Origin of the sequence: Cocleimonas flava, from assembly GCF_004339015.1 — a bacterium.
GTDB classification, from domain to species: Bacteria; Pseudomonadota; Gammaproteobacteria; order Thiotrichales; family Thiotrichaceae; genus Cocleimonas; species Cocleimonas flava.
Window position 1 is genome coordinate 288,358 of record NZ_SMFQ01000003.1, and the last position, 57,671, is coordinate 346,028.

Below are 57,671 nucleotides of genomic sequence, written 5' to 3' on the forward strand. Positions count from 1 at the left end.
GCAGATTGCCAATGCGATTATTACCGAAGCCAGCCTTTCATTCCTTGGGTTAGGAATGCCGGTAACCGAACCCAGCCTTGGATCGTTGATCAGTATTGGGAAGCAATATTTGTTTTCAGGATCATGGTGGATCACCTTGATACCTGGCGCCTTTTTAATCCTACTGGTAATCGTAATTAATCTGCTAGGTGACTTCTTACGAGATACCTTTAACCCAAAGCTTTATAAAGATTAAACGTTAGATTCTATAAGTCTCTATAGAGACTTATAGAAAGTGATTAATAGCAGAAAATAGATAAAGTCAATGTCAAAACCAAAGACTTAAACTCTATTTTCCACCCCCCCGGTTATGGGCGGTTTTTTTAAAGAAGTTCGATGGTCTTCTATCACCAGAAGAACTGGCTCTGTTTCGATTAGAATTTGACGCACGGTTACGATGGCTGTGATTGCGCTTTACACCACCAGTTCTCATCTTATGAGGCTGTCCACCTTTGACTCTATTTGGATGCCCGTTACGTACACGGTTCGGGTTGCCACCTCGCACTCGATTTGGCTGTCCATTTTTCACACGATTATGATTACGCTTAACCTGGTTACGATTGCGGTGTTTATTGTAGTTCTTATTTTTGTGTCCGTGATAACGAGTCGTGTAAGAACGCGTATAACGATTCGGGTATCGGTTAAAGTAATATGGATCGTAACCGATATAATCGTAATCAGAATAATACGTATCGTAATACGGACGATAATAAGTAGACGAACCAGAGGTAACATATCCAGCTTCTGAATACGGGGGTGCAGAGGTACAACCATTAACGAGAAATGCAAAAATAACTACTATGCCGAGCTTATACATTTTATCCATCCTTGGGGGCTTCATGGAATTTTATAACTTGAATATTGATTTAAGTATCTAAAATTAAACAATATTTACCTTAGTATAGTTAAATATACGCGCGGAATACGGTTTTGGATTGTAATTTTATGTAAAGTCACTCATCTGTTTACTAGCATCCTCTGTTTACTAGCATCCTCTGTTTATTAGCACCCTCTGTTTATTAGCACCCTCGATTTATATCACCCCCCTACTTACAGGCATTTTTTTCTTTTTGCCATTCACTAAGCACGTCATATATGGCAGAAGTCAAAACTCTAAGCTCAGCCGATTCCATAATGTAAGCTGGCATCAAATACACCAATTTACCAAATGGTCTTAACCAAACGCCTTTTTCTGTAAAGCGTGGTTGTGACCATGTTGTATCTAACGGATCATGCAATTCAACGACACCAATCGCCCCTTTAACCCGGACTTCTTTTACACAGTCTAATTGAATACAAAGCGATAGTTCGGCTTTAAGTTGTGCTGATATCGCTTTAACTCTATCTTGCCATGGTGAGCTTAATAACAGCTCAATACTGGCATTAGCGACGCTACAAGCGAGTGGGTTGCCCATAAAGGTTGGGCCGTGCATTAATAGACCTTTGCCGTCTGCTTCGATGCCATCAACTACTTTACGGGATGTTAGTGTGGCGGCTAATGTCATCGTGCCTCCTGTAAGTGCTTTACCCACGGTTAAAATATCGGGTTGGATATTGGCTTGCTCGTAAGCAAATAGCGTTCCAGTTCGACCGAAGCCCGTAGCAATTTCATCGAGAATTAATAACACGTCGTATTGGTCGCAGAGTTGTCGAACAGCTTGTAAATATTCCACGTGATAGAAACGCATCCCACCCGCGTTTTGTACCATGGGTTCTATGATTACTGCAGCTATCTGTTTATGATTTTGTTCGAGCTTGGTTTTGAAGTCATTGATGAATTCAGGCTTCCAGATAACTTCTTCGCCACTTTCGGTTAAAGTCTGCGGCGCTTCGGCAAAGATGTGTTGAGGTAATACGCCTGTAAACATTTCGTGCATGCCATTAACGGGATCACACACTGCCATGCCACCAAAGGTATCGCCATAGTAACCGTTTCTTGCAGTAAGTAGCTTGGTTTTTTGCGTTTGGCCTTGGGCAAAACAATATTGAAGCGCCATTTTTATAGCGACTTCCACCGCGACTGAGCCAGAATCTGCCAGAAAAACATGTTGTAAATTGGCACAGGTGATATCGACAAGTTTTTTGCCTAATGTCACCGCAGGTTCGTGGGTCAAACCGCCAAACATAACGTGCGACATTTTTTGGCTTTGATCAATGATCGCCTGATTCAAAACAGGATGATTGTAACCATGGATGGTTGACCACCACGACGACATGCCATCGATGAGTTTTCTTCCATCAGTCAATTCAAGGCGAACACCTTGTGCAGAAGCGACCGAAAGTACGGGGGTGGGTTTAGAAAAACTCGAATAAGGATGCCATAGGTGTTTGGCATCGAGTGCTAAAATTTCTTCCTGATTCATGCGTGAAACTCATATCATTTGATAGGAGATTATCTCACAGGGTGTTTCGTTATGTCTCTTATCTAAAGCAATTATCTAGCATCGCTTAGATACACATTAAGATTTTTTCGCTGCATCTTGCATAGCTTCTGAAATAGCATAACCATAGGCACAGTCTACTTCCATACGTACTTTCAGCAATCCATTCGGTGAATCATCCGACATAATAACGGCAAGCGGGGTGTTTTTACGAAAACGTCGGTGTGGTTTGCGTAACCACATTAAACGCATTTTATCGCTAAAGGGAAAAGTGGTGCGAAGCGCATCAGCAATGCCAATAATATGATCAATTCGGATCATCAGTTCACTGCTTTCCGGGAAAACTCTTTCTCCCATACGAAACCCCTGGATATGACGACTTTTGACAAGATCTCCCAAACCAAGAACTGCCAACATCTGCTCAGTTGAAAGCTGCCAACCATCCAGATAACTAATCACACCTTGGGTTAATTGCAACATCTCATCGTTTGAATAATCACTGTAGGTTTTTTGCGCCATTATTCAAAACCTTCTTCACTAGGATCTATTTCATAACGGTTTATTTTTTTTCTGGTTTTTGCTGGCTTTGCTTTTGCTGACTGTTCTTTTGATGGCTGTGCACTAGAAGACTGTACTTTAGTTGTAGTAATCTTTAAAGAATCCAGAGATACAACATTAGATGTCACTGCCTCATCTGTAAAATGTGGTTTTTCATTCAATTCAATACCCGCCTCTTTGGCAATCTCTTGCTCGCGCGCAGCAATCAATCCAAAACACATTTTTATGTCTTCAATAGTAGCTTCGGTGAGTGGCGATTTAATGGCAGAACTGGATGGTGTAACATCTTTGACAATGCTGGATAGCGTTTTACGCATAGCTACCAGTACGCGTTTCTCCTTGGTGAAGTGTTCCACTTCCTCAGACATAATATTTCCAGATTATTCAGTTATCATTATCTTACTTATTTTAAGATTGCCTGCATATATCCCTTAATTTATATCTTTGGTTTTAATGAAGGGCAACCATAAAGCGCAATCTATGTTGCAACATAAAAAGCAACAATAGAATCTATTGCTTAAGAGAAGTGTTCAAGCACTATCTGATTGACTACACTACGATGACTAATTTACTAAAATCGAGTTACTCAAGTTTATGCGCCCTGCTTTGTTAAACACTGTATTAGATAAAGAATTTATAGGAGCACAGGATGGCAGTCATACACCTGTGATGTTATGGGGTCCTCCGGGAGTAGGTAAATCTGATTTGATTGCGCAAATTGGTAAACGCCAAAACGTTTCAGTAATCGATATACGTTTGTCTCAAATGGAACCCAGTGACCTTCGCGGCATACCTTTTCGTGATGATTTAAGTGGTAACGTCGAATGGGCAATTCCTTCGATGTTACCGAGTATAGAGAAACATGGTGAAAAAGGGATTTTGTTTCTGGATGAAATTACTTCTGCCGTACCGAGTGTTTCTGCAGCAGCTTATCAGCTGATTTTGGATAGACGATTAGGTGAATACGAAGTACCCGAAGGCTGGGCTATTTTTGCTGCCGGCAACCGCCAAGGCGATCGCGGTGTGACGTACACCATGCCTTCACCACTAGCGAATCGCTTCTCTCACTATGAAGTGGATGTAAATCTGGATGATTGGGTTGCCTGGGCATACAAAAATGACATCAGTGAAAAAATCATCGCCTTTTTACGCTTTCGCCCAGAGTTATTATTTGATTTTGACCCGGCACATAACCCCGTTGCATTTCCATCACCACGTTCCTGGCAGTTTGCAAATAATGCGTTGATTAAGTTTTCAGACTCACCTCAAGTACTGCTCGGCACCTTACAAGCCTGTGTTGGCCCTGCTGCTGGCATCGAGTTAAAAGCATTTATCGACAGTATGGATCAGATGCCAGACCTTGATGCTATTTTAACGGGAGAAGACGTTAAAGCACCAAAGGAAATCGATCTACAATACGCGGTCGCTAGTGCTTTAGTGGGTCGAGCAATCAAAGCAAAAGAGAGCGGTAATGCCTCTGAAGTCTTTGGCAATATATTAAATTACGCCAAAGCCTTCAGACAAAAAGAAATGGGCGTGATGCTGGTATCCGATATGTTACGCGCAGTCGGCGATGAATTATTTTCAGTTCCTGAATTTAGTCAATGGGCAAGTTCGATTGGCGATATTATGCTGTACGATTAAGCAATTTAAACATGGAAGATCACGACCTACAGTCAATTGTAAACAAACTTAGTGCAGCTCGTACTAAATTAATTCTCGACAAGCCATTTCTTGGCGCTCTGGTGTTGCGCTTACCTCTACAGGCGGCTGATCCTGCATGGTGTGCCACCACAGGAACAGATGCACGCAAGTTCTATTACAACCCTGATTTTATTGATGCTTTAAACCCTGCTGAAACACAATTCATTCTCGCACATGAAGCATTACACTGCGCACTGTCACATTTCGCGCGCCGTGCACATCGTATCAAACATCGCTGGGATCTCGCCTGTGATTATGCGATCAATCCTATTCTATTAGCCGAAGGTCTCATACCTCCACCTGGTATTCTGCATCTTAAAGAATACGAAGGGATGACGGCGGAAGAAATTTATCCTTTGATAGACGATAACGATATGAGCGATACGCTCGATCAACATCTATATGACAAAGAAGATCAGTTTAGTGAAGGTGGTCAAGACAGCAGCGATAACCCACTAGATCACACAGAGGAAGGTACAAAGCCGCCAGAAGAGAAATCGACTCAGGATAAGTCTGGCGGCGGAAGTTCAGGTGATAAAGATAAAGACCCAGAAGGAAGCGGCCAACAGGAATTTGATGAAAATGCAGGAGGTGCTGAAGCGCCACCACCGCCATTAGATCAGCAAGAAGCTGAAGAACTCAGTATTCAATGGCAGCAACGCATGGCAGGTGCTGCGCAACAAGCGCAACAGGCAGGTAAATTAAGTGGGGTGATGAAACGTCTGGTTGAAACATTATTGCAACCAAACTTACCGTGGCGCATGTTACTCGCGAGATACATGACAGCGATGGCGCGTGATGATTATAGCTATACACGACCTTCAACACGTCGTGGTGATCCTGCTATTTTTCCAACCTTGCGCAGTTCAGAGATCAATGTATTAGTTGCACTAGACGTGAGCGGTTCTGTCAGCGATAAAGAACTACTCGAATGCCTCTCTGAAATTAATGCCATTAAAGGTCAAATGCGCGCGAAAATAACACTGATAGCATGTGATTCAGCTATTGCAGATGGCTTTCCAAGAGTCTTTGAACCGTGGGAAGAAGTCACCTTGCCAGACACCATAGCTGGTGGTGGTTCTACAGATTTTAGACCAGTATTTAATTGGGCACATCAGCAAGATAACCAACCGGGTTGCGTGGTTTATTTCACCGATGCACAGGGTAGCTTTCCTACTGAGCCTAATTACCCTGTTGTATGGTTAGTTAAAGGCAAAGGCGAAGTTCCCTGGGGGCAACGCGTTCAATTAAACTAATTAATACACCTACGTCCCTATTAGTCTCTATTAATAGGCGATTTACTTGACTTAAGTTAAATTGAAATAGTGTACTTCTGTTATATTGAATGAATTATTTTAGTGATATTAAAAGATATTAGTTAAAACGTTGATTACAAAAAAATAACACTAATAATTCATCCAAGACCTTTCAAGAAGGAGGAGCGCGTGAGACAAAGCTTAAGTACCAGCGTCATTATTTCGCTTGTCATCTTGTTTTTCTCTATCAGCAACACTTCTTCAGCAAGTGCCGAATCATGTATTTTAAAAGCACGAGTCACTAATATTCCTCCCTTATATTATAAAAACGATTCAGGAGAATGGGCTGGTTTAACAGTAGATTTAGCAAATGTTTTACTCAATGAAGCCGGTTGTAAGGGAGATTTTGAATCGATAAGCTGGGCAAGATCATTAGACCTATTGGAAAATGGTGGCATTGATATGATGATGAATCTATCAAGAACAAATGACAGAGAACAATTCATTCATTTTATCGGCCCACAAAACATCGAAACGGCTCAGCTATTAACGAAAAAGAATATAACCATAGATATTAATTCTTTAGAGGATTTTAAAAAGTTACCCGGAATTGTTGGATATCAGCAAGGCTCTTTTTACGGAAAAGAATTTCATGAAAAACTGAGAGATGATTCTGAATTTAACAGTAAATTTGAAGTGGTCTTCTCACAGGAATTTAATCTGAATAAATTAAAATCTGACAGAATAATAGGAATTTTGGGTCAAAACTATAGCGGTGTATCAGCACAGAAAGATCTACTTAACAGTAATGAATACAAGGTTCACCCGTATATCATTCATCATAATGAAGTCTATTTTGGCTTCTCAAAAAAATCGGTATTGCCTGAAATTCTCAGTAAATTAAACGAAGCCTATGACAGAGCCATAAATAATAAAGAATTTCATAGAGTCATTGAAAGCTACAAATAAATATCTATAACCACCCTGTTTCAGAGTTATCAGTTATATAGTTTTAAAAAAGTGCCTATAAGTAGGGGGGTGTGTTATTAAACCGAGACACCAAATAGCTATAGTTGTGCAGCTATCATTACCAAGCTTAGATCACATACTTATTTCGCTTCCTCACTGATATGGAAACAACAATAAAATAACAGCTATTTTTTTCCAATGCGTTTAAACGAAACCACAATGAAACCACAATAAGGACAGAACAAAAGCTAGAGTTAAACTATTCTGAACTATTTGTCGCCCCTACTCTCCTTAAGACGTTAAAGGGGTTTTATCTTGCCAGTTCTATTTCAAAAACTTATATTGCACATCAACAAATACAAATATGTATCAACGTGTAATGACATACGTAAACTTTTATCTGACTCTTTCATTAAATCAGCGACGAATACAGGGGTAAATAGTATGAAACAGGTTATGAGTATAGTTAATGTACTTATAGTTGTTTTTATATTTTTTAGCAGCACTGCAGTCAAAGCAGAAACATGCAATATCAATGCACGTGTCACGCAAATCCCTCCACTATTTTATCAAGACGAATCTAAACAATGGGTTGGTTTAACCATAGATTTAACCAAAGAATTACTCAAAGAAGCAAATTGCGACGTAAATTTTGAGAATATCAATTGGGCACGGTCACTAGAATTAATGAAATCAGGCCAGGTTGATATGATGATGAATATGTCAATTACGGACGAAAGAAAAGAATACATCCACTTTATTGGTCCTCATAACAATGAAACCATTCAGCTTTTATTAAAAAAGTCAGTCAATACAGAGATTCAATCTCTGGATGACATCAAAAACCTACCCGGTAAAATTGGCATTCAACATGGGGCATATTTTGGCAAAGCCTTTAAAGATAAAATAGAAAATGACCCCGTTTTTGCTGATAAATTTGAGAAAACATACTCTCAGGAAAACAACGTTAAAAAGCTTAAACTAGGTAGAATCATTGGGATATTAAGACAGAACTACAGCGGTGTATCTGCCGAAACCGAATTAATGAAAACCGGAGAATATAAAGTAGACCCATTCGTTATAAACACAAATCAGGTTTATTTTGGTTTTTCTAAAAAGTCTGTCCCCACTACATTGATCAAACGATTAGAACAGGCTTTTGAAAGCGTTTCTCTGAATAAAGGTTTTCAGCGAGTGATTGATAGTTACAAATAAAAAACACCTGTAAAAACCGCCTATAAGTAGGGAGGTGTATAACAATAAATGTATTAATTTCCTAAGACACCTCTTATCTTATAGATTTCATAACACCCTGTTTTTCCTTTATTATTTAAAATACCTCATATACAAAATAATAAAAATCCATGAAAAACACGCCATTGTTTCTAACGATCAGCCTATCTTCTCTATTACTTGCTTTGCCTATTGCTTCTCATGCAGAGAGTAAATCCCGCTCTATTGTTAAAGATTTTCTAACAATGGAATCAGACAAAAGTGAAGAGACTGCACTACTCAATAGATTCAATAAACTTCACCCATCTAATCAAAAAATTATTTTCTTTGCATTAATAAGACTCAAACGCTCTGACTTATTAGATACCATTATTAAATCCGGATTTGATATTAACTATCTTTACACTGGAAAATCACCGCTACATGTTGCGATCGAAGATAAAAATCTGGATGCGGTTAAAGTACTGGTAAAAAACAGCGCAGACCTCGAACTTAAAGATGAAGATCAGGAAAGCGCTTTAAAAAGTGCAGTCAGAACGGATGACATTGAGATGCTCAAATACCTGATAAGTCAGGGAGCAGATGTAAACACCGTTGGTAAAAGTGGCTCTTCACCGCTCACTACAGCTGCGTATAAAGGCAATAAAGAGGCCATAGAATTACTGATTAAACACGACGCTAATCTACATATAAAACAACAGAAGAATGGTTGGACCTTGTTACATTATGCGGCTAATTACAATCATCCCCATCTTGTTGACTATCTGATTGATAATGGCATCGATGTTGATTCGCGTTCCAATAATGGCTGGAGCCCACTTTCGTTAGCCAGCAACAAAGGCAATACTGACGTTGTTTCACAATTATTAAAGCATTCGGCTGATATAGAGCTGCCCACCGAAAAATCAAAAAACACTCCGTTAATGACTGCAGCTGCCAATGGCCACACAGACATTGTAAAGATTCTTTTAGCCTCAGGCGCAAACCTGGAACGTACTAACAAATTCAAACATGATCCACTTTGGCTGGCAGCTCATTATAGTCATAGCAGTACTGTAAAAGAGTTATTGAGCCTTGTTAAAAACCCACAAGATATATTATTAAAAGCCAGTAGCAAAGGTGACTATGAAGTTGTCAGAATGTTGCTTAAGAATGGCGTTGATGTTCATGCGCGTGACAAAAACGGATCAACAGCATTACATTTGGCTGCAAGACATGGTCGTCTAGAGGTTATAAAACACTTACACAAACAAGGCTCAGATATTCATGCGCTTGCCACAGATAAACAAGACACGCCACTGATGAGAGCGGCTGGCTGGGGCCATAAAAACGTCATCAGATATTTTATAGATCAGGGTGCAAACGTTGATATTCAAAATAAAACTGGCTGGACGGCAGCGCTATCAACAGCTCGACACCATTCATTGGATACACTTAAATTGTTAATTTCAAAAGGTGCAGATATCCATAAAACCACAAACAGTGGTTGGACTATGGTGATGATGGCTGTTAAGGGCAAAAAAAGAGATACACTGGAATACCTGCTAAAACAGGATGTAGATCTATCAATCAAAAATAAAAAAGGTCAAACAGCGTTAGATCTTGCGCTTAAGTTTAAGAATAAGGAAATCATCGACATGATTAAAAAGGCGAAAAAAGACAACGTGATTATTTCGAAAACTTAATCGCTTTTCCTTTAAGTCAAAGAATTCACCCTATCTACATATATATCCGCAAAAATAAGCCTATAAGTAGGGGGGTGGCTTATTAGCGAGAATATATAAATATTTACTCACTCATTAACGATCAGTTCAGTAACGGTGTTTTACAATGAATTTCACTCTTTGTATTAACAACACAACCGTTTTAAAAGTAAAAGAAGAACAATAAACCACTGATTATGAAATTCCCATCTTTAGCATCTACGCTTAAATTGCTTAAGCCATTAACTTCTCCGAAAGTACATACAGAGACTGTCGGGCATCATAATGATGATACTGAAATCACCTTGTACGATTATATTGAAGAAATCATTTCAATATACGACACACATAACAATAGAAATGAAATACTCACTAAGTTTTATCAACTCAGTGAAATACACCAGCAAATACTCATCGTCACCTTAATCGAAAATAATATTTTTGATACCTTAAAGGTGATCGTTGAATCTTCTTATGACGTGAATTTTCTTATTAGAGGTCAGTCACCGCTGCACTTTGCCATTATCGTGAACAATATGAATATGGTGAAATTACTGTTGAATCATGACGCCGATATTGAACTTGAGGATCATTTTAAAGAAACCGCATTAAACTGCGCGGTGCGTACGGCAAACAACAATATGATCAAGTATTTATTAGAACAAGGTGCGGATGCTAATACCCATTCTAGTGACAACACGTCGCCGTTAACCTTTGCTATCAACCAAGGTAACAATGAAGCGGTTAATATATTATTAGAATACGGCGCCCTACTCGACCGCACCCATTTAGTACGAACGCTGTAACCCTCAATACTTCAATTGAGTTACTAAGCAAGTCATCCAGCAAGTGAATTAAAACACTTAATCTAAAAACAGATAACAAAAAACTCGCTATAAGTGGGGGGGTGTCTTTACAATACAGCGATGACTACTAAACCCACATCAGTTACAAAATCCGAAGCCATTACACACACCAAAAACTGGCTAAATACGGTTATCATAGAACATTCAATTTGTCCGTTTGCCAAACGCGAATTCGTCAATAATACAATCCATTACGAACTCATCCAGCAAACCGGTGAAGGAAAGCAAACAGAACAACAACTGGAACAACTGATCATCAATTGTGAAAAGCTCGACAATGATGCATCTATCGAAACAGCCCTGTTAATATTTCCTGATTCACTTTCAGACTTTGATGATTACCTCGATTTTGTGGAGATAGCAGATGCCTTAATGCACAAACAAGGTTATGAGGGCATATATCAGTTAGCCAGTTTTCACCCCCAATATCTATTTGCTGATTCTGATGAAAACGACCCAAGTAATTACACCAATCGCTCACCCTACCCGATGCTACATATTCTTCGTGAAGCAAGTTTAGAGAAAGTATTAGAGAGTTACCCTAACCCTGAAAACATCCCTGAACGTAATATCGAATTAACACGAAGTTTAGGCCTAGAGACTATGCAGAAACTATTAGCAGAGTGTATCTAAGCCACAAATAAATTTTCATGATTTATTAATAATTTAACGCTATTCTTAAGTGATAAATTAAAGTTTACCCTTACCCAAACATACAATATAAACGCTAAATAAAGGATTCATAGATGGATGAAAAAATAATTGTAGGAAGTGAAGAATGGCTTGGCTTTCCTAGTTTAGGCATTCCAGCAATTAAAGCACGCGTAGATTCGGGTGCTAAAACATCATCGTTACACGCCGATAACATCAGTACCTTTAAGCGTAATGGTACGCCCTGGGTAACCTTTGAAGTTCATCCACTACAAAACAACAGACGTACCGTTGTGCGTTGTGAAGCCGCTGTCGTCGACAGAAGAAATATCAAAAGCTCCAATGGAACGACTGAAAAACGTTATGTTATCAGCACCCAGTTAAGTGCCGGCGAACATTCCTGGGATGTAGAGTTAACCCTGACCAACCGTGATTCAATGGGTTATCGCATGCTATTGGGACGTGAAGCGATGCGTCACCGTATGCTGGTTGATCCTGCGGAAAGTTGTAATCTGGGTCTTATCAGTAAGGACCAACTAAAAGCACATTATGGCAGCCATGAGCAACCTCAAGACGGTCTTAAAATTGGCATATTGGCAAGCAATCCTAAGTTATACAGTAATCAACGATTGATGGAAGCCGCTGCCGAGCATGGCCATCAAGTGACTTTTTTGAATATGCGTCACTGTTACATGAAAATGGATGCTGAAGAACCAGAAATTCATTATCGTGGTGGACGTTTGCTCAATGATCTGGATGCTGTAATTACCCGTATCCGACCTAGCATGACGTTTTATGGTTGTGCCTTAGCGCGTCAATTTGAAAGTATGGGGATTTACACCACCAATACATCGACCGCGATTACACAATCACGCGACAAATTATTTTCGCTACAGTTGCTGATTAAAAAAGGTTTGAATATACCAACCACAGGCTTTGCAAATTCTCCTATTGATACCAGTGATCTGATTGATATGGTGGGTGGCGCACCGTTAATTGTTAAGTTGCTAGAAGGTACGCAAGGTAGTGGCGTGGTTTTGGCTGAAACTCGCAAAGCGGCAGAAAGTGTTATCAACGCCTTTAAAGCTCTGCATGCCAATTTACTGGTACAAGAGTTTGTTAAAGAGGCCAACGGTAAAGACCTGCGTTGCTTTGTCATCGACAACAAAGTAGTTGCCACCATCCAGCGCGAGGCAGCACCGGGCGAGTTTAGAGCTAATTTGCACCTAGGCGGCACCGCATCGGTTGTTCGCATTAGTCAGGAAGAACGCAAGCTAGCACTTGATGCAGCTAAAACATTGGGTTTGAAAGTAGCGGGTGTTGATATTATCCGTTCCTCGAAAGGACCTTTGCTTTTAGAAGTGAATTCTTCACCGGGTCTGGAAGGTATTGAAACAGCGACTGGCAAAGATATCGCTGGTATGGTGATTACTTCTATCGAAAAGAAATTACGCTGGAAGAAACCTGCATAATTTCTTACTTGAGTCGTAATGCATTTAACACAACCAATAGCGAACTCATAGACATACCAATTGCTGCCATCCAGGGTGTAATAAAACCCATGGCAGCAATGGGTACTGCAATAACATTATAGATAATCGCCCAACTAAAATTCTGATGGATAACGGTTTGCATACGCTTAGACAAGCTTATCGACGCAGGAATCTGATTCAGGTCCTCACTCAATAAAATCATATCTGCACTGGCTTGAGCCAGCTGCGAGCCTTTACCCATAGCAATAGACACATTAGCTGTGGCGAGCACTGGCGCATCATTCACGCCATCACCAACCATCGCTATCACTTCACCTTTTACTTGCAAGGCTTGCACATGATTGAGCTTATCAGCGGGTAGTAATTTCGCCTGATAGTTTTTTATACCGAGTGTTTCTGCCACTGATTTTACCGCGGCTTCATTGTCGCCGCTTATTAGACTCACATCGATGCCAGCTTGTAGTAATGATTGTATCGCAGACTTTGATTCTTCTCGTACCTCATCTTGCAGATGGAAAGCCGCCAACCAATGACCTTGCTTGCCTAAATAGACAGTAGAAATGGGAGTATCGATAACGTGATCTAACTTACTATCTTGCAAATCATGATTAGCTAACTGATTTACATAGTGATAAGACCCTAAGCGATACTCTTCACCTTGATGAAATCCAACCACACCCTTACCCGATACCGCAGACAAGTTTTCGAATACCTGATGGCTACTGCTCGTTTCTGAAAGTGCTTTCGCTAAGGGGTGTTCGGATGCCACTTCGAGTCCTGCCGCTAATTGTTTGCATCGTGTTTCATTACTCTCACCCAGAACATCAATACCAATGAGTTGATGTCTCCCATGTGTCAATGTGCCTGTTTTGTCGAAAATCACGTGTGTGACTTTACTTAGTGTTTCCAGTGCATGGCCGCGGGTGGTGAGCACGCCTTTTTGTGTCAGATTACCCGTTGTTGCCGTTAAAGCGGCTGGAGTCGCCAATGACAGAGCGCAAGGGCAAGTAATCACCAGTACAGATAAAGCTACCCAGAAGGCACGTGATGGATCTATAAACCACCATGCGATAAAAACCACTAAAGCGACAGCGAGTAATGCCAGCACAAACCAGGCGGCACCTTTATCGGCAAACTTTGCCAGATTAGGTTTTTCACTTTGGGCTCTATCCAATAAACGGATGATAGAAGACAGCATAGTGCTATCGCCCAACTTCATGACCTGCATGGTCAATGGGCTTTCTACATTCAGGGTACCACCGATAAGCTCATCACCGATCTGTTTTTGTAGTGGCATATTCTCGCCGGTGAGTAGCGATTCATTGACACTGCTCGACCCTTCGACGACTTTACCATCGGCTGGTATTGTCTCGCCGGGCTTAATAATCACTCTATCATCCAGTGATAATTCATTCGCAGCGATTACATTCTGGATTTCATTACCCTTTTCATCTTTTTCTAAACGGGTGGCTGTTTGTGGCAGCAATCTTACTAAGGCATCAGCCACCTGCCCGGCCTTGTGCCTAACTCCCATCTCAAAGAAGCGTCCCAGCAACAAAAAGAAGGTAAACATCACAACCGAATCAAAATACACTTCACCAGTATTAGTGACCGTAGCCCAGATACTTGCCAGATAGGCACTACCAATGGCAATGGACACAGGTACATCCATACCAAAATGACGTCTCTTTAGATCACGCCAGGCAGAGGTAAAAAACACCCGCGATGAATAAAAAACCACGGGTGTTGTAATGATCAAACTAATCCAGCGCAAGAAATGCAACATGGATTCAGACATGTCCGTGTCTTCACCAATATAAATAGCAATTGCCGGCATCATTACCTGCATCATTCCCATACCAGCAAGCGCAATGCGTCTTAGCGCAATGGATTTTTCTTTCTTCTGCAGAGTTTCCATGCGACCAGGATCAAAAGGATGTGCACTATAGCCAATATCAACAATCGCTTGTAAAACATCGCTGAGTTTAATTTGATCATTATTCCATTTTAGACTAGCCCGACTTGTTGAATAATTTATGCGGAACTCAATAACACCGGGTAACGCTAATACATGCTTTTCGTTTAACCAGACACAGGCGGCACAAACAATGCCTTCCAAAACAAGGGATGCTTCACGAATAGTGCCGTCTTCTGAATGCACAAAACTTTTTTGTAAGGACTCATTGTCGTAAACAACAAGTTCCTCTGGGATTAAATCTTCTGCTTTTTTGGAGTTAGTCGTACGGTGTTTGTAAAAATCTGTAAGACCGTTTTCTACGATGGCTTCAGCAACCGCTTTACAACCCGTGCAACACATTGGCTGTTGCTTATCGTTGATAACAACATAATAGGAAGAGCCATTTGGAACAGGGAGTCCACAGTGAAAACAATCTTGTGACATACGTGAGTGTGCTTATCCGTAATTGAGAGATTGTTGTGAGAATGAATTTAAAAAAGTGGCTATAAGTGGGGGAGTGGCTTTTCTATTTTTTATAAGCGCCACAAAGACCGATCGTAGATTGTTACAGGCTCGTTGATTTGCAATAGTCATGCTGGGCAGTATGTCCATTCCAGAGAATAAACACACCCCCCTACTTTGAAGCATTTTTTTAATAGTCTGCTTTTGTAACAAAGGGATCAAACTATTAACGTAAACGCTTTTGTTCCACATCTGGCTCACCTTCAGCACATTCCGGGGTGACAAGCTTACCATCATTTATATACGACACTTCAGTCTGCCCTTTGATCTCGTGAATGTCTTCCCCTTTAGTAACGAGGATTTTCATTGACCAACACCCTTTTAATGGCAAGGAAACAGGCACAGAGTATTTGCCTGCATTATTATCTTTATCCGTTTCAACTAGCTTAAATAGCTGGTCATAACTCATATCAGATGTGCGCCTAAATTCAGCTGTAACATCTGCATCACTTATTGCATTACCCGAACGGTCTTTAACGATCAAATTAAAATTGGTGCTGGTATTTAACATAGGAGACCTATCCCATCCACCCGATACTCTCCAACCCCTTTCACGCTGCTTTTGTAGTTGCAGCACATAAGTGTCAAAATTCTTTTCTTTGTTTTGTAGATCATTCGATACAGCACCCGTAAATTGAGAGCTGATGTTTGAGCCAATATCATCACTCGCTGCTTTAGGTAATAATATTTTTGCTAAACCGGTATCTAAACCACCTGTAGCTGAAGAGATAATAAAACTATCTACTGTGGCTAATAGAATAAAAAATACAATGATGATTCCTGGCGCCCAATGCATTCCACGTTTAATTTCTTCACCTTCTATCAAACGTCGTTCTTCATGAACTCCAGTAATGATACCGAGTCCATAAGGAATCATCATAAAGAAAGCAAAGTGAATCGCAAACACGTCGATGCCTACCCAATGCGTAACCGATAACGGCACATAGATTAATAGCATTAATGCAGCTGTTGCGAGCGCAGACATTTTTCCACCCCAGCGGATGACTTTGTAAAAAACAAAGAAAAGGAAAAATGCCAGTAGTGAACCAAAACCCAAGGTTACTACGAGATTGTAATTACTCATTAATTAGTACTCTATATTACATGCTTGCTTATTATCTAAATTGCCAGTCGAATAGCTATAAACCATACTATAAGCCGGAGTTACACTAAGGCGTTATAAATTGAGATTCTATATATATCGGTTCTTTAACTTCACCTGATTTAGGCGTAAGAACAAATTTAAATTCAGTATTATTGGTCAATGATTCACCTGGTTTTCTTCTGACCTTAACCATGACTCTTTGCTTTTCATCAGGCTTTAAAAATACTTCTTTAATCTGCCCCATATCTACTTCTGCACCTTCAAGACCTTTTAAACTCAGGCTAAAGCTTGCATCGTACATTGATTTATTATCTACCTTAAGTTCGTATCTATTCATAATACGTCCATCGGATAAAACAACATATAACGGGCTTCTAATTTGTCTTGCTGTACTTTCGACAATCTTTTTACCACTCATGCTCCACATCAAGAATGCTATTGCACCAATCATGGCTAAGCCATAACCGTAGGTTCTCAGCTTGAAGAAGTGTGTTTTACCGTGCTCTAGACCATTTTCAGATTCGTAACGAATCAGACCACGGTTCCAACCACGTGCATCCATTATCGAATCACAGGCATCAACACATAACCCGCATTGAATACAGGCGTATTGCATACCATCTCGGATATCGATACCCACTGGGCAGACCTGAACGCATAGGCCGCAATCTACGCAATCGCCCACACCCGCTTCTTTTCGAGCTTCCTGTGTCTTTAATGCTTTTACGGGTTTTGCTCGTCCGGCTGTGCCTTCGCCTCTTTCAGGATCGTAAGCAGGGACCAAAGTATCTTTGTCGATCATCACACTCTGAAAACGAGAGTATGGGCACACGTGCTGGCATACTTTCTCACGCATCAAACCAGCGGCAATATACGTTGTTGTCATTAAACCAAATGTAGTGAAATAAGCGACCGAAGAAGCTTGTCCCGTAAAGAATTTTACAATCAGATCAGGTGCATAACCCCAATAAAGAATAAAAGATAAGCCCGTCCAGAATGCAAGAAATAACCATAGAAAATGCGTTGTACCTTTTTTAAGGATTTTCTCTCCATTCCAAGGTAACTTGTCTAAGCGTATGCGCTTCACCCTGTCACCCTGAATCATTTTTTCTATAGAGCGGAATGCATCTGTCCATAAAGTCTGGAAACAAAAGTAACCACAGAAAGCACGTCCAACTAATGCTGTTGAAAAAAACAATAAAACAGCGGCTAAAAATAACAGGGCTGCTAACCAGAAAATATCCTGTGCATGTACAACTAAACCAAAAATATAGAATTTTCTGGCTGTCATATCAAAAAGAACAGCTTGCGGATCACCTACAGGTCTCGACCACGGTATCCATGGCAAAATGAAATACACCAGATACGCCATATAGAGCGTTACAGATTTAAACAGTCTGAAACGACCTTTGATAGAACGTGGATGGATAGTCACAGATTCTGCAACTACCGGGATAGGAAAATCACTCATTATTATTATCCGCCATAATATTTAATAGGTTCTAACTTTTACCTAATACGTTATTTACAATTAAATACGGCCGGATAAACCGGCCGTAAATATTTAAAAAGTATGAGTCTTACCCCAAACTCTTACTAAGCCAAACTATTCAGAACTGAGTAATTTAATATAAGCAACTAACACTTTAATTTCATCATTACTTAAACGTGATTCCCAAGCAGGCATTTCACGTTGAATACCATTCGCTATAACATGCTCAACAGCAGTAATTTTAGCAGCCATATCTTTAGCACCAGGTACATCAGCTTGCGTCCAGATTTTGTCTGTCAGATTAGCTGAACCCAAAGCCTTCATACCAACACCCGTTGGCATATGACAACCTGAGCAACCTTTAGTCTCGAATATAACTTTACCTTTCGCGGCTAAGCCAGCATCTACCGGCTCACCAGATAAACTCAATACATAGTTAGCAGCTTCTGTGATTTCTTCAGGATTTAATAGGGTATTCTGAGCAGGCATATTACCTTTTCTGCCTTTACGAATAGTAGTTTCGATATCCGCACTATCGCTACCCCATAACCATGCATCATCGATGATATTTGGATAATGTCCGATAACACCTTGACCACCCGCCTGATGACAGGCTGCACAGTAATCACCGAAAATACCTTTACCATAAGCCAAAACGAAAGCACTTTGTTGAGGGTCTTTAGCAACCGTATCTAATGGTGTTGCGGCAACTTTTTTAACCATTTCCTGACGCTTCAACTCGTTAGGATCAGTTTGCATTTGAACAGCTAACAATGCACGTGTATTCCAGTGAGTCGTTACTTCTGGTCCTGCTGCTATGGTTCTTTTACCGTCTTCTATCTTGTCAGACTTGAACGTTAAAGTACTCGTACCAGGGATATATCCATCTTTCGCAAGACCTGTAGGCCAACTTGGGTAAATAACCCAATAAACGATTGTAAATATGATTGTTCCGTAGAACGCCCATAACCACCAACGTGGAAGTGGGTTATTAAACTCTTGAAGATCGTCGTCCCATACGTGGCCAGTTGTTTCCGCCCCTGTAATTGGATCTTTTGTTATCTTATGTTGCTCAGAGTTGTTATCAGACATAATTATTTTTCACCTGTACTTTTTTTACTTCCAGTTACGTTTTCCTGATGAATATCGTTATCATCATCGAGAAAAGGAATATTTCGATATTCTTCTAGGCGTGCACTGCGTTTTTTACTGCCATAGACATAAACTATGATCGCAGTGAAGGTAACAACAAATATCACAAGCGTTACACTCTTGTTATTTGCCATTACCATGAACCAATCGAAAATATCATTCATCATTTGATTATTACCTTATGTTACTTTGATATGTGAAGTTCTAGCGAAACTTCACAAACTCAGCTTCATCATGTTTGCTGAAATCAATCATCGTGCCTAGTATTTGCAAGTAAGCAACTAACGCATCCATTTCAGTCAAATTTTCAGGATCACCATCATAATTACCTAATTTAGCCTGAGCCTTTAAGTTAACTTCCGCCGCATTGATATCTAACTTCTTAGCGACTTCTTCACCGAATTTTTCTACATTTGCTTCAAATTCAATTTTAGATAATGAGTAAGGAACACCCACAGCTTTTAAAGCACGCATTTTACCCTGAACATCGGTGTAATCTAACTTATCAGTTAACCATGGGTAATTAGGCATGATTGACTCTGGAACAACCGAACGAGGTGCCATCAAATGCTTCGTATGCCAAGCACTTGAATACTTACCGCCAACACGAGCCAGATCAGGTCCTGTTCTCTTTGATCCCCACTGGAATGGATGATCGTACTGTGATTCAGCAGCTAATGAATAATGACCATAACGTAATGCTTCATCACGGAAAGGTCTGATCATTTGTGAATGACAGGTGTAACAACCTTCACGTGTATAAATATCACGACCAAGTTGCTCTAGAGGTGTGTAAGGACGAACAGCGTCTTTACCATCTTCATTTTTTACGTCTTCAACAGTACCTTCGATATAAAACAAAGGCACGATTTCAACTAATCCACCGATACTAATTGCTGCTAGTGTTAAAACTATTAACAACGCTGCATTAGTTTCAATACTTTCGTGTTTCATCATGGCTGTATCTCCTTAAGCCTTAGCAGCTGATGTTGCTTCATCAGTGACAGTGTTACGTTTAGCGATTGTCATCCATATGTTGTACGTCATGAAGAACATACCTGTAACGATAAACATACCTGCTATCGCTCTTGCTACTAATGGACCATGCATGAATACAACAGTTTCAATAAAGCTATAAGCAAGGTTTCCGTATTCATCAAACGCTCTAAGCATTAGACCCTGGCCGATACCAGATACCCATAGAGCTGTGATATATAAAAGAATACCAATAGTCGTTAAGAAGAAATGTATGTAGACAAGTTTAAGACTATAAATAGTTGTATTCCAAAGTTTCGGAATCATGTGGTAGAAAGAACCGAATGTAACCATTGCAACCCAGCCTAATGCACCCGAGTGAACGTGACCTACAGTCCAGTCAGTGTAATGAGATAGTGCGTTTACACTCTTAAGAGACATCATCGGTCCTTCAAACGTAGACATACCGTAGAAAGATAATGAAGTAATCAAGAACATCATAATAGGATCAGAACGTAACTTATCCCAGGCACCAGATAGAGTCATGATACCGTTGATCATACCGCCCCATGAAGGCATCAATAGCATGATTGAGAAAGTTGCAGCTAGAGTAGAAGTCCAGTCAGGAATTGCAGTCCAATGTAAATGGTGAGTACCTACCCACATGTACATGAAGCTTAATGCCCAGAAGTGAATAATCGATAAACGATAAGAATATACCGGACGCCCAGCCTGCTTAGGAACAAAGTAATACATCATACCGAGGAAAGCAGCTGTTAAGAAGAAACCTACCGCGTTGTGCCCATACCACCACTGTGTCATCGCATCTTGAGCACCAGAGAATAAGCTATAAGACTTAACGCCAAAGAAGCTAACAGGTACAGCAAGATTATTGAAGATATGAAGCAGTGCAACGGCAAGAATAAAACTGATAAAGAACCAGTTTGCAACATAGATGTGAGGCTGATTACGTTTTAACAGAGTCATTGTGTAGATAACTAGGTAAACAACCCATACAACAGCGATCAATAGATCAACGTACCACTCTGGCTCAGCATATTCACGACCTTGCGTGATACCGAATAGGTAACCGACACCAGCGATTGCAATAGCCAGGTTCCAGCCCCAGAAGGTAAAATCGGCTAATTTACCGCCCCATAAAGGCGTTTGACAGGTGCGCTGTACAATATAATACGAAGTCGCAAATAATGCGTTACCACCAAAACCAAAAATAACACCACTTGTGTGCAATGGTCTTAAACGGCCAAACGTGATTTGTGCGATATCGAAATTCAGAAAAGGCCAAGCCAATTCAGAGGCAATATAAGTTCCCGCAGACATACCAGCGATGCCCCAGAATATTGCCATCAGAGCGAATTTCTTCACTATGTCATAATTATACTTTTCTAGATAAGTCGCCTCAACGCTTGAAGCATTTGAAATGCCTATCCCCGCGCCGTCTATAGCTGCACTTTGCGCCATCATTCACCCTCAATGTAAATTTAAATATTCTATAAATTAATACTAATAATTAAGTATATTAGTACCTGCTAATAGGTTGCCGCGAGAATACAACAAAACTTTCAAAAATGAAAATAATAAACCAAGATTCTTCAGCCTAAAAAGCATTATATAGATTTGATTTGAAACTAAATTGATATAGGTCAAAATCGCAGACTCTAAATAATTCAGCAACATAAAATCTATGTACAAAACGCTCATTATAGCGATTACAAGAGGATAAAAAGCAACGAAAAACCTTTTAATTTTCAAAAGGCGACCATATCTTAGCTACATACGTCATAATGTTACTTGCAATTGGTATTAAATAACGTATAAAACGCAATCCAATCACGACCATACAAGTCTAATGAATAAAATATCACAAATACAAGAGATTCTTCAAAAACGCATCCTGATTCTTGACGGTGCAATGGGCACTATGATCCAGCGCCGCAAGCTTGAAGAGGCAGACTACCGTGGCGAAAGATTTTCTAATTACCACATGGATATTAAAGGTAATAATGATCTTTTGGCCATTACGCAGCCTCAGATTATTGGTGAAATTCACGAAGAATATCTTGAGGCTGGCGCCGATATCATTGAAACGAATACGTTCAATGCGACACGTGTCAGTATGGCCGATTATGAAATGGAAAATCTTGCTTATGAACTAAACGTTGCAGGAGCAAAAGTGGCACGCGAAGCCGCTGATAAATTTTCCACCCCTGAGAAACCAAGATTTGTTGCTGGGGTTTTAGGTCCAACCAGTAAAACCTGTAGCATGTCTCCTGATGTGAATGACCCAGGTTTCAGAGCCATCAGTTTTGATGATTTGGTAGAAGATTATATGTCGTCTACCAGAGGTCTCATTGAAGGTGGCGCCGATATCATTTTAATTGAGACCATTTTTGATACGTTAAATGCAAAAGCAGCAATATTTGCCGTTGAAAGCGTATTTGAAGAAGACTTCGCCGAAGATCAGGCTAAACTGCCGGTGATGATTTCCGGAACGATAACAGATGCTTCGGGTAGAACATTATCAGGTCAAACCACAGAAGCTTTTTATAACTCATTGAAACACGCCAAGCCGATTTCTATAGGACTAAACTGTGCACTTGGTCCAGATGCCTTGCGTCAATATGTACAAGAACTTTCACGTATCAGTGAAACCTATGTATCTGCACACCCTAACGCTGGTTTACCCAATGAATTTGGTGAATATGATTTAGAACCAGAACAAATGTCTGAACACATTGAAGAATGGGCTGAAAGTGGCTTTCTTAATATTGTCGGTGGTTGTTGTGGCTCAAGCCCTCAACACATTAAAGCTATTGCTGATGCCGTTGAAAACAAAGCTCCTCGCGTAATTCCTGATATCCCCGTTGAATGTCGACTATCTGGCTTAGAGCCTTTCAATATTGGTAGTGATAGCTTATTTGTTAATGTGGGCGAAAGAACTAACGTAACTGGCTCTGCTAGATTTAAGCGTCTCATAAAAGACGGTGATTATGATACCGCCCTTGAAGTTGCTAAAGAACAAGTAGAAAACGGTGCTCAAATTATTGATATCAACATGGATGAAGGCATGTTGGAATCAAAAGAAGCCATGGTACGTTTTCTCAATTTAATTGCAGCTGAACCGGATATTGCCCGCGTTCCTATTATGGTAGATTCATCTAAATGGGAAATTATTGAAGCTGGCCTTAAATGTATTCAAGGTAAAGCCATTGTAAATTCGATTTCACTCAAAGAAGGTGAAGAAAACTTTTTACATCAAGCCAAATTAATTAAACGTTATGGCGCTGCAGCCGTGGTGATGGCCTTTGATGAAGACGGTCAGGCAGACACATACGAACGTAAAGTAGAAATTTGTACTCGTGCTTATAACGTTTTGGTAGATCAAGCTGGATTCCCACCTGAAGATATTATCTTTGACCCTAATATCTTTGCTATCGCAACAGGTATCGAAGAGCATAATAACTATGGGCTCGATTTTATTAAAGCCACGAAAGCGATCAAAGATACTCTTCCGCATGCCATGATATCGGGTGGTGTGTCTAATGTATCATTCTCATTCAGAGGGAATAACCCTGTACGTGAAGCGATTCATTCCGTGTTCCTCTATCATGCCATTAAAAACGGTATGGATATGGGTATCGTTAATGCAGGTCAGCTAGAAGTCTATGATAATTTACCCAAAGAATTACGCGATGTCGTTGAAGATGTGGTACTCAACAAATATCCGGAAGCGACTGAAAAACTGATAGATATTGCTCCTAATTACGTCGGTGATGGCACTCAAAAAGAAAACAAACAGGATCTGGAATGGCGCACCTGGCCTGTTGGCAAACGCTTAGAACATGCATTAGTTAAAGGCATAGATGCCTTTGTTGATGCCGATACTGAAGAAGCTCTAGCGGAATTAAAGCGCCCTATTCACGTTATCGAAGGTCCACTGATGGACGGCATGAATGTCGTCGGCGATTTATTCGGTGATGGCAAAATGTTTTTACCTCAGGTGGTAAAATCAGCTCGTGTAATGAAAAAGTCAGTTGCCTGGTTAGAACCTTATCTATTAGCTGAAAAAGAAGGCAACGAAGTTAGTACCAACGGCAAAATCCTAATGGCTACGGTAAAAGGCGATGTTCATGATATCGGTAAAAATATCGTAGGTATCGTGCTGCAATGTAATAGCTATGAAGTGCTTGATCTAGGTGTAATGGTGCCAGCGGAAACCATTTTACAAACTGCCCGCGATGAAAACTGCGACATAATTGGCTTATCTGGACTAATAACCCCATCACTTGATGAAATGGTGAATGTTGCAAAAGAGATGGAACGTCAGGATTTCAAACTGCCGCTTATGATAGGTGGCGCTACAACATCTAAAATACATACAGCAGTAAAGATTGATCCTCAATTTGGTGGTTCTATAGTATATGTACCTGATGCTTCTCGAGCAGTAGGTGTTGCTGGCAAATTAATGTCACCAGAAAGCAAACAAGCTTTTCATCAGGAAATGAAAGACGAATACGATGCAATGCGTGTTAAACGCGCGGCAAATCAGCGCGAGAAAAAGTCAGCTACGCTAGTGCAAGCACGATCAAACAAAGTTGATATTGACTGGGCATCTTACACACCACCTAAACCTGCTATTTTTGATGGCAAGATCGATGATCCTTTAATAGCTGGTGATTATACTTTTGAACAACTGGATAACGGTGGCGTTTTACTGCAGTTTAATGACTATCCACTTGATAATCTGGCTGAAATTTTTGATTGGACGCCGTTCTTTAGATCATGGGAATTAGCTGGCAGATACCCTTCAATTTTAACCGACAAGGTTGTTGGAGAAGAGGCAACCCGATTACTAGGTGATGCTAGAGAAATGTTAGACAGCATTATCAAAGAAAAATGGCTAACAGGAAAAGCCGTACTTGGCTTCTTCCCTGCTAACAGCGATGGTGTCGATGATATTAATTTATACACAGATGAAGACCGTAAAACCTCTCACACAACTCTGCACAACATCCGCCAACAGATGGACAGAAACAATCAGCAACCTAACTTCTGCCTAACAGACTTCATTGCACCTGCAGATACTAACAAAGCCGACTGGATTGGCTCATTTGCGGTAACCACTGGTTTTGGTATTGAAGAACATATTGAACGCTTTAGAAAAGATCATGATGATTACAACGCGATTCTTCTTGAAGCACTCGCAGATAGATTCGCAGAAGCACTTGCGGAAAAAATGCATGAGTTAACGCGTAAAGTATTCTGGGGATACGCAGCTGATGAAGATCTGGATAACGAGGAAGTTATCAAAGAGAAATACCAAGGTATACGTCCGGCTCCAGGCTATCCTGCCTGTCCGGAGCATACTGAAAAAGGAACACTTTGGGAGTTATTACAACCCGAAGACAGGATTGGTTTAAAAATCACTGAATCTTATGCGATGTGGCCTGCTGCTGCAGTATCAGGTTTCTACTATTCTCATCCGGATTCTCGTTACTTCGGCACAGGTAAAATTCAACCAGATCAGGTAGACGACTACGCTAAACGTAAGGGCTGGACGATGAAGCAGGCAGAAAAATGGCTTGGACCTGTTTTGGCATACGATGCTTAAACAGTTTCAATTTACTGTCCGGATTTGATAATCAGAATGACCAAATAAAATTAAAAAGGCACCCCCCTACTTTGGGGGGATTTTTTTCTGAGCGATAATGCCAATCAAGTGCTTATTGCTAAATACACTCGATGAGCTGTTATTTCAGCCGTCATTAAAGAAATGATTTAACACTCTTATACTACCACCTAATACTTTGCCTTAACGTCTTAGCAATGCGATCCATCTCCAGACGCTCAAAATACTTGTGAGTGAAGCAGCGATATAAGTAAATGCTGCGGCTTTTAAGATTGAGTTAACTGCAGCGTGATCTTGTTCACGTATATAACCCTCTTTAAGAATTGGCATCGCTTTACCAAAGCTCGCATCCCATTCTACTGGTAATGTCACCAAGTGAACGACTGACGAACCTGCAATACTAAGTAATCCGGTAGCAATAAATACAAAACCCGCCAATGGACTTTTGGTAAGAATTACAACAATCGGCATGACCATCATTATGACTGAGCCAAACTTTTGTAGCTTAATTGACGATTTCACCAAGGTTGAACGCAATGCTAATTTCGTCTCATTACGATCATCCTGAATAGCATGACCTACCTCATGCGCTGCGACAGCAACAGCAGTTAGTGATTTTTTATTATAATTACTGGGTGAAAGCCTAACCATTTTACTTTCAGAATCATAATGATCATTACCCTCTTCTGTTTCTTCAACCCCAACATGTGACATTTCGAAACGTTTTAAAAGGTGAATTGCAAGCTCGCCACCAGTACCATCGATATGATCTTGTTCATTTGAATAACGCTGAAATATGCGTTTGGCCCACCACTGTGGAACATAAATAATAAATACAATAAAGATGACTAAAAGTAGAATATGCATCCTCTAATTGTACATGCATGAGATAGTTTACTTAAACGATTTAAAATTTACGGTAGGCTAGTTTGAATACTTTTAAGGAGATACTTTTTTAAAAACACACAATGAATTACGTACGTGTTTCTCTATAGAGGTTCGAGCAATTAGGCTTTTACAATTTCCCAAAGTGTATTAATAGACAACATTTTGGTTATCGAACCCAGATTATGAAAGCTAACTATGAATATACTGTTCCAGCTGCCCTATTATCGTTTCTTGTTCAGCAATAACTTCTTTGACTAAATCACCAATTGAAATAATCCCAATTAAATCATTATTTGAATCTATTACTGGTAGATGACGAATTCGCTTATCTGTCATGATAGCCATTCCTTCTGATACAGTCTTTTGTGGCTCAATCACCGCAACTTCAGACGACATTACTTCGCCGACTTTAGTCTTATTCGTATCAAGATCATTCAACAGTACTCTGCGGGTGAAATCCTGTTCTGTAATGACTCCTACAATGTCGCTTTCTTGCAAAACAATCAAAGCACCACACTTCATTTTTGCCATTTCTTTAACAGCATCGATGACGCAAGTTTCAGGTGTTGTTACATATACCTGGTTACCTTTGACGTCGAGAATTTGATTTATCGTTTTCATCAGAAGTCCTATTCCAGAGCAACTAAAAAGCATTAGATTTTTTGTAAGCTACCTTTAAACATAGTACAAATTGATTGGATTAACACGCTACACTATTTGTTTCATGATTTGTTTCATAACTTGTTAAAACGATTTCTCTTTTAAAGTGATGCTTCATAACGCAAAAACCCAGTCTATTTAATGAGACTTTATGCTCATTAAATAGACTGGGTTTTTAGTTCAGTAAAACACTACTTACTGAAGACTTATCCACTAAGTTTGTACTTTTTATTGCTTGTATTTACACGCTGACATGAAATTCCTGATGTTCTTGCATTTCTTGTAAACTGGCTTTTATCTGCTCTTGTTTTATTTCAAGCTCACGGATTTCTTGTCTTTTTGACTGTTGATTTTCTTCAATCTTCTTCAACGCTTCTTGTTTCATCGATTGCTGCTCTTCCAGCTCTCTAATTTCACGTTGCTTTACGACTTCAACCTCAGTCTTCTTTTGACCCAGTTCGATTAGTTCTTGTTTTACAGCTCGCAGCTCTTCTTTGCGTAATTGCTGTTGTTGCTCAAGTATATTTAATTCTTTTTGCTTCTCTCTTTGAACTTCAGCTTTATGTTCGTCAAGTTTTTGCTGTCTTTGCGACTCAAGCTCACTCTGCTCTAATTTAATATTCTTTTGCTCTTCGATATTTTCAAGATCTTTATTTTTACCATCTTTTTGTGATTCTAGATCAGCAATATCCTGCTCTACCAATGCAACCTGATCCTTTAGTTTTTGTAAATCTTTTTGGCGAAGATCAAGATGCTTATCTATTTGCTTAATGTCTTCAAGCTTATTTGTTTTTTGTTCATCTAATTGAGCTATCTGCTGTTTTTCAAATAGAACACTTTGCTCTTTTTTCTTTTCTAGCTTTTGATCTACCATTTCTAGTTGATCAAGCTCTTGCATCTTCCTGTGAGCCTGCTCATCAAGCTTTGCTAGTTCTTTTTCTTTAAGTTCTTTCGCTTCGAGTTTTCTGGTTTCTAACTCAGTGTGTTCACGTTGATCAATCTCCATTTCCTGATGCTTAAGCGCATAATACTGCTCAAGTTGCTGGATACTTTGTTGAGTTAACTTTTGACGCTCTTTAAATTGATTCAACTCCAGTTGTGTTAATTCAATTTCTTGATCTAACTGCTTAATATCTTGTTGCTTTAACAGCTGTCTTTGTTGATTAGGATTATTGCTATTATTTGATGACATAAAGCTTTGAACGGGAGCATTTTGATTATGATCTTCGTTTGTGGACGTCTCAGAATGCATTTCTGACACTGCTTCTTTAGTTAATTTGTCTACATCATGATTTAGCTGGGTGTTAGATGTATAAATCGGACCTTCAGATTCGGCTGGATTTTCTAATTCAGCTTTTATTTCTTCAACTTCTTGATGTTCACTATCTTCTAGATTTGAATCATCTTGATTGTTAATTTCTACATTGTCTGTGAAATCGATAGATTGATTATCGGTTTCTTTTTTATTTTCAGTATTTTCGAGGACGATTTCAGATTTATTGTCAGAACTTTGATCCGACTCATTTGTTTTTATTGTTTTGTCTTTTAATTCTGATTCCTTGCTCATTTCTTCTGACTCTTTTTCTTCTTCTACTTCTTCATCAAGCAGCATATCCTCAAAATCAGAGACGATCATCTCGTCCAATTCTGCATGAACATCAGAAAGAAGTTTTTGATAATCATTTGAATGCATTTCTAAATCATTAAATCGCTCAATTAATTCAGCGCGTGTTTTAGGGTTATACATACGCATCGATTCATAATACAAAACGCTATAAGCCTTATGGAATTTTGTGTGAATATCGTTAATGTCTTTATACCAGCCAAACTTTCTAAGCCTAGTGCCATTTGAATTAAACCAAAGATGGAACTCACAATCATCGCAATTCAGTGGCGCTTGAGCAGTTTCAAGATTTAATCCATCGATAAGAATTTGTCCGTGCTTAATCCAGACGACATGCGTATCAATTGCATTTTTGATAATACTGATGACTTTTTCTTTTTTCATTGTTAACCCGACAACTCGATTATTTTTATTAAATTATGATTCGATGTGCAATATAGCTATATTAATGCAGTATTCATTGTTTATCAAAACGAATAGATCAGCGGTATATAGTGTTTACAGCGTGTTTTACATCTTGCAAACAAACAAATAAAATAATTGTAATCAAATAATGCAAAAGGCCAAATCTAGGTCTACCATAGCGACTCTTTTATCAAGTAATACTATCCGTGTCAGACAAACCTCAAATGAATCCACAACAGCAACAGGCTGTTGAACATATTGGCTCACCTCTTCTCGTATTAGCAGGAGCAGGCACCGGAAAAACGCGTGTAATCACACAAAAAGTTGCCTGGTTGATTCGGAGCGCCAAAATTAATGCCAAAAATATAGCCGCGATTACTTTTACCAACAAAGCAGCGCGTGAGATGAAAGAACGCGTGTCGGAAATACTCACCAAGGAAGAAGGCAAAGGACTCACTGTATCGACGTTTCATACACTCGGTCTCGACATAATTCGCAAAGAGTATAAGGCTTTAGGTTATAAACCAGGTTTCACTATTTTTGATGCGCAAGACAGCTCGAATATCATCAAAGAATTGACCATGAATGAAGTTGCAAATGAAGATCAGGATGAAAACGATGATGATGCTCGCTGGATCATCTCGCGCTGGAAAAATGACTTTGTTTCACCTGAAAAAGCCTTTGAAGTCGCTACATCTGCGCATGAAGTTCACGCCGCAAAACTGTACAGAAGTTATCAGCGTCAATTAAAAGCCTATAACGCGATTGATTTTGATGATTTGATTTTATTACCGCTGCAATTATTTAAAGAACAGCCAGAAGTACTCAAGAAGTGGCAAAATAAATTACGTTATCTACTCGTCGATGAATACCAGGACACCAATATTTGCCAATATGAATTAGTAAAACTTTTGGCTGGGCTACGCAAAGAGTTGACCGTTGTTGGTGACGATGACCAGTCAATCTACGCATGGCGTGGCGCAAAACCTGAGAATATCGCGCAATTACAGGAAGATTATCCAACCTTAAAAGTGGTGAAACTAGAACAAAACTATCGATCTACTTCATTGATTCTCGATAGCGCAAATGCCTTGATTGCGAATAACGATCACTTATTTGATAAAAAGCTTTGGAGTAGTCTGGGTGAAGGCGAAAAAATCAGAATCATCCCCTGCAAAAATCCCGAGCATGAAATAGAAACCGTGATTGGCGAAATCATGAAATATACGTTTCGTGATCAGGCAAAATATCAGGATATGGCGATTCTTTATAGGAGTAACCACCAGAGCCGATTATTCGAGAAATACCTGAGAAGCAACAACATCGCTTATAAAATTAGTGGCGGGCAATCGTTTTTTGAACGCGCTGAAGTTAAAGATATTCTCGCCTATGTCAGGTTATTGGTTAACACCTCTGATGATGCAGCCTTTCTTCGCGTGATCAATACACCGAAAAGATCCATTGGTGCAAGCACCCTGGAGAAACTGGGTAACTATGCAAATGAACGACATATCAGCTTATACACGGCCAGTCAGGAAATGGGTTTTGCGCAGCGTGTTTCGCAAAAAGCACATGCTAGAGTTAAAGGATTTATTTACTGGATCAATGAATTGATCGCTGAAAGCCACGAGGCCCAGCCGCACGAAGTAATTGAAAAAATAGTGTCCGAAACAGCTTATGAAGACTGGCTACAAAATGTATCCGGCTCTGAAAAACAAGTAGAGCAACGCATGGCTAACGTAAATGAAATCATTGACTGGACCAGACGCCTCTATGAAGATGGTCAGGGCAAAGAGACTTTAGCCGAAATTATGGCTCACATGTGTCTAATGGATCTTCTGGAAAGAAATCAGGAAGAGGAAGAAGAAAACGCTATTAGCCTAATGACAATGCACACGGCAAAAGGTCTTGAATTTCCTTATGTCTTTTTGATTGGTGCTGAAGAAGAAATCCTGCCTCACGCGAACAGTATGGAAGATGATGGCCTTGAAGAAGAACGTCGTCTGGCTTATGTTGGTATCACGCGTGCAAAACAACACCTCACCATCACTTATGCTAAAGCGAGAAACAGGTTTGGCGAGCGTCTTAGCTGTGAACCGAGCCGATTTTTAGAAGAGTTGCCGGATGCGAATGTTGTATGGGCAGATCGTGTTGAAGTATCTCCTGAGAAAATGCAGGAAACAGCACAATCCTATATCTCTAATTTACAAGCCATGCTTGATGACTAAGCCCTGAATGCTATTGACAGAATAGACAGAAACACAATAGGCATAAGTAGAGCAACTTTAAATAATTAAGTCACCCCCCTACTTTAAGGCCGTTTTTTTATTATTTATTCACTCTTTTTTGGTTTGGTTTTATTAACTCTTGTTACCTTAAGAAATATTACCTATTAAGAATATCGCTTAAATATTATTGTTCTCTAAAGGTATTGCCACAGAAACGACAACGAAGGAAACGAATATTAGGAAGGCTTGAAACTTCTTGAGAGGGTTTTAATTTAATTACATTTTGACTACCACAATTTGGGCAATCACCTTCATTGTGCGCAGGCAGATTTGGTAAATCGACTTTGGTATCACTAACGCGTTGTCTACCAACAGGCTTTTCTTCCGTTGATAGTAATGATGCAGTTGCTACACTTTCATCCGCATCTAGAGGTGGTAAACGATTATCGTGTTCGGCAATCAAACGCTGGCATTGTTTTCTAAATGGATTTAGCAGACCGACTTTATCAAACTCATTTCTAAATTCATTGAGTAATTCTTTTGTCGGGAGTTTTGGCTGAAAATCTGGCTGCATAAAACTAAACAGAAACAACTGATGTTTAGCCCAACGTAATAGGCCGTCATCATCCAGACAAAGTACTTCTTGCAGCGCTACCAAACGCAATAAAATTAATTGTTCATTTCCAGAAAGATTAACCATTTTCTTGGTTTCAAAAAACTTTTTGAATCTTGACCAAGGCAAGCTACTGGAGAATAAAGCAATAGTACTTATAAAATGCGGGTCCGGTGCAACATATGAACTTCCCTTTCCCATTTCTTCCGCAACATATAAGTTCACACTAACTCCTTGTGTTAAATTTTGTAAAATGCATTAACTGCACCTATCGATTTGTACAGAATAGTTAAATCAAAAACTCACCGATAGAAAGTAATGTGGCTTGGTCTATATCAGCAGACGAACGGTAGTAGTTTTTCTGAACCTTTTTTGTAGCCTAAATCCTTGTTTAAACTTTGATCATCGTCATAAACCACAGTTGCTAAGTGGATAAAATAAACTTGGCATAGAACGATATAAAATAACTCTCGATTGATTCATTAGAAATCCCAGCAACGAAAGTAATTAATGAGATTTGTTGACTAAGAAATCAAGCCGTTAAAACGATATATAAGTGCTCTGTTATAGGATCAGAGTTCACCGCAGTCCTTGTTTAATTCTGTAACAAATACACACGATTAAATGAGATTATGTTTTTATTGAAACACAGGTGTTCTTTACCTATTATTACCCGCCTATGTCCTTTACTTCACCTCCCCTACATTGCGTTTAAGCAAGATACAAATAGCCGGCTTCAAGTCCTTTGTTGATCCTACAACAATTGACCTGCGCAGCAATTTAACTGGCATTGTTGGGCCCAATGGTTGTGGCAAATCCAATACCATAGATGCTGTTCGCTGGGTTATGGGTGAAAGCTCTGCAAAACACTTGCGTGGCGCCTCTATGGATGACGTTATTTTTAACGGATCGTCCTCACGAAAACCAATTGGCCAAGCTTCAATAGAACTATTGTTTGATAACTCAGATGCTAGTCTGGGTGGCGAATATGCCGAGTTTTCAGAGATAGGTATTAAAAGACTCATTTCAAGAGACGGACAATCAAAATACTTTTTAAATGGTACCCGTTGTCGCCGTCGCGATATTACCGACATTTTCCTCGGAACAGGTCTTGGCCCCAGAAGTTATGCGATTATCGAACAAGGCATGATTTCACGTTTAATTGAAGCCAAACCAGAAGAATTGAGAAATACCCTGGAAGAAGCAGCAGGTATTTCTAAATACAAAGATAGACGTCGCGAAACAGAACGGCGAATAAAAAATACGCGTGAAAACCTTGATCGTTTAACGGATCTTCGAGAAGAATTAGAAAAGCAATTATCGCATTTAAACAGACAGGCTAAAGCGGCTGAAAAATTTAAAACCTTTAAACAGGATGAGCGTCGTGTCAATGCTGAATTGATTTTGCTGCGCTTGAATAAAGTAAAGCAAGATATCTTAAGCAGACAAGAAACCATCAATGAAAAGGCAACGACCCATCAGGCCCAGCTTTCTGAACAACGCTCACTAGAAAATCAGATTGAAGCAAAACGCTCTGAACACACCGAAGCCAATGAAAACTTCAACACCGTTCAAGCAAACTTCTATCAAATTGGCGCTGAAATCTCACGCTTAGAGCAAAGTATTCAGCATCAAAAGGAACTCTCTGAAAGACATCAACGCGATTTAAATCAGGTTGATAGTGAAATAAATGCTGCAAATATTCATGCAGAAGAAGACCGCAAGCAATTTGAGCGTGCTAATCAAGAATTGGAAATACTGGAACCACTTCTTGAAGAAAAGCAGGAATTATTTACTGCATCAACAGAAGCGCTAAACGAAGCAGAAGCCAAACTCAGAGAATGGCAGTCAAGCTGGAGCTCACTGCAGCAGAAGCTGGCTGAACCTGCACAACAAGCACAGGTAGAACGTGCCCGTATGGAACAGTTAGAAAACCAGTTGCAGCAAATCGCTAGTCGCTTGATCAAACTGAATACTGATAAAGGTATTTTTAATACCGACTCGCATAAAGAAGAACTGCTTAAACAGCAAGAACTGCTTGCGGAAACAAAACAGAAATCAAAACAAGTTCAGGAAGAATTTAACCGTTGCAAAGAAGCGCTAAGCGCTCAGATTGAAAACAATAAAACCCTGCAAAATCAACTTCAGGAATCACGTTCTGAGTTACAGGGTCTGAGTGGCAAACTGTCCTCGCTGGAAGTATTGCAACGAGCTGGTTTAGGAAAAGACAGTAACAATAAAGCCGCTAAAAAGTTAAAGAGCTGGTTGACAGAAAATAGGCTTGATGATGTTTCTGCATTAGCTGAATCAATAGAGATTGAATCAGGATGGGAAAAAGCACTAGAAACCGTTCTTGGTGACCTGCTTCAGTCAAAACCATTAGAATCACAAGAAAAACTCACGCTATTAATGGCAAATGCGCCAGATGTATCGGCTTCTTTCATCATAAAAAATGATAAAGACACCCCCCCACTTACAGGCAGTTTTTCTGGAAGCCTTGCGGAAAAAGTGGAGAAACCAAATTATCTACATGCATTGCTGATTAACGTTAAGTGTGCGGAGTCTGTAGAAGAAGCTATCTCTAAACAACATTCCTTAAAACCGGGTGAAGTATTTATCACCAAAGAAGGGATTATATTAGGGGCGAACTGGCTAAAGAAACAAGCGAATGATTCTGGCAACAAGCACGAAGGTGTTTTAGAGCGACAAAAACAAATCGACGAAACACTGGCACTGATTGAAAATACAAAACAACAATTAAACACTCATGAAGAGTCGCTAGAAAACGGACAACAACACAGAAAAGCGTTAGAAGAGCAACAATCTGAATTACAAACGCGTTTGAATGAATTACATCGTGAAGAGTCGCAAGCGCAATCTGTCATTTATGCCAGTGAAAACCGCATAAAACAAACTGAATCCAACCAACAACGTGTGCTTGCAGAAGTTGAAGAATTAGAAATTCAACAAATGACTAATCAGGAATCGCATCAAAGTGCGACTCACCTACGCAATCAGGCGTTGGCCTTATTGGAAACATTAGAATCAGAAAAAGTGGACATTGAAGGTAAAGATGCGCCATTAATTGAAGAAGTAAATCGATTAAAAGAACAAACCAGACAACTAGGTTCTGAAACACAGCAAACACAAATTAAAGTTGAGAGTTTCAAAACAACCCAAAGCAGCGCACAACAACAATTAAATCGACTTGATGAACGTTTGAGTTTGCTGCAAGAAAGAAAAATTCAACTTGTCGAGCAAAATAACACCACCGACGTAGACTCGGTTGAAAATTCAGCACAACAACTAGAGATACAACTAGAAAAACGCAAGAACGTCGAAACAGAATTAGCAAAATCCAGAGATGCCTTACAACTCATTGATAATACGGTAAGAGAACTCGAACAGAAACGCCACCAGGCAGAGCAGGAAGTGGAACGCTATAGAACCATGCTCGAAAGCCTAAAAATGGAATGGCAGGAAGTGAGTGTTCGTGAACAAACCTTGCAAGAGCAGTTTGATGAAACTGAATTTGATCTTGAAACACTTTCAGAGCAAATGGATGAGAACATCACATTAGAATCTCACAAGAACTTATTGGAAAGCATACAGACTAAAGTATCCAGACTTGGTGCGATTAACCTGGCAGCGATCGAAGAATTTAAAACGCAGAGTGAGCGTAAGATATATCTGGATAAGCAAGATGCTGACCTGATGGAAGCGCTGGAAACGTTAGAAACAGCCATTGCTAAAATCGATAAAGACACCAGAAGCCGCTTTAAAGAAACCTTCGAAAAAGTAAATTCGAGAATTCAGGATATGTTCCCGCAATTATTTGGTGGCGGTAAAGCCCATCTTGAAATGACCGGAGACGATTTGTTGACCACAGGTATCGCGATTATGGCGCAACCACCGGGCAAACGTATTTCCAGTATTCACCTGATGTCTGGTGGTGAAAAAGCGTTAACTGCCGTGGCGATGGTGTTTGCTATTTTCGAATTGAATCCAGCACCCTTTTGTATGTTAGATGAGGTTGACGCGCCATTAGACGAAGCCAATGTAGGACGCTTTTGTCAGTTGGTAAAAAAGATGTCTGATAGAGTACAGTTTATTTTTATCACGCATAATAAAACAACCATGGAACTCGCTGAAAATCTCGTTGGTGTTACGATGCGAGAGCCAGGAATTTCCCGATTAGTGAGTGTCGATGTTAACGAAGCATCTCGTATGGTGGAAGAATAAGCTTATCAATAAGCACTAAAGTTATCAGTAAGAATAACTACCGGTAATAACAAGGCACTTCTAAATTAGCCTCAGTAAAAGAATATAAGTTAATCAAGAGTAAACGATGAATATAACCAGTATCTTAATCACCATTGTCGGTATCATTTTTATAATCGCGCTTTACTTATTAAGTCGTATTTCTCAGAGTAAATTGCCAAATAAAGACGTATCGTTATTACCCGATATCAAAGAAGATAATGGTGAGCCTTTCACGTCTATTCTTGATGATATACCTGCGCGTGATGGTATTAAACCGACGAAGACTGCAAAAACTGAAGTGTATTACGAGAAAGTAAAATCTGCAGCGGCGGATAAAAGTACACTAAAGAATGCATCTGGCACGAAATCGAATACATCTCCTGCTGAGATTCAGCCATTAAAGCAACAAATTGTCCTGTTTATCTCAGCGCAGGATGAACAGGGACTCGATGGTAATCTGATCCAACCTGCTTTAGCTCATCATGGCTTACAATTAGGCGACAATGATATATATCATTACTTTGATGATGCTTTAGACGCTAAAAGCTTGTTCAAAATTGCTAATGGCGTCGACCCATGGACATTAACAAGCCACGACTTAATCAACAAAAAACTCGCTGGTTTATCCGTTGTAATGCTTCCTAACAACAAAGTTGATGGAAAAACAGCAGTATCTATTCTTTTAAAGACCGCAGAAAACCTTGCTAATGATATAAATGGCGTATTAAAAAACGATAAACAACAACTACTTACTCAACAAGATAAAGAAATGTTATTAAATTAAATAAAATTTAATATTTTTTAATACCGCTCATCTGGCGTTAAGCTTGACTAACTATAATGAGACCCATACATTAAGAATGTATAACAAGATAAGTTCAGCTAATGATCTTATCTTATTCAAAAATAGCTTTTAATAAAACAATAACAATAAGACTGCTAACAGGGGAAGGTAGAACTATGAGATACAATGATCAAACGTTGAATCCGGATTTAGACGACAAAGAAATTATTCCAAATCTGGAAGATGTCGACAGTGATGATAAGTCAGACAAGAAGATCAAAGCGCATGTCGTGCGTAGAAACATCGAAGATTATCTTGAGCGCAAAGCGTTAGAGCGAAGCCTTAAAGAAGTATTCGATGATGATTACTTATTAGACTGAGCATACTGTTAGGCAGAAGTAAGTTGGTAAGCAGATAAGTGCTTGTCTAATTGCTTAATTAAGCATTAGCTTGATATGCAGACTTTCTGACTGCTAATAACATCACCTATTGCCTGTGCAGCAAGTGGTGAAAGCCAGATATTCATAAAACGTATTTTATACTTTTAAATACTGGTTATACTGTTTTGCTCTTATCTTTTAATCGTCACTCATTTTTATAAATAAATTCAAAACTCAATAAATGTTTGGATATTTATATCCAAGACTTAACTATAATATCGGCATATTATTTTTGTATTTTATTGAGGAGTCGCTATGCCTTCCGATATATCCTTGTCGGATATCGTTGCCGTATTCTTATTTTTATCCTGCTGGTTCAGCATCAACTGGATTAGTAACCATTATAAAATCAAAGAAAAAAACACCCTCTATAGTTTATCTAAAAGCTACCGTAACCAGTGGATGATCAATCTTTTGGAGCGGGATAATCGTATCTCGGATGTCGCCCTGGTTGGTCATTTGATGCGAAGTACCTCTTTTTTTGCATCTACCAGTTTACTGGTACTTGCCAGTTTAATCGCTGTTTTTGGTGTAATAGACCAAGCTATGAAAGTCGTTGATGACATTCCTTTTGCGATGCATGTATCAGCGCCCTTCTGGAAAATCAAATTACTCCTGATTATCCTTATCTTTGTTTTCATATTCTTTAAACTGGTATGGTCAATCAGGCAATACAACTATACTGTCATCATCATTGGTGCCGCACCAAGCGTCTTTAATACCGATAAGCAATTACGCTCCTATGCGGATAAATTAGGTACAGTCATTAATCGCGCCAGTCGTCATTTTATAGATGGGATGCGTGGTTTTGAATATGCATTGGCAGCACTTGCCTGGTTTATACATCCCTTTGCATTTATTGCAGCAACCTTGTTAGTCACTCGCGTTATTTATCGTCGTGAATTCTCTTCAAGAACGTTACAGGCCATGGAAGAAAACTAGTAAGAAAGTCAGAAAGAAGATCAGGAAGAAATTCAAAGCAATATCAAATAACCAAGTAAAGTTAAAATCTAAATATCATTAAAAATAAGTAATCCATTTATAAATAAGCGGTAAATAATGCAAAACAATACAGACAAGACTGATTTCAGCGCCTACTTCATTTTACTACTCCCGCCTTTGTTCTGGTCGGGTAATTTTGTAGTAGGAAGAGCGGTTGCAGATGCACACGCGCCTTTGGGCTTATCATTCTCGCGCTGGTTGCTTGCTTTCTTTCTGCTGCTCCCTTTTATAATTAAGCCTATATGGCAACAGCGTCATATCATCAAAGCACATTTTTGGGGGCTGGTATTGCTCGCCTTTTTAAGTATCACTTGCTTTAACTCCATTGCATACGTGGCTTTGCAATACACCACGGCAACCAACGCTACCTTGTTGAATTCATTCATACCTATTTTTATTTTTGTTATTTCTGGTGTCTTTTTTAAAGAGAAAATAAATGTAAAACAAGTATTGGGAGTTTTAGTTTCACTGTTAGGTGTCATAGCCATTATCACTCGCCTTGATATAGAAGTGCTGCAACATCTCACCGTCAACAAAGGTGATTTATGGATGTTGCTCGCAGCTTTAGTGTGGGCGCTTTATTCAATTTTACTGAAATATCTAAGACCAAAAGAAATGTCAGCCATGGCATTTTTAGGCACTTTGATTATTATAGGCACGATAATTCTTTATCCCGTGACCTTGTGGAATCCGTTAAACGAACCTGATATCACCTGGAACAGCGAAATGCTTAAAGCTGTTTTCTATATAGCGATTTTCCCATCGATAATAGCTTACCTATCCTGGAACTACGGTTTAAATAAAATAGGCGCTGCAAAAGGCGGGCAATATATTCATCTTATGCCATTTTTCGGTGCTATTTTGGCGATTGCTTTTCTGGGAGAAACGATTCAGTTATTCCACCTAGCAGGAGGCTGTTGTATTGCCATGGGATTGTGGTTGAGTTTATCTAAAGCCAGATAGTTAAATAATACTGAAGCCACCCCCCTACTTTGAGGCGTTTTTTTCCGCTAGACATTATGAGCAATAATGTCTTTTATTCATACTTATCTATCTGCAATCGATCAACCAATAACTGCATATCAGCTGGCATATCAACCTGCCACGACATCTCTTCTTCGGTGTGAGGATGGATAATGGTTAAGCGGGTTGCATGCAATGATTGGCGATTCATTTTTTGCAATTGCTCGCGTAATTCACCATCAATATTTGCAGGGACTCGAGAGCGTCCCCCATAGACTCTATCACCCAGGATAGGCATGTGCCTCCAAGCCAAATGAACGCGTATTTGATGGGTACGGCCCGTTTCAAGATTTACTCTTAGTAGCGTGTGATGAAGTAACTTTTGCTCTACACGATAGTGCGTAATCGCAGTCTTTCCGCCACCACTAGTGAGCACCGTCATTTTCTTTCTATCTTGTGGATGCCTACCGATGTTTGCTTCGATAGTATCGCCGGCAATCACTTCTTTACACACAAGAGCTAGATATTCTCGCTTTACTTCTCGCTCTTGTAATTGGTTGACCAGTGCGGTGTGCGTTTCCAGAGTTTTAGCCACCATCATCAAACCAGTGGTGTCTTTGTCGAGCCGATGTACGATACCAGCTCTGGGTAAGTTCTCTTGTGCAGAGTTATGCGCGAGCAATCCATTGACCAGGGTACCCGTCTGATTACCAGCACCGGGATGTACAACTAAACCAGCTGGTTTGTTGATAACCAATAAATGATCATCTTCATAGACAATATCGAGTTTAATTGCTTCGGGTAAATCGTAGGTTTGCTGCTGTAATACCGGGGTAACAATAACTTCTTCACCGCCGATGACTTTGTCTCTTACATTAGCCACTTTATTATTGATACGAATATCGCCAGATTTAATCCATTTTTGTAATTGGCTTCGTGAAAACTGTGGACACAGTTCAGCGACAACGCGGTCTAATCTATCGCCCAGATACTCTTCGGGTATCGAAAATACTATCTGATTATTCTCTGTGCTGTTGTCTGTTCTGTTGTCTGTGCTGTTTTCAGTGATGTTTTCCATACTGTTGTCAGCGCTACTATCCGCATTCATTTTTGACAAATCTTCAGCATTTTGTTCGACATCACTTTCATTATTACTCATATTCACGTTTTTTTGACCACTTCTCTGCATACAACTTCCAATTATAAGGTAATATTTATACAGAATGTTGTAATACTGTTCTAATAATTAAACTGCTGTATAATTAAGCAGATAAAAGAACTGAAAATAAAACAAGCACATATTAACCAAGGGCCTTTCATGAACATATTTAAACCATCTATTAATCACAATCAGTCTAAGTCCATCTGGGTTGTGGCCGTGATGATAATTCTTTCTGTAATGCTTAGCTCATGCTCACAAAAAAAGAAGGATATATCCGCGGAAGATTCTAAAGCAACTGCACAGCAATTGTTTAAAGATGCCAGAATATCTATGGATGAGAAGAACTACGAAGAAGCAATTAAAAAGTATGAAGCGCTAGAAGCGAAATATCCATTAGGGCGTTACGCACAACAAGCGCTTCTAGAACAAGCCTACGCATACTACAAATACGATGAACCTGATACTGCGTTAGACACCATAGATCGTTATATGCGTGTTTACCCAAGAAGCCCTCGTATGGATTACGCTTTGTACTTACGCGGTCTGGTTAACTACAGCCGTGGTGGAAGTATCATTGATAAAGTATTCCCACGTAATTTTTCTGATTTAGATGGTGTGCGCCAGAAAGAAGCCTTTCAGGACTTCTCAACTCTCATCACAAGACACAAGAACAGTCCTTATGCAGCTGATGCCAAGAAACGCATGCACTACCTGAAGAACACGTTGGGCGAATCAGAAGTGAATGTTGCTAAATATTATATGAAGCGTGGTGCTTACCTTGCAGCTTTTAATCGAGCTGATTACACAATCAAACACCATCAGGGAACGCCGGCGGTTATTGAAGCACTTCAAATCAAAGTATGTGCTTCAAGAAAGTTAGGCAAAAAAGGACTTGCTGAAGACACAATGAGAATCATTAAATTGAACTTCCCGCAAAAAACCAAGTTTTCATGCTTATAGTTTATTAAGTTAATGTTTTTTAGTTAATGTTTTCTACTAACTATCAGTAAACAATTAACTGAAAATAACTAAGGAATCATTAGTTAAAACGAAAAGATCAGTGATAAAACATCAAGAGCTTCCATTTGGAGGCTCTTTTTTTGTGTGTTAATCGATAAAAATTTACAGAAATAGCCACTTACTCATCTTATATTTTGAGAAGAGGTATTATCTTTATTAAAAAACTGTATACTACCGCCCAAAATCATAAAGCCAGTAATTTCCCATGTTTAGCATAATTTCAAAACGTCCTGAAAGCATTAAAAATGACTTACTTTCAGGGCTCACAGTCGCGCTTGCTCTAGTACCAGAAGCTGTTGCTTTTGCCATTCTTGCTCATTTACATCCATTAACTGGTTTATATGCCGCTTTCACTATTGGTTTAATCGCTTCTATTGTTGGTGGTCGCCCAGGGATGATATCTGGCGCTACCGGAGCTATTGCCGTAGTTGTTGGTACCTTAGTGCTTACTCATGGAGAGGAGTATTTGTTTGCCGCCGTCATGATGATGGGGCTGATACAGATCATCTTCGGCATTTTAAAAATGGGTAAATTTATACGGCTTGTACCACACCCCGTGTTTTTAGGATTTGTAAATGGACTGGCATTGGTCATATTGATCGCACAATTTGAACACTTCAAAGTACCAGGCCCTAATGATACGCACGAATGGATTGCTGGTTCAGCACTCTATATCATGATTATTTTAATCGTTATTACTATGGCAATCATTCAGTTTTTGCCGCGCTTCACTAAAGCGATCCCATCAACACTTGCTGCTATTATTGTTGGTACCTTACTGGTTATTGGCTTAAATCTGGACACCAGAACTGTTGCTGACATGGCTTCTATTAAAGGTGTATTTCCTCCTTTCCATTTACCAGAAGTCGATCTTTCATGGGAAGCATTCAAGATTGTTTTCCCTTACGCCATTATCATGGCACTTGTGGGTTTAATCGAGAGTTTGCTAACGCTTAACCTTGTTGATGAGTTAACAGAAACAACAGGTCATCCTAATCGTGAATGTATTGGTCAGGGCGTAGCAAATACTGTCACTGGCATGTTCAGTGGTATGGGTGGTTGTGCCATGGTTGGACAAAGCATCATCAACATAAAGTCAGGCGGTAGAAGTCGTCTTTCAGGCATTTCAGCCTCTATATTTTTGCTTATCTTTATTCTCTATGCCTCATCGCTGATTGAAGTGATTCCGATTGCGGTACTGGTTGGCGTAATGTTTATGGTGGTTATTGGCACATTCGAATGGGGTAGCTTGCGTTTACTGGGCAAAATTCCATTATCTGACTGGATCATTATCGTTGCAGTTACAGCCATTACTGTCGCTTCTGATAATTTGGCACTTGCAGTAATAGTAGGCGTCATTCTCTCTGCTTTAGTATTTGCCTGGGAGCATGCAAAACATATCGATGCGGTTACCCATTTGGATAGCATGGGTAATAAAGTTTATGAAATTAGTGGGCCTTTATTCTTTGCCTCTATCAGCAATTTTCAGGAAATATTCACCCCAAAAGATGACACTGACGATGTCGTTGTAGATTTCAAGAATTCACGTATCGCAGATCATTCAGCATTAGAAGCCATCGAAAAATTAGCAGATCGATACGATCGTGCGGGTAAGCGTCTTCATATCAAACACCTTAGTAAAGAATGCCGCCTGCTACTCAAAAAAGCAGGCCCATTAGTTGAAGTGAATGTTGTTGAAGACCCTGATTATCATGTCGCTGCAGATAATGTGGCAGATAAGGTAAATTCTGGCTTAAATCTAAAATAGATTATTGAGTATTGGCACCCCCCACCTTTGGGGCACTTTTTTTAAAGTGACAAGGTGCCATACAAGGCAACAACAATAATAGTTGTTTAGAGAGTCACGCTTAATTAAAACAATATTAGGTGTGATCGTTCAACCATTTAGGTAGTTGATTGATATCGTCGATAAACCCTACTGGCCCCTGTTTAAGCAATCGCAGTAAATCGTGCACGCCGTAACTCACCGCAAAACCATCTACCTTCGCATTATTTGCCAATTGTAAATCGTATTCGCTGTCACCAATCATCAGCGCCTTGTTAGCATCCGTATTATAATCCACTAATATTTCTTCAAGCATTTGAGGGTGTGGCTTAGAGCGCGTCTCATCCGCACAGCGTGTGATGGGAAAGTACTCATGCAAACCTGTTTCTGATAAGCCCTTCTCTAGACCTCTTCGTGATTTGCCCGTTGCCACAGCCAATTCATAACCGGTCTCTTTGAGTCCTTTGAGTACATCTTCTACGCCGGCAAACAGTGGACTTGGTGTTTTGTCTTTAAACAAATAATGCTCACGATAAGTCTGGCAAGCATGCTGTATTTCTTTCGGCTTCAAATCTGGGTAAAGCGAACTTATTGCCTCTTCAAGCCCCAAACCAATAATATTGCTGATTTCTACATCGGTTCGGGATTCCAGACTTAATTCAGAAATTGCAGATTGCATACAATTAACAATCTGGGTTTTTGAATCCATTAACGTGCCATCCCAGTCGAACACCAGCAGTGAATATTTATCCATATTTTTATTTGTGTCTGTTTAGTTTGTTTTAAGTTTTTCTATGACGGCAGTGAGCTCGCCCGGCAGATCAATCTTACAATCGTAGATTTTGCCACTACTCTTAAGTTTAAAATTAAGATGATAAGCGTGCAAGAACAGCCGCTTTAATCCAATTTCCTTTTTTGCAGATCGATTAGCAGCGAAATCACCGTATTGAGAGTCACCCATAACTGGATTTCCTAAATCTGCCAACTGTGTTCTTATTTGATGCATTCTACCGGTGAGTAGTTCAACTTCCATTAAACTGTAGCTCTGAAACACTGTTAATGGACGAAATATACTTTCGGACTCTTTTGCTTTATCGCTTTTATCAAGACTTTCACCTTTAACAACACGTACTTTTTGCTTACTGCCACGATTCTTTTGCAAATGATTTTTAATGTGCTGTTTGCCACCATGCCACTGACCCAGTATCAATGTTTGATAGAACTTATTGATTTGTTTTTGTTTGAGCATCTCATGCAGTTCTAATAGCACCCCCCTACTTTTAGCCAGCATGACAATCCCACTGGTTTCTTTATCTAAACGGTGTACTAACTCAACAAACGGCAGTTCAGGGCGTAACTGCCTAAAGCTTTCAATCAGCCCGAAGCGAACGCCTGAGCCACCATGAACGGCTAAACCAGAAGATTTATTAATTAAAATAATGTCATCGTCTTCTAGAATGATTGCTTGAGATAAAGCATCCAGAAACGATTGCGGAATCGTTTCCTGTTTTTCTTTCACTGGCAAATAAACGGGCGGTATTCTTACGACATCCTGATCTTGTAGCTTTTGCGTTGGCTTAGCACGTTTCTTATTAACGCGAACTTCGCCTTTACGTAAAATACGGTAAACATAAGAGCGTGGGGTGTCTTTTAATTCTCTCAGCAAGAAATTATCAATACGTTGCCCGGCATGAGATGCATCGATAGTGACGAATCTGACTTTATGCACCAACACATTTTCAGGCATGTTTTTTTTCGTATCTGCCATAGCGCTTTTATCAAGATCTTGGGCAGTTGTGTTTTTTGGCTTTACGTCTGATGCATTTTTCATGAGTTAAGTTTACACAAGTGATATTTTAATTGTTGTAGAAAAACCTCCATATTGATATAATTAATATCTGATTTTCAAATGTTTTTTGAAGTCAAAAGATTTACTCAATCAAGATCAGATATTACTCATATCAACTTGATTTAAACACAGCGTTTATCTGGTCGAAATGACAAACAGATAAATAATTAAAGGACGCAGCTCCTTGCCAATTAGAACAATTTTGAAGTTAATAACACTTAAAATTACCTTCAGAGCTTACACATCATTATTTAAAATATTGTAATTATTTTGTAGAGACATTTGTAGTCATTTTGTAGTTATAACAATAACCTGAAAACAGGATTGGGCTAAAACCAAATAGGGATTCTCAAGAATTTACTTCTAAAGCTATCAGACAAATAGCTTGTTTAATTTTAGTGTGTACTTTTAAATACATTTCTAAATGCCCTTCATTGGCATTTTATAGTGGTTTATTGTGTAGATAGAAAAAGTTAACACCGTTTTGTAAAAACGATATAACACCTATCCTGACTGGCAATACGTGAGCTGTAGCATCGGTTAATTCCGATACAAAACAGGAAACGTACACCCATGAAAAGAATTTTAATAAACGCGACACAACAAGAAGAAATACGCGTTGCAATGGTCGATGGCCAATATCTATATGATCTAGACATCGAACATCCTTTCAGAGCACAGAAAAAAGCCAATATATACAAAGGCATTATCACTCGAGTAGAACCAAGTTTAGAAGCTGCATTCGTTAATTACGGCGCTGATCGACACGGCTTTCTCCCCTTCAAAGAAATTTCTCGCGAATACTGGAATACCTCTAAATCAAAGAAAAACGATAAGAACAACAAGGGTCGCCCATCGATTTCTGATGTAATCAAAGAAGGTCAGGAAGTTTTACTCCAGGTAGACAAAGAAGAGCGCGGCAACAAAGGCGCAGCACTTACTACTCAAATCAGCCTCGCAGGTCGTTATTTAGTACTGATGCCAAACAACCCTAGAGCGGGTGGCGTATCACGAAGAATTGAAGGCGACGATAGAAATAAAATCCGTGAAATCCTCGATCAATTAGATCTGGACGAAGGCATGGGAGCGATTGTTCGCACTGCCGGCGTAGGTCGTGAGTTAGAAGAACTTACATGGGACATGGAATACTTAAAAACACTCTGGGCAGCAATCAAAGATGCTCATGAGCAAACGACTGCACCTAGCCTGCTGTATCAGGAAAGCAACGTCATCATCAGAACCTTACGTGATTACTTCCGCAAAGACGTAGGCGAAATCATTATTGATAACGAGCGTGTATATCAACAAGCACATGACTTTATTAATGCAGTAATGCCACACAATCTGAATAAGCTTAAGCACTACACAGACACTGTTCCATTATTCAGCCGTTATCAGGTTGAGCATCAAATTGAATCTGCTTTCCATCGTGAAGTTACACTGCCTTCTGGTGGCGCGATCGTAATCGATCATACTGAAGCACTGACGTCTATCGATGTTAACTCTGCTCGTGCCACTAAAGGCCGAAGCATTGAAGAAACTGCTCTCAATAATAACCTTGAAGCCGCTGACGAAGTTGCAAGACAACTACGTCTTCGTGACCTCGGTGGATTAGTTGTCATCGACTTTATCGATATGCAACCTAATAAAAACCAACGCGCCGTTGAACGTCAATTACGCGATGCGTTGAAGGTCGATCGTGCCAGAGTACAAATCTCACGCATCTCACGTTTCGGATTACTCGAAATGTCACGCCAACGATTACGCCCATCTTTAGGCGAATCGAGCCAGATTGTTTGTCCACGTTGTAGCGGTCAAGGCACTATCCGTGGTATCGAATCCATGGCGCTTTCTATTCTTCGTTTAATGGAAGAAGAAGCAATGAAAGAAGGCACTGTTGAAGTTGTTGCTCAAACACCCGTTAAAGTGGCGACATTTATTCTCAATGAAAAGCGTAAGAGCCTGACTGAAATTCAAGCTCGTCATAATATGCAATTAACGGTGTTGCCAAACCCTGAATTAGACACGCCTCATTATGAGATTGTTCGTCGCAAAGAAAGTGACGTAGAAGATTCTTCTGTTCAGAGTTATAAGCAGATAACCAAGCCTGAAGTACAACCTGAAAGCACTAAAGAAACAATGCCACAATCCGTTGAAACGGCTGTTGTAAGCAATGTCACTCCTGCTAGTCCTGCTCCTTCACCGCAAGCGCTTCAAGAAACTAAAAACCCGGGCGTTGTTACTCGAATTTTCAGCGCTTTATTTGGAAGCAAAAAAGTAGAAGAAGTTGCGGAAGAACCAAAGACTCGTCAACGACCTGAGAAAAAACCACAACAGAACCGTAACGACAACTCCAATCGTACACGTAACACTAATTCACGTAACAACAATAACCGTTCGAATAATAATCGCCGTAAACCGAATAACAACAACAATGGCAATAACCCGAATGCGAATAAAAATAATCGCAATCAAAATACCAAGCAGAACGCTAAAGGAAATAGTAAGCCGCAAAATAATACGCAAGCTAACGGCAACGTAAAAGATAATACAAAACCTCAAGCGCCGAAGCAGCAAGCTAAACGCAACAATAATAAACCAAGACAAAATCAGAATAACAATAACAACACTGTTGATACTGAGAACAATCAAAATGCAGTAGCTGAAACAAACGGCAACCAAGCTAAGCAGCAAGCGCCGAAACAGAATTCTAAACAGCCTAGAGCTAAACAGGAAAACAAGACACCTAGACAGAACCGTAAGCCTAATTCAGACAAAGAAAATGCCAATACTGCTGATACTAATAAACAAGTTGAGAACCAACAGGATCAATCTCCTATTGAGATTAAAATTCCTGCGGCTCCCAAGACAAATAAAAAGCCTAGTACAGATAAAGCCGCCGAAGCATCAAAGACTTCAAACACAAAAAGCTCTAATGCGACTACGTCAACTTCAGCAGCAACTACATCTCCTAAGCCTTCTGACACTAAAGAAGTTAAGGCCGAAGTAAAAACTGATGCGCCAAAAAAGTCGAGTACTGATAAAGGTGAAAGTACGCCTAAAGCGGAAGCGCCAAAGGCAACCACTAAAACTCAAACCAGAACATCAAAAGCCTCTAAATCTACTGAATCGAATGCTTCTGATACAACGGCTACAGCAAAGAAACCTGCTAGCAAGAGAAAATCTTCTAACAAAGACAATGTAGAAGCTAATGTAGAAGCTAAAACTTCTACGCAGACTAAAGAGACAGCAACTACAAATAATGCTGCAGTTAAAGAAAGCGCACCAGCAGCTAAAAGCAGTAATTCAACTACCAAAGAGTCAGCAAGCGCTGACAAGCAATCGACAGAAGCTTCTGCGACGTCTAAACCAGCAGCTGCAAAAGTAGCCACAACGACGACTCGACGTAAAACGACTACCAAGAAAGCTACTGCGTCTGATAAGCCGTCTACTCCTGCAAAAGCAAAAACCAAGCCTGCCACCACTAAAAAAGCAGCAAGCAAGGAAGATAAGCCAGCAGCGAAAAAACGCGCTCCTGCAAAAGCCAAGAAAACAGAAAGCGATACTGCAGTAGCAAAGTCTACTGATGCAGCAACTACGACTGCTGCTAAACCAGCAACGCCTGCGCCAGTAGCGACAACGACAACCAAGAAAAGAAGCTCTTCAGCAACAAAACCTGAGCCTTCGGATAAACCTGTTGAAGTAGTCGTAAAAAAACCTGAGTCGAATACACCCACGCAGGAGGCAAGTGAATAAATCACTTAAGCCGTAATTCCAAAAGCTAGAAACAAAAAAGCCCGAGAGCAATATGCTCCCGGGCTTTTTTGTTTCTAGGAATTTATTAATAATAGAATATGTATATTCTTTTTGTTATTTAAGCTTTCACTTGGTTTAGCATACTTTACAAATCGTTCTTTAGGATATGCTCTACTAACCCTGTTGATGCGGATTGCACCATATCAAACACTTGCTCAAAGCCATTACCGCCACCATAGTACGGATCTGGTACCTCTTTATTATCCCATGCTGAAGCAAATTCCATAAAGAGGTGTAATTTTGCTTTGGTCTTAGATTCATTTCTATCTTTGATACTCACTAAGTTTTCATGGTTAGCATTATCCATGGCGATAATATAATCAAAGTTAAGAAAATCCTCAGTCTCTACTTTTCTTGCTCTTTGACTGGATAAATCTATACCATTAGCAAGCGCTGTTTTTTGTGAACGAACATCTGGTTGCTCACCAATATGATAGGCATGCGTACCTGCAGAATCTATGTGAATACGATCCATCAGTTTTCTTTGCTGTACAGTATGACGAAACACGCCCTCAGCAGTGGGTGACCGACATATATTACCCATACACACAAACAATACGGAGACTTTTTCTTTACTCATCTTTATTGGTACCTGTATCTGAGGGAGCGTTAGATGTTGGCTTATCTTCATCAGATGGGCTTTTTACATCTTTTGCTCTCTCAGGTTTTTCTGTTACATCTTCTGCTTTTATTAGTTCTTCGTCAGCGTCACTATCTTTAAAGCTATCATCAACGCTTGTGGCACCAACACCCTTTCTATATTCCCAGAGTTTTCTTAACACCCAGCCTGAAGGCTTATCCTCACCGGTCAAAATATATTCGAGCATATTAATATTATTGAGGCAAAGCATCATATTATCTCGTGCTTTAATGCTGCCGCACATCAGATAACGATCACCTTCTTTGATGAATCGATTTTCTTCTGGCAACAACACATTGCCTTCACCTCTGCGTAGAAACAGAGGGAGTGTTTTCAATGTTCTCTTATAAGAACCATCTTCGGTCATTTCATTGCCGCATAAAACATCTGAAACCAGTAACGGTCGTTGCTTTAAAATCTGGTACAAAGCAGGCGTTTCTTCTGCACATACTGTGATTTCCCAGAGGTCTGGGATATCTTGTTCCACAACGCCAATGATACTGCTTACTAATTCATTTGAACGCTCATTCTTGAAACGCGAAACAATGCGTAAGAAATCACCCAACAAAGGCGTTTTGATTAGGGCAAAGATCGTATTTGAGATTACACTGCCGCGTTGCATCACCATATCCAGATTAGCTGCCTCAAAGAGATGTGCATTCTTATCTTCATTTTGACGCGCAACTCTAAAAATATCAGGATTCTCTTCCTGTGCAGTCATTAAAATGGATAGGTTATCCGCATCAATATTAGTTCCACCGATAATACCAACTGCTTCTTTTATTCCAGCTTTACGCAGAGTTGCTGCTTCTGTGGCTCGACCCATTACCGTACCCGCAGGCAGATCTCTTTTTGTCCGGTCCGATTCAATCACGCGTAAATCAACATCTTCGTCATCCAGATGTTCATACAGTGACTCACCAAAACGGCCAAAACCGGAAATGATCCATAAACCTTGCGCCAAAACCGGAGGCTCTTTCATGACTTGATGGGATATTCCCGTCATCCAGTCATACAAACAATAAAGACTGGGTGATCGAATCGCTAAAGCGAGGCGTGAGGCAAAGGTTTCAAACGGATTAATGACTTCATTTGCGCCAAAAGACAAAATATTTGCTTCAGCTTCTGGCGTTTCAGCACGAGCAATTAAGCGCAAATCCGGATTGAGCAATTGTGCCACAATAGCAACAGTAAGATTGACCGTATCATCATTTGCCAAGGTAACCATGCCTTGGCACCATGGGTGCTTCACACCAGCCATTTCCAGAAATTCAGATTGCGAGGCATCTGCACAGAGTGCAAATACGGGCGATTTAAAATCATCTCCTTCAAGCTCTGTAATACGGTTTTCATCAATATCAATAACGACCGTAAGAATATGCTCGTTAGTCAATGATCGTGTGAGTTGCGTACCGGTATCGCCATAACCACAAACGATGTAAAAAGGTTCTCGAATATTACCTACACGACGACGAAAACTATTGATTCTCATTTGCTGACGGAACACAGCATCCTGAAAAATACTGAGCAGCATACCAATGCAATATAACCAGGCAACAACCGTGGCATACATGGTGATCAACGCCCAGAAGCGTTGTGTATCGGTAAAAGCGTAGGGTATTTCACCAAAACCAATGGTGGTTGCCATAAAGCTGACAAAGTAAAATGCGTGGAAAAAAGACATTTTCCATGGCTGCCCCTGATCATCAACACCTGGGATGATGACGAAGCCAAGTATTGAAATGGCATAGATAACCACTAATACAAACAGCGGCGACCGCAAGCGGCGAAACAGGATATGGAATAGACTAGACATGTTTCAACGGATAGTGACTAAATTAAAGTCCACAATCTACTATCTGCGAACAGTGATTGTTTCTGAGACCAGTAGCACAACCGAAATGATATTAGCTAGTAAAGCACCGCCTGACAGTGAGACCACTATGGATAAGGTTTCGCCGTTGAGTGAAGCCTCGGTAACGTGCTCAGTATAGCCCCAGACAATAGCTGCTGCGATTAATTGTAAATCGGCAACCAGACTCGTTGCCAGAAAAACAGCACCGAGGTGGGTTCGATCTCCCACTTTTAAAATGGTTGCTATCATGCTAACGACAAGCGCCGCATACAACTCGAAGATATTATGATGACTGGCGTTGTCCATACCACCCAGAAAAAAACCAAAATTGAGTGTGAGTGCCAACACAATAAAAAATGCAAATATGACTTTTTCTGAATTCATACCTTAGCCTTTTGAAAATAAGAAATCAGTAGGGTAATTACCAATAAAAGTCACCCCCCTACTTTGAGGCACTTTTTTTATGTCATGTCATAAACTACAGCGCCATGGCAAATACCCAAAGCACTGTAATCAGTGGCCCTACAAACTACAATGGTTCGCTAGAGTGCCATGTTTACGTTTTAGGTAACGTAACGCCTTGCTGCCCCTGATACTTACCACCACGATCTTTGTAAGAGGTTTCACAAATCTCATCAGACTCAAAAAACAACATCTGGGCAACGCCTTCATTGGCGTATATTTTAGCAGGCAACGGCGATGTGTTAGAAAATTCCAAAGTCACATGGCCTTCCCATTCTGGTTCTAATGGCGTTACATTTACAATAATACCGCAACGTGCGTAGGTTGATTTACCCAGGCAAACGGTTAACACACTGCGTGGTATTCTGAAATACTCAACCGTACGTGCCAAAGCAAATGAATTTGGAGGAATGATACAAACGTCAGATTGAATATCGACAAAACTGTTTTCATCAAACGCTTTAGGATCAACAATCGCCGAATTGATGTTAGTGAATATTTTAAACTCATCAGCACAACGCACATCGTAACCGTAACTAGATGTTCCATAAGACACAATCTTCTGGCTATCTTTCTCACGAACCTGACCCGTTTCAAACGGCTCAATCATGCCATGCTGTTCCGACATTCTGCGGATCCATTTATCAGACTTTATACTCATAAGTTCTCTACTTGTTTAATAGTTATAGTCAGGGAATATAACCCTATTACTGGATATTAGTGCTGCCAGCACGATTAAAAGGTATCTTAAACCAAGGTAAGTGGATTGATCCACCAAGATCGTAGTTGACACTTCTATTACGCAACAAGCCTGGCAACATATTTAGCATATTACCGAAACTAAATTGCAATGGAATTTCCAGTTTTTGGCTTTGTTTTGCACCAATTGTTACTCGTTCGGCTTTACTTCCTTCTGCCACCTGAACACCATTTAAACGCAGACCGTAATCAAGCCCGGTTAATGGAATAGCAAAATTATTAGGATTCTGAATATCTAAAACAAATGTAGCACTTCCGCCGCTGAGACTAAAATTACCCATTTGCACTTTGTGTACTTGAATTGTTGGTTGCTCCACCAATCCTTTGATACCACTCGATGAACAAGCGGAGAGTAAAACAGCGAATCCCAGGACTAAGAACTTAGCGAATAGAGTTTGGCTAAATAAATGGCTATAAGTGGGGGGGTGACTTTTTCTCATTATTTTGAAGGCCCTAATTGTTGATTGTGGTGAAAGTAATTGTTTGTTATTGAATAGGTTATTAAACGTTCTTTATAAACAGTAATAACCTATTGTAAATAAGTGACAGTAAACGTTAACTAATAAATGATAAGCGTTTGAAAATCAGCACTATATTAAAACAAAAATGCCCCATAAGAAACCTTATGGGGCATTTCGAAACAAACTGTTAGCTAACTTCTATAAAATAGAAGTCGCAACGCTGAAAAGACACGTGTTATTACGTATTCTGAATAACGATATTCGGGAATTTCGTGCTGTAATCTTTTCCTTTAGAGGCTAATCTAGCCGACATTTTTCGTGAGATTTCTTTGTATAGTTCCGTATTCTTACTATCTGGATCAGCAACTACGGTTGGTCTGCCTTCATCAGCTTGCTGACAAATTGTGTAATCCAGAGGTAATGCACCAAGATAATCAACATCCGACTCATCCGCCATACGCTTACCACCACCTTCGCCGAAGATGTGTTCTGCATGTCCACATTCGCTACAGATATGAATACTCATATTTTCTACAACGCCAAGTACCGGCACTTCTACCTTCTCGAACATTTTTAGACCTTTACGTGCATCCAGCAAGGCAATATCCTGTGGTGTCGTAACGATCACTGCGCCACTCACAGGAATCTTTTGCGATAGCGTTAACTGCGTATCACCCGTTCCCGGAGGTAGGTCAACGATTAAGTAATCCAGCTCGCCCCAGTTAGTATCGTTGAGTAATTGCTCAAGAGCCTGCGTCACCATAGGACCACGCCAGATCATCGGCGTATCTTCTTCAACAAGGAAACCAATCGACATCGCTTTGATATCGTAATTCATCATTGGCTCTAGTGTTTTACCGTCATCCGATTGTGGTTGACCAGAGATACCGAGCATACGTGGCTGACTTGGGCCGTAGATATCAGCATCCAGCATGCCCACAGAAGCGCCATCGGCAGCAAGTGCCAAGGCAATATTTACAGACGTAGTAGATTTGCCCACACCACCTTTACCAGAAGCGACAGCAATTATATTTTTTATACCTTCGATACGCTTCAGACTTTTTTGTACAGTGTGTGCTGCAATTTTTTGCTCAATCGTCACTTCAGCTTTAGCGATACCTGACTCAGCTTCTAATTTAGCTTTAATCTCATCCGCGAGTTCATCTCTGTAACCACCAGATGGGTAATTTTGTTCGATATGAACAAATACGGTATCACCCTTAATCTCAACATCTTTAACCATATTTGCAGCAACTAGATCTTTTTCTAGATAGCGTTCTTGTATACCTTGTAATACCGTATCTATTTGCTCGCGTGTAACTTCCGACATGTATCTATCTCCTAAAACTTTCTGTTTTTATCGCTATTTATTGATAGCTATTTGGGATTTACAAAATAAGTAAACTTCCTAATTCGCGTGGATATTACACTAATAAGTGTAAGCTGAATATTAGTGTGGGTTAATATCCTTAAATATATACAGTAACAGGAATCAGTCTTAACATTACAGCGTTAGAGATAGACTTTTTTGTTTAAATAGTAAAATTATCTATTGCGATATTCATGGCGCTAAAGGTTATCTTCAGTGGCAGACGCTTTTTCATTTTTTATTGCCTTTTTCTTTTGTAGATTTTCATTTACTACAACTTTTGTAGCATCAACATCCTTATTTTTATTTGTTGTGATTTTTTCTTCGATGGCTTTCTCAGCATCGTCTTTAACGGGCATCACCTGCTCCATTGTTCGCTTCAGAAGACCGGGACGATTACTTTTTGCCTCGTGATCAATGATCTGATCTTTGGCAACGCGATTCAGCCCTGCTTCTCTATCCCACTCATTTCTAGCCCATGCCCACCAACCAAAACTTCTAATCGCATAGTAGATTAGCTTTTTGATAATTGGGTTCACTTCTAGTACAGTCATCGCTTCCAACATGATATTGTCAGATTCCTGACGGCTACGTTTCTGCGTCCAGTACAGCCAATCGTGAATCACGCTGGCGTTTCCGTAAACTCCCCACTTTGGCAGCGCCCACCACAAAAATCTCGGCACAGAGGCAAAATCAGTGACAAAACCTAAATCTACCTGAATTCTATCTCCGCTACCTTCTTCGCCAACATCGTAGAAAAAGTCTTTATAAATAATCCATGATTTACCATCTGCCAGCGGTGTAACGACAAGTGCTTCTGTGAATTGACTCATAAACTTTACACTCCATTTTTAAATGACACCCCCCTACTTTGAGCCGTTTTTTTAAACGGACTTAAAATGTAGAGAGGTATCTATGTATGTTATTTAAAACGTTAACATTTCACCTAAGGTAGAGACGTTGACACCATCACTGGGTTCCCAGTTTCTATTTACGGTCATATAAGACCTTGCATCAGATTCCAGTAAACCAATCAACGTTTCTGCAACAATGCGCGCACCAACAGGGCCGAGCCCTTCACTTTGATCGAAATTGCCCGCAGTGGTTTCTCTGCCAATGGTTTCTGCTTCGGATAATAAATAAAACCATAGCGGTGTGCCGGTTGATATATCGATATTATTGCCAGCAACCGTTCTAGCATTAATGGTTACACTGTCGATTTCTGCCTGAGGCCTTTGCATGGCATGTGCGATGTTTTCACCGGATGGCAATAAAAAACTTTGGCCACGCAATAAATTTCGCGTCGCTAATGATTGCTCACTATCACTTGATATAAACGGCAATTTGAGCAGATCTGTAGCCAATTTAGTATCGAGTTTTTCTGCCATCTGTACATTTCTGCCAGCATTGCTATGCACTAACTCTAACCAGTCTACAATGCCTCTAGGATCACTCAAAGGTTCAAACCCTCTGCCAAGCAAAGAACCAAACAACTCAAGCGCTGAGTCATTTTTCTGAATCTGGATTTTCTGCGGAATCATCGAGTGCCCAAAACGATAGGCAGCTACTGAAAACTCAATAGGAATATACGCATCACCAAATTGCGGCTTATAGTATTTACAACCACTGCCCAAAATATCGTTAACCACAGCTCCACCACACATTTTCACCAGAAAATCATGAACCACCACCCACTGGTAATGCCATGTTGTGTATTCACGGGACAGTTCATATAACTCACCGCCAGCATGGTCGGCAGAAAGATGATCGACAACGTGATTATGAAAATTAATCATGGCTAATTGCAACTGAGAGATCACCCTGTTCTCATCATTTCTAGGATCACCAATAATTGCTCGACCATGTACAGATCGCACTAAATCGGCTGCTTCTAGCGGAGTTGGATTCGTCAGATCTGCACCAGTGAGTAATTTAATTCCCGCAAAATTACCTTGTGATGAATATAAATAGGGTTGAGCTTCTGGGCCATCGCCATAGATATTATCTAAATCCAGAGAAGGGCTTCTGGCATTATGCAGCTGCGTAACATCGGTATTTGAAGACAAACTAGACATAACGTCCAGGGTAATATCGTGATCGATAAATTGACCAAAAAACACATCACCAACGGCTACGCTATTGGTGCGGTTAGACGTGGTACTTCCGTCCATCGGACCTGTTTGTTTGCCGAGTTCTTTTAACGCACCGGGATAAGTACTGAGCGGTGCTAAATTAAACATTCTGCCAAAGCTTTCGCCAGGGCTTCTATGATGAAATGGGGAACAGAAAGCATCGATCCCATCAAGGGTATGCATACCATGATTATCAGACATTTTAATTACTCCTTCACTTAATGTGAAATTGATTTTCATATCCTGTAATTTTTATTATTTGAAATGTAGATATGTAATCGAACAGCATACGAGCAGTAAAATTATTTTCTGTGACTTATTTAACATTATTGTGCGATAACTATTTGTATGGGCTTATTTATAAGGCTTGTTTGTAGAGAGTATTGGTGTGGATTAATCCAAACATAAACATACGATATAAGAGGTAAGTTCCCTACTTTTAGTCTTAATTAAAGCCTGTGAAATGATATGTTTTACTTAATACTGGTTTTATCTTATTTTTATTTACCTAGTATTATTATCTTAGTTTGTTGTTTCTGTATTATCCTAAAACTAATTAAGCAAACACGATGAAAACTACCTTCAATGAATTTTAAAACGATAAGAATAACCATTCTGGTGCTCATTCTGGCTTATGTGGGTTTTGATACATTCTGGAGTAACCAGCGCGCTACGGATTGGAAACGTTCACTCAGGGTGGTTATCTATCCGATAAATGCGGATGGCAGTGATGCGGCGTCTGACTATATCGCGCAATTAGATGAATCTATTTATGATGTTATCA

At 39.9% G+C, this 57,671-nt stretch carries 46 protein-coding genes (2 of these 46 only partly in view); 20 read left to right on the forward strand and 26 right to left on the reverse strand.

Annotated features, from left to right (window positions below; genetic code table 11):
- Positions 1 to 235, forward strand: the final stretch of a protein-coding gene (locus tag EV695_RS07355) for an ABC transporter permease (RefSeq protein WP_131905305.1). 704 nt of this gene lie to the left of the window's left edge; 235 of the gene's 939 nt are visible here — the last part of the coding sequence; its start codon lies off the left edge, out of view; its stop codon occupies positions 233 to 235.
- 93 nt (positions 236 to 328) lie between these two features.
- Here EV695_RS07355 and EV695_RS07360 read toward each other — a convergent pair whose 3' ends face one another.
- The 4 genes from EV695_RS07360 to EV695_RS07375 form a co-directional block, all read right to left on the reverse strand.
- Positions 329 to 856 (reverse strand): hypothetical protein, encoded by a 528-nt coding sequence (locus EV695_RS07360; RefSeq protein ID WP_131905306.1) that lies wholly within the window; start codon positions 854 to 856, stop codon positions 329 to 331.
- 229 nt (positions 857 to 1,085) lie between these two features.
- Positions 1,086 to 2,402: an adenosylmethionine--8-amino-7-oxononanoate transaminase gene (bioA, locus tag EV695_RS07365; RefSeq protein ID WP_131905307.1), complete on the reverse strand. Its 1,317-nt coding sequence runs from the start codon at positions 2,400 to 2,402 to the stop codon at positions 1,086 to 1,088.
- A gap of 96 nt (positions 2,403 to 2,498) precedes the next feature.
- Complete coding sequence (locus tag EV695_RS07370; RefSeq protein WP_131905308.1) at positions 2,499 to 2,939, reverse strand: DUF2384 domain-containing protein; 441 nt, start codon at positions 2,937 to 2,939, stop codon at positions 2,499 to 2,501.
- Positions 2,939 to 3,346 carry a hypothetical protein gene (locus EV695_RS07375; protein WP_207907004.1) on the reverse strand — a complete coding sequence of 136 codons (408 nt, stop codon included), beginning with the start codon at positions 3,344 to 3,346 and terminating at the stop codon, positions 2,939 to 2,941. The genes EV695_RS07370 and EV695_RS07375 overlap by 1 nt, the downstream gene beginning before the upstream one ends.
- Before the next feature lie 226 nt (positions 3,347 to 3,572).
- Here EV695_RS07375 and EV695_RS07380 point away from each other — a divergent pair, with 226 nt between their 5' ends.
- From EV695_RS07380 to rimK, 8 genes are all read left to right on the forward strand, one after another.
- Positions 3,573 to 4,622 (forward strand): AAA family ATPase, encoded by a 1,050-nt coding sequence (locus EV695_RS07380; protein WP_131905309.1) that lies wholly within the window; start codon positions 3,573 to 3,575, stop codon positions 4,620 to 4,622.
- An 11-nt stretch (positions 4,623 to 4,633) separates the two neighbouring features.
- Complete coding sequence (locus EV695_RS07385; RefSeq protein WP_131905310.1) at positions 4,634 to 5,938, forward strand: vWA domain-containing protein; 1,305 nt, start codon at positions 4,634 to 4,636, stop codon at positions 5,936 to 5,938.
- 189 nt (positions 5,939 to 6,127) lie between these two features.
- Positions 6,128 to 6,907, forward strand: coding sequence for a substrate-binding periplasmic protein (locus EV695_RS07390; protein WP_165874648.1), 780 nt, complete (start codon positions 6,128 to 6,130; stop codon positions 6,905 to 6,907).
- 456 nt (positions 6,908 to 7,363) lie between these two features.
- Positions 7,364 to 8,122, forward strand: coding sequence for a substrate-binding periplasmic protein (locus EV695_RS07395; RefSeq protein ID WP_165874649.1), 759 nt, complete (start codon positions 7,364 to 7,366; stop codon positions 8,120 to 8,122).
- 149 nt (positions 8,123 to 8,271) lie between these two features.
- On the forward strand, positions 8,272 to 9,825 hold the full coding sequence (locus EV695_RS07400; RefSeq protein WP_131905313.1) for an ankyrin repeat domain-containing protein: 1,554 nt from the start codon (positions 8,272 to 8,274) through the stop codon (positions 9,823 to 9,825).
- Between the two features lie 215 nt (positions 9,826 to 10,040).
- A complete protein-coding gene (locus tag EV695_RS07405) occupies positions 10,041 to 10,649 on the forward strand; it encodes an ankyrin repeat domain-containing protein (RefSeq protein WP_131905314.1) in 609 nt (202 codons plus the stop codon).
- 120 nt (positions 10,650 to 10,769) lie between these two features.
- Positions 10,770 to 11,342: a DUF1415 domain-containing protein gene (locus EV695_RS07410; RefSeq protein WP_131905315.1), complete on the forward strand. Its 573-nt coding sequence runs from the start codon at positions 10,770 to 10,772 to the stop codon at positions 11,340 to 11,342.
- 113 nt (positions 11,343 to 11,455) lie between these two features.
- Positions 11,456 to 12,832, forward strand: a complete 1,377-nt coding sequence (gene rimK, locus EV695_RS20380; RefSeq protein WP_131905316.1) for a 30S ribosomal protein S6--L-glutamate ligase — start codon at positions 11,456 to 11,458, stop codon at positions 12,830 to 12,832.
- 4 nt (positions 12,833 to 12,836) lie between these two features.
- On the opposite strand, the gene EV695_RS07420 is transcribed toward rimK, so the two are convergent.
- From EV695_RS07420 to ccoN, 7 genes are all read right to left on the reverse strand, one after another.
- Positions 12,837 to 15,254: a heavy metal translocating P-type ATPase gene (locus tag EV695_RS07420; protein WP_131905317.1), complete on the reverse strand. Its 2,418-nt coding sequence runs from the start codon at positions 15,252 to 15,254 to the stop codon at positions 12,837 to 12,839.
- Positions 15,255 to 15,498: 244 nt separating this feature from the next.
- Positions 15,499 to 16,416 carry a FixH family protein gene (locus EV695_RS07425; RefSeq protein WP_131905318.1) on the reverse strand — a complete coding sequence of 306 codons (918 nt, stop codon included), beginning with the start codon at positions 16,414 to 16,416 and terminating at the stop codon, positions 15,499 to 15,501.
- 85 nt (positions 16,417 to 16,501) lie between these two features.
- Positions 16,502 to 17,908 (reverse strand): cytochrome c oxidase accessory protein CcoG, encoded by a 1,407-nt coding sequence (gene ccoG / locus EV695_RS07430; RefSeq protein WP_131905319.1) that lies wholly within the window; start codon positions 17,906 to 17,908, stop codon positions 16,502 to 16,504.
- A gap of 135 nt (positions 17,909 to 18,043) precedes the next feature.
- Positions 18,044 to 19,021 (reverse strand): c-type cytochrome, encoded by a 978-nt coding sequence (locus EV695_RS07435; protein ID WP_131905320.1) that lies wholly within the window; start codon positions 19,019 to 19,021, stop codon positions 18,044 to 18,046.
- A 2-nt stretch (positions 19,022 to 19,023) separates the two neighbouring features.
- Positions 19,024 to 19,248, reverse strand: a complete 225-nt coding sequence (locus EV695_RS07440; RefSeq protein WP_131905321.1) for a cbb3-type cytochrome oxidase subunit 3 — start codon at positions 19,246 to 19,248, stop codon at positions 19,024 to 19,026.
- Between the two features lie 37 nt (positions 19,249 to 19,285).
- Positions 19,286 to 20,038 carry a cytochrome-c oxidase, cbb3-type subunit II gene (gene ccoO / locus EV695_RS07445; protein ID WP_243651526.1) on the reverse strand — a complete coding sequence of 251 codons (753 nt, stop codon included), beginning with the start codon at positions 20,036 to 20,038 and terminating at the stop codon, positions 19,286 to 19,288.
- A gap of 12 nt (positions 20,039 to 20,050) precedes the next feature.
- Positions 20,051 to 21,541: a cytochrome-c oxidase, cbb3-type subunit I gene (gene ccoN / locus EV695_RS07450; protein ID WP_279388034.1), complete on the reverse strand. Its 1,491-nt coding sequence runs from the start codon at positions 21,539 to 21,541 to the stop codon at positions 20,051 to 20,053.
- A 385-nt stretch (positions 21,542 to 21,926) separates the two neighbouring features.
- On the opposite strand from ccoN, the gene metH reads away from it, so the two are divergent.
- The gene (gene metH, locus EV695_RS07455) at positions 21,927 to 25,688 is read left to right on the forward strand and encodes a methionine synthase (protein ID WP_131905322.1); all 3,762 of its coding nucleotides are present in this window, start codon (positions 21,927 to 21,929) and stop codon (positions 25,686 to 25,688) included.
- A 201-nt stretch (positions 25,689 to 25,889) separates the two neighbouring features.
- On the opposite strand, the gene EV695_RS07460 is transcribed toward metH, so the two are convergent.
- The 3 genes from EV695_RS07460 to EV695_RS07470 form a co-directional block, all read right to left on the reverse strand.
- Positions 25,890 to 26,573 carry a zinc metallopeptidase gene (locus EV695_RS07460; protein ID WP_131905323.1) on the reverse strand — a complete coding sequence of 228 codons (684 nt, stop codon included), beginning with the start codon at positions 26,571 to 26,573 and terminating at the stop codon, positions 25,890 to 25,892.
- Between the two features lie 210 nt (positions 26,574 to 26,783).
- On the reverse strand, positions 26,784 to 27,215 hold the full coding sequence (locus EV695_RS07465; protein ID WP_131905324.1) for a CBS domain-containing protein: 432 nt from the start codon (positions 27,213 to 27,215) through the stop codon (positions 26,784 to 26,786).
- Positions 27,216 to 27,495: 280 nt separating this feature from the next.
- Positions 27,496 to 29,262, reverse strand: a complete 1,767-nt coding sequence (locus EV695_RS07470; protein WP_131905325.1) for a CZB domain-containing protein — start codon at positions 29,260 to 29,262, stop codon at positions 27,496 to 27,498.
- Between the two features lie 227 nt (positions 29,263 to 29,489).
- Between EV695_RS07470 and rep the strand changes: the two genes are divergently transcribed.
- The gene (gene rep / locus EV695_RS07475; protein WP_341539027.1) at positions 29,490 to 31,511 is read left to right on the forward strand and encodes a DNA helicase Rep; all 2,022 of its coding nucleotides are present in this window, start codon (positions 29,490 to 29,492) and stop codon (positions 31,509 to 31,511) included.
- Between the two features lie 184 nt (positions 31,512 to 31,695).
- Here the strand turns inward: rep and EV695_RS07480 are convergent, their stop codons facing one another.
- Complete coding sequence (locus tag EV695_RS07480; RefSeq protein WP_131905326.1) at positions 31,696 to 32,349, reverse strand: hypothetical protein; 654 nt, start codon at positions 32,347 to 32,349, stop codon at positions 31,696 to 31,698.
- 480 nt (positions 32,350 to 32,829) lie between these two features.
- Between EV695_RS07480 and smc the strand changes: the two genes are divergently transcribed.
- The 5 genes from smc (at position 32,830) to EV695_RS07505 (ending at position 39,576) form a co-directional block, all read left to right on the forward strand.
- Positions 32,830 to 36,366 (forward strand): chromosome segregation protein SMC, encoded by a 3,537-nt coding sequence (gene smc / locus EV695_RS07485; RefSeq protein ID WP_131905327.1) that lies wholly within the window; start codon positions 32,830 to 32,832, stop codon positions 36,364 to 36,366.
- A 106-nt stretch (positions 36,367 to 36,472) separates the two neighbouring features.
- Entirely contained in the window at positions 36,473 to 37,171 is a 699-nt protein-coding gene (locus EV695_RS07490; protein WP_131905328.1) for a cell division protein ZipA C-terminal FtsZ-binding domain-containing protein, read from the forward strand.
- Positions 37,172 to 37,347: 176 nt separating this feature from the next.
- Positions 37,348 to 37,551, forward strand: a complete 204-nt coding sequence (locus EV695_RS07495) for a PA3496 family putative envelope integrity protein (protein ID WP_131905329.1) — start codon at positions 37,348 to 37,350, stop codon at positions 37,549 to 37,551.
- 315 nt (positions 37,552 to 37,866) lie between these two features.
- Positions 37,867 to 38,553 (forward strand): DUF599 domain-containing protein, encoded by a 687-nt coding sequence (locus EV695_RS07500; RefSeq protein ID WP_131905330.1) that lies wholly within the window; start codon positions 37,867 to 37,869, stop codon positions 38,551 to 38,553.
- Positions 38,554 to 38,670: 117 nt separating this feature from the next.
- Positions 38,671 to 39,576, forward strand: a complete 906-nt coding sequence (locus tag EV695_RS07505; RefSeq protein WP_131905331.1) for a DMT family transporter — start codon at positions 38,671 to 38,673, stop codon at positions 39,574 to 39,576.
- Positions 39,577 to 39,649: 73 nt separating this feature from the next.
- On the opposite strand, the gene rluD is transcribed toward EV695_RS07505, so the two are convergent.
- On the reverse strand, positions 39,650 to 40,735 hold the full coding sequence (gene rluD / locus EV695_RS07510) for a 23S rRNA pseudouridine(1911/1915/1917) synthase RluD (protein ID WP_243651528.1): 1,086 nt from the start codon (positions 40,733 to 40,735) through the stop codon (positions 39,650 to 39,652).
- Between the two features lie 159 nt (positions 40,736 to 40,894).
- Here rluD and EV695_RS07515 point away from each other — a divergent pair, with 159 nt between their 5' ends.
- On the forward strand, positions 40,895 to 41,698 hold the full coding sequence (locus EV695_RS07515) for an outer membrane protein assembly factor BamD (RefSeq protein WP_243651530.1): 804 nt from the start codon (positions 40,895 to 40,897) through the stop codon (positions 41,696 to 41,698).
- 265 nt (positions 41,699 to 41,963) lie between these two features.
- A complete protein-coding gene (locus EV695_RS07520) occupies positions 41,964 to 43,526 on the forward strand; it encodes a SulP family inorganic anion transporter (protein WP_131905332.1) in 1,563 nt (520 codons plus the stop codon).
- Positions 43,527 to 43,641: 115 nt separating this feature from the next.
- Here EV695_RS07520 and EV695_RS07525 read toward each other — a convergent pair whose 3' ends face one another.
- Positions 43,642 to 44,298, reverse strand: coding sequence for an HAD-IA family hydrolase (locus tag EV695_RS07525; protein WP_131905333.1), 657 nt, complete (start codon positions 44,296 to 44,298; stop codon positions 43,642 to 43,644).
- An 18-nt stretch (positions 44,299 to 44,316) separates the two neighbouring features.
- Positions 44,317 to 45,375, reverse strand: a complete 1,059-nt coding sequence (locus tag EV695_RS07530) for an RluA family pseudouridine synthase (protein WP_243651531.1) — start codon at positions 45,373 to 45,375, stop codon at positions 44,317 to 44,319.
- Positions 45,376 to 45,966: 591 nt separating this feature from the next.
- Here EV695_RS07530 and EV695_RS07535 point away from each other — a divergent pair.
- Entirely contained in the window at positions 45,967 to 49,149 is a 3,183-nt protein-coding gene (locus EV695_RS07535; protein WP_131905334.1) for an Rne/Rng family ribonuclease, read from the forward strand.
- Between the two features lie 145 nt (positions 49,150 to 49,294).
- Here EV695_RS07535 and EV695_RS07540 read toward each other — a convergent pair whose 3' ends face one another.
- The 8 genes from EV695_RS07540 to EV695_RS07575 all read right to left on the reverse strand — a co-directional run bounded on the left by EV695_RS07540 (position 49,295) and on the right by EV695_RS07575 (position 57,088).
- The gene (locus EV695_RS07540; protein WP_131905335.1) at positions 49,295 to 49,789 is read right to left on the reverse strand and encodes a low molecular weight protein-tyrosine-phosphatase; all 495 of its coding nucleotides are present in this window, start codon (positions 49,787 to 49,789) and stop codon (positions 49,295 to 49,297) included.
- A complete protein-coding gene (locus tag EV695_RS07545; protein WP_131905336.1) occupies positions 49,782 to 51,665 on the reverse strand; it encodes a potassium channel family protein in 1,884 nt (627 codons plus the stop codon). Before EV695_RS07545 ends, EV695_RS07540 begins: the two co-directional genes overlap by 8 nt.
- Before the next feature lie 39 nt (positions 51,666 to 51,704).
- Entirely contained in the window at positions 51,705 to 52,088 is a 384-nt protein-coding gene (locus EV695_RS07550) for a DUF6394 family protein (RefSeq protein WP_131905337.1), read from the reverse strand.
- 172 nt (positions 52,089 to 52,260) lie between these two features.
- On the reverse strand, positions 52,261 to 52,827 hold the full coding sequence (gene dcd, locus EV695_RS07555) for a dCTP deaminase (RefSeq protein ID WP_131905338.1): 567 nt from the start codon (positions 52,825 to 52,827) through the stop codon (positions 52,261 to 52,263).
- A gap of 46 nt (positions 52,828 to 52,873) precedes the next feature.
- Positions 52,874 to 53,365 carry an LEA/WHy family protein gene (locus EV695_RS07560; protein ID WP_131905339.1) on the reverse strand — a complete coding sequence of 164 codons (492 nt, stop codon included), beginning with the start codon at positions 53,363 to 53,365 and terminating at the stop codon, positions 52,874 to 52,876.
- 259 nt (positions 53,366 to 53,624) lie between these two features.
- On the reverse strand, positions 53,625 to 54,716 hold the full coding sequence (gene apbC, locus EV695_RS07565; protein ID WP_131905340.1) for an iron-sulfur cluster carrier protein ApbC: 1,092 nt from the start codon (positions 54,714 to 54,716) through the stop codon (positions 53,625 to 53,627).
- A gap of 239 nt (positions 54,717 to 54,955) precedes the next feature.
- Positions 54,956 to 55,588: a DUF1353 domain-containing protein gene (locus EV695_RS07570; protein ID WP_131905341.1), complete on the reverse strand. Its 633-nt coding sequence runs from the start codon at positions 55,586 to 55,588 to the stop codon at positions 54,956 to 54,958.
- 93 nt (positions 55,589 to 55,681) lie between these two features.
- On the reverse strand, positions 55,682 to 57,088 hold the full coding sequence (locus EV695_RS07575; protein WP_207907005.1) for a peroxidase family protein: 1,407 nt from the start codon (positions 57,086 to 57,088) through the stop codon (positions 55,682 to 55,684).
- Positions 57,089 to 57,472: 384 nt separating this feature from the next.
- On the opposite strand from EV695_RS07575, the gene EV695_RS07580 reads away from it, so the two are divergent.
- A protein-coding gene (locus EV695_RS07580; protein WP_131905342.1) for a hypothetical protein crosses the window boundary here: on the forward strand, positions 57,473 to 57,671 show its 5' end (the start). Its footprint extends 572 nt past the window's final position; the window shows 199 of its 771 coding nt (coding positions 1-199); its start codon is at positions 57,473 to 57,475; the stop codon falls past the right edge of the window.

Bases quoted from the DNA above. Each gene is read 5' to 3' on its own strand.
- EV695_RS07380 (WP_131905309.1), top strand. From the start codon at position 3,573: ATGCGCCCTGCTTTGTTAAACACTGTATTAGATAAAGAATTTATAGGA.
- EV695_RS07545 (WP_131905336.1), bottom strand. From the start codon at position 51,665: ATGTCTAGTCTATTCCATATCCTGTTTCGCCGCTTGCGGTCGCCGCTG.
- EV695_RS07470 (WP_131905325.1), bottom strand. From the start codon at position 29,262: ATGAAAAAAGAAAAAGTCATCAGTATTATCAAAAATGCAATTGATACG.
- ccoN (WP_279388034.1), bottom strand. From the start codon at position 21,541: ATGATGGCGCAAAGTGCAGCTATAGACGGCGCGGGGATAGGCATTTCA.
- apbC (WP_131905340.1), bottom strand. From the start codon at position 54,716: ATGTCGGAAGTTACACGCGAGCAAATAGATACGGTATTACAAGGTATA.
- EV695_RS07490 (WP_131905328.1), top strand. From the start codon at position 36,473: ATGAATATAACCAGTATCTTAATCACCATTGTCGGTATCATTTTTATA.
- rluD (WP_243651528.1), bottom strand. From the start codon at position 40,735: ATGAGTAATAATGAAAGTGATGTCGAACAAAATGCTGAAGATTTGTCA.
- EV695_RS07360 (WP_131905306.1), bottom strand. From the start codon at position 856: ATGTATAAGCTCGGCATAGTAGTTATTTTTGCATTTCTCGTTAATGGT.
- EV695_RS07405 (WP_131905314.1), top strand. From the start codon at position 10,041: ATGAAATTCCCATCTTTAGCATCTACGCTTAAATTGCTTAAGCCATTA.
- EV695_RS07500 (WP_131905330.1), top strand. From the start codon at position 37,867: ATGCCTTCCGATATATCCTTGTCGGATATCGTTGCCGTATTCTTATTT.
- dcd (WP_131905338.1), bottom strand. From the start codon at position 52,827: ATGAGTATAAAGTCTGATAAATGGATCCGCAGAATGTCGGAACAGCAT.
- EV695_RS07425 (WP_131905318.1), bottom strand. From the start codon at position 16,416: ATGAGTAATTACAATCTCGTAGTAACCTTGGGTTTTGGTTCACTACTG.
- EV695_RS07575 (WP_207907005.1), bottom strand. From the start codon at position 57,088: ATGTCTGATAATCATGGTATGCATACCCTTGATGGGATCGATGCTTTC.
- EV695_RS07515 (WP_243651530.1), top strand. From the start codon at position 40,895: ATGAACATATTTAAACCATCTATTAATCACAATCAGTCTAAGTCCATC.
- EV695_RS07570 (WP_131905341.1), bottom strand. From the start codon at position 55,588: ATGAGTCAATTCACAGAAGCACTTGTCGTTACACCGCTGGCAGATGGT.
- EV695_RS07525 (WP_131905333.1), bottom strand. From the start codon at position 44,298: ATGGATAAATATTCACTGCTGGTGTTCGACTGGGATGGCACGTTAATG.
- EV695_RS07400 (WP_131905313.1), top strand. From the start codon at position 8,272: ATGAAAAACACGCCATTGTTTCTAACGATCAGCCTATCTTCTCTATTA.
- EV695_RS07520 (WP_131905332.1), top strand. From the start codon at position 41,964: ATGTTTAGCATAATTTCAAAACGTCCTGAAAGCATTAAAAATGACTTA.
- EV695_RS07465 (WP_131905324.1), bottom strand. From the start codon at position 27,215: ATGAAAACGATAAATCAAATTCTCGACGTCAAAGGTAACCAGGTATAT.
- EV695_RS07385 (WP_131905310.1), top strand. From the start codon at position 4,634: ATGGAAGATCACGACCTACAGTCAATTGTAAACAAACTTAGTGCAGCT.
- metH (WP_131905322.1), top strand. From the start codon at position 21,927: ATGAATAAAATATCACAAATACAAGAGATTCTTCAAAAACGCATCCTG.
- EV695_RS07535 (WP_131905334.1), top strand. From the start codon at position 45,967: ATGAAAAGAATTTTAATAAACGCGACACAACAAGAAGAAATACGCGTT.
- EV695_RS07435 (WP_131905320.1), bottom strand. From the start codon at position 19,021: ATGTCTGATAACAACTCTGAGCAACATAAGATAACAAAAGATCCAATT.
- rimK (WP_131905316.1), top strand. From the start codon at position 11,456: ATGGATGAAAAAATAATTGTAGGAAGTGAAGAATGGCTTGGCTTTCCT.
- EV695_RS07420 (WP_131905317.1), bottom strand. From the start codon at position 15,254: ATGTCACAAGATTGTTTTCACTGTGGACTCCCTGTTCCAAATGGCTCT.
- EV695_RS07395 (WP_165874649.1), top strand. From the start codon at position 7,364: ATGAGTATAGTTAATGTACTTATAGTTGTTTTTATATTTTTTAGCAGC.
- EV695_RS07560 (WP_131905339.1), bottom strand. From the start codon at position 53,365: ATGAGAAAAAGTCACCCCCCCACTTATAGCCATTTATTTAGCCAAACT.
- EV695_RS07550 (WP_131905337.1), bottom strand. From the start codon at position 52,088: ATGAATTCAGAAAAAGTCATATTTGCATTTTTTATTGTGTTGGCACTC.
- EV695_RS07460 (WP_131905323.1), bottom strand. From the start codon at position 26,573: ATGCATATTCTACTTTTAGTCATCTTTATTGTATTTATTATTTATGTT.
- ccoO (WP_243651526.1), bottom strand. From the start codon at position 20,038: ATGATGAAACACGAAAGTATTGAAACTAATGCAGCGTTGTTAATAGTT.
- ccoG (WP_131905319.1), bottom strand. From the start codon at position 17,908: ATGAGTGATTTTCCTATCCCGGTAGTTGCAGAATCTGTGACTATCCAT.
- EV695_RS07505 (WP_131905331.1), top strand. From the start codon at position 38,671: ATGCAAAACAATACAGACAAGACTGATTTCAGCGCCTACTTCATTTTA.
- EV695_RS07440 (WP_131905321.1), bottom strand. From the start codon at position 19,248: ATGATGAATGATATTTTCGATTGGTTCATGGTAATGGCAAATAACAAG.
- EV695_RS07410 (WP_131905315.1), top strand. From the start codon at position 10,770: ATGACTACTAAACCCACATCAGTTACAAAATCCGAAGCCATTACACAC.
- bioA (WP_131905307.1), bottom strand. From the start codon at position 2,402: ATGAATCAGGAAGAAATTTTAGCACTCGATGCCAAACACCTATGGCAT.
- EV695_RS07375 (WP_207907004.1), bottom strand. From the start codon at position 3,346: ATGTCTGAGGAAGTGGAACACTTCACCAAGGAGAAACGCGTACTGGTA.
- EV695_RS07370 (WP_131905308.1), bottom strand. From the start codon at position 2,939: ATGGCGCAAAAAACCTACAGTGATTATTCAAACGATGAGATGTTGCAA.
- EV695_RS07495 (WP_131905329.1), top strand. From the start codon at position 37,348: ATGAGATACAATGATCAAACGTTGAATCCGGATTTAGACGACAAAGAA.
- EV695_RS07530 (WP_243651531.1), bottom strand. From the start codon at position 45,375: ATGAAAAATGCATCAGACGTAAAGCCAAAAAACACAACTGCCCAAGAT.
- EV695_RS07540 (WP_131905335.1), bottom strand. From the start codon at position 49,789: ATGAGTAAAGAAAAAGTCTCCGTATTGTTTGTGTGTATGGGTAATATA.